The sequence below is a fragment of the Novosphingobium sediminicola genome, assembly GCF_014196525.1.
GTDB lineage: Bacteria > Pseudomonadota > Alphaproteobacteria > Sphingomonadales > Sphingomonadaceae > Novosphingobium > Novosphingobium sediminicola.
The window spans coordinates 1-57490 of record NZ_JACIDX010000009.1 but is presented as its reverse complement, the minus strand read 5'-3'; the positions used below and the strand labels follow the sequence as shown (position 1 = coordinate 57490).

Sequence of the window (57490 nt, the reverse complement as noted above, 5' to 3'; positions counted from 1 at the left end):
TGCCCTCGATTATCATCATCACAACAACAATCCTTCACGCAATTGCCGTCTTATCATTGCCGCGCGACAGGCCCATTTGGCGGCCACACCCGCTGCCAAACACCGGTGGTTCAACGGTTTTCTGACCCGTCAGAAACCGGGCCAAAGGACAATAAGAGACAGCGGGCGCAGGAGGAATATCATGAAGTCTGTCATCTATACCGCCGTTGCTGCTGTCGCTCTGGCTGCTGTTGCCGCCCCCGCTGCCGCCAATGCCCAGAGCTTTACCGGCCCCTTCGTCGGCGTGCAGGGCGGCTGGGAAGAAAATGACGTGCGCAACCCCGGCACCGCGCTTGGCGTCACCCCCCTGGCCCAGACCAGCGATACCGGCACGCTGGGCGTGTTCATGGGCTATGACCATGAAGTCTATCCCCGCATCGTCGTGGGCGCGCAGGCCGAAGTGAACTTTCCGATCAGCTCGCGCTTTGGCAACGGGCTGGCCGCGATCTCGCCCAAGCGTTCGGTCGATCTGTCGCTGCGCGCCGGTTATCTGGTGACGCCCAAGACGCTGGCCTATGTGCGCGGCGGCTACAGCAATACGCTGGTCGGCGCGAATATCGGCAACCTCCACAGCTCGGATGACCGCGATGGCTGGCTGCTGGGCGGCGGTGTCGAGCGCAAGCTGACCGACAAGGTCTCGGCGCGCCTCGAATATCGCTACACCGATTTCAGCGAAGGCAATGGCAAGTTTGACCGCCACCAGATCATGGCCGGCGTTGCCTACCGCTTCTAAAATCTGACCTTTCGGCCAAGTGCGCGCGCTTGGACCGGTTTAACACCGGCCGGCGCCCGTCCACCCCCCCCAATGCGCCTTGGCCGCCATCACCGCGGACCAGCACCATCCGCTGGTCCGCGGGCTTTTTGGGGTCCGACCGTGATGTTGGCCAGCGCGAAATCGATGAAACTGCGTACCGAAGGCAGGATGCCGCGCGGGGTGGGATAGACGATAAACAGGCTGTATTCGGGCGTGAACCAGTCGGGCAGCACGCGCACCAGATCGCCATCGGCCAACCGCCCATCGACCAGCGGTTCGGGCAGGAGCGCAAGGCCAAGCCCCGAACGGGCCGCCTCGATCTGTATCTGAAGATCGCCCGTCACCAGCCGAGGCTGGAAATCCAGTTTGAAGGACACATCCTCCTCATTGAGCATGGTCCAGCGGGCGCTTTCATCCACCATATCCGTATGGCGCGCGATAATCGGCATATCGATCAGATCGGCCGGGCCGCTCAGCGGCGGGTGCTGTGCCAGAAAATCGGGATGGGCCACGAGGATGCGGCGGATGCGCCCGATCTCACGCGCGACAAGGCTGCTGGAATCGGGAAACTGCGCCTGCGCCGAAAGGATCACATCGAAACGGTCCTCCAGCGGGTGCAGCTGGCGATCGGTGGATTCGACCACCACCGACACTTTGGGATGGGCCGCCAGATAGCGCGGCAGGATGGGGGCGAGGAAATTCTGGGCGATGATGACCGGGCTGCCCACGCGGATGGTCCCCGATGGCTCGCGCTGAAATTCCAGCACGCTTTCGCAGGCCACCCGCGCCCCGTCGATGACCAGCATGCAGCCTTCATAAAAACTCTTGCCCGCCTGGGTCAGTACAACGCTGCGGGTCGAACGCTGGAGCAGGCGCACATGCAGCCTTTCCTCAAGTGCGGCCACGTGGCGGCTCAGCCGCGCCTTATCAACGCCGGTTGCGCGCGATGCGGCGGTAAAGCCGCCATGTTCGACCACGGCGGCGAAAAAGGCAAAATCGTTGAGATCCATCATGATGCGGGGCGCCGCCTTACAAAGCATCGGTGCAACGGGCCGATACGCCTATTCGACGCGCAGGGCCACCCGGATCACCAATTTTTCCCTTCTTGACCGTGATCCATGAACCAGCCACCAATGCGGACCCGTTTGGCAGGATACAGATCATGGTTTTCAAGGTTTTGCTCGGCTCGCTCGGTGTGATGCTGGGTGCTTCTTCGGCTCTGGCCACGCCGCTGTTGATCGGCACCTATACCGGGGGCGAGAGCAAGGGCATCTACCTCTATCAATTCGATGATCGCACCGGCCATATCGACCCGCGCCCGGCGCAGGTCAGCCCGGCGGAAAACCCGTCATGGCTGGTGCTTTCGGCCGATCATCGCCTGCTCTATGCGGTGGATGAAAATGGCGAGGGCGGGCGTGATCCGGTGGGCCGCGCCTCGGCCTATCGGATGGACCCGGCCAGCGGGCGGCTGACCTTCATCAACCGCACATCCTCGCTGGGGACCGAGCCGACCCATGCCAGCCTGAGCAAGGACGGGCGCTATCTGTTCGTGGCCAATTATGCGGTGTCGTCCGATCCGGGCGGCACGCTTGCGGTGCTGCCGGTGGGCAAGGGCGGGGCGCTGGGCTCGGCCACGCAGATCAAGACCTATCGCGCCAGTATGGTCAATCCCGCGCGTCAGGCCTCGCCCCACGTCCATTCGGTCGTTTCCTCGCCCGATGGCCGCTTTGTTTTCGTGCAGGATCTGGGCGGCGATCGGATCTATGCCTATCGCTATGATCCGGCCCGGCGCGAAATGCCGCTCTCGGCGCTGCGCGATCAGCCTTTTGCCGAAATGCCCGCCGGATCGGGGCCGCGCCATCTGATCTTTTCGCCCGATGGCCGCCATGCCTATGTCACGCTGGAAATGACCGGACAGGTGGCGGTGCTGGACCATAGCGAGGGTCATTTGACGCTGCGCCAGACGGTTACGCTGGCGCCCGAAGGGTTCGCGGGCAAGGTGGGGGCGGCGGCGCTGCATCTCTCGCCCGATGGCCGTTTCCTCTCGGTCACCAATCGCGGCGCCGACAATCACCTGCTCAGCTATGCCATCTCGCCCGAAGATGGGTCGCTCAAATTGGCCGACCGCCGGGCGGTCGAGGGCAATGAACCGCGCGAATTCGCCTTTTCGCCCGATGGCCGCTTTGTCCTGATCGCCAATCAGCGCAGCCATGGGGTCAAAGTGTTCCGTCGCGATTCCGCCAGCGGGGTGGTTGGGCAAGAGGTGGAGACGCTGAGCATCGATCAAGCCTCGGACCTCAAATTCCTATCGCGATAGGTTGGCGTTTCGCAATGTTCATTCAGCCACAGGTCACAGTCGCGGTCGGATAATAGATTAACGGTCCGGCCATCTCCCTTTGGCCATCCCGGCGCGACGCATAAAAACAATATGTCGCGCAGGGCGGACCACGATTGGATCATGGAGGCTGTCATGACGATGAAAAGAACCTTCTCGCTTCTGCTTCTCGGCTTTAGCACGCTGCCTCTGGCGGCCTGTGCGGATGATTATGGCTATGGAGTCCGCGCGGGCTATGGGCCGGGGCCCTATGCCTATAACGGGTGGTATGACGGCTATTACGGCTCGATCTATGATGGCTACTGGGGCAATGACGGCTATTTCTATTACCGTCGCGGGCTTGGTGACCGGGTGTATATCCGGGGTGATCGCGGCCATTTCATGCGTGAGGCACCGCGCGGACCGCATAATTTCCAGCCCTTCCACGGATCTATGTCGCCCGGAGAGCGGATGCAGATGCCGCATTTCCCCGGCGGTGGGGGCAGCGGCAGGCAGGGGGGCGGAGGTGGCGGCGGCCACCGTCACCGGTAATTCAGTTGGGGGAGGCGACAGCCTCCCCCAAACGCATCAGAAACGCAGCGATCCGCGAATGCCAAAAGTGCGCGGCGCGCGCAGTTGGTTATACAGCACGCCATTCTTGACCGGGCTTTGAAAGCTGGCCGAAAAGACCTTGGTATCCTCGATATTGTTGACAAAGGCCGTCAGAGTATAGCGCCCACCCGCCGGTTCATACGCAAGCCGGGCGTTGCTGGTGGTATAGGCCCCCTGACGCCCATCGGGCAGATAGTCGATCGAGACATAGCTGGCGCTCTGAATGCGGGTGTCCGCGCCAAAGGTCAGATTCGCCCCGCCCGCCAGATCGAACTTGTGTTCATAGGCCAGATTGATCGTCCAGTCGGGCGCATTGACCAGCGGTCGGCCCGAACAGTCGACGCTGAAGATGGCCGCGCCCGCGGTGGCGGCAATGCGCGAGGTGGGCGAAACTGCACAACCGGCCGCAGGCGTCGCCCCGGACGAGGAATAGGCGTAATAGCCAAACGTCTTGTAACGCGCGTGGAGCCACTGAATATCTGCGGTCAGCAGATCATTGGGCGTGGGCTTGAACAGCACTTCGGCTTCGATCCCGTAGAGCTTGGCCCCGCCCGCATTCTCCGTAAGGAACACCGGGGCATAGACCGCGCCGCCCGGCGTGGTGGCCACCTGAACCGGGCCGAGATGCGAGATCTGCTGGTTGCGATAATCCCACCAGAAAGCTTCGACATTCAATTGCAGGCGGTTGTCGAGGAAGCGGTTCTTTGAGCCAATCGTGTAGGCGGTCAGGTTTTCCGGCGCGGAATAGTTCTGGCCCGATGCGGCATAGAGCGCGCCCGATTTGAACCCGGTCGCCACCGAAGCATAGAGCAGGCTGCGCGGGGCGACATCATATTCGACGCCCGCCTTCCATGTGGCCTTGCGAAAATGAATATCGGTGGTGGCCACCGCCGGGATGGTGGCGAAAATGGGGGTGAAATTGCCGGTGCCCGGGCTGACGAAGCCGACGAAGGGCATGGTGGTAAAATTGGTCGCCTGCTGTTTGCGATCATCGGTATAGCGCAGGCCCCCCGTCACGCGGAAGGTGGGCGCCAGCGTCACGGTCGCCTGACCAAAGGCGGCAAGGCTCTGCGTGTCGAGCAGCGAGTTGACCTGAAGGCCATTGCTGCCCTGATCATAGCGCTGGTTGGCATCGACATGTTCGTTGAACCAATAGGCGCCCGCCACCCAGTTCACTGCGCCCGAACGATTGGCAAGGCGCGCCTCGACCGAACCCTGACGCGATTTTTCAATGTCGCGGATCAGGAACGAGGAGGCATAGGACAGGAAATTGAGGTCCGTTTTGCGCCATGCCGGGATCACCGTCAGCGTGGCAAAGCCCAGATCGGCATTGGCGGTCAGCGCCGCGCCATAATAGCTGTTGTCCTGAAACCCATCGCCCTTGGCGGTGATCTGCGGCACCGGCGCGGTGGGGCTTTTGCCCAGATAGGCGGCCACCACTGCCGGATCGCTGGGCCCAAGGCGGCCATTGCCGATCAGCGGCATGATCGTCCCGCCCGATCCCTTGCCGCCCACATGGCCGTAATCCAGCATCAGCGTGGCATTGATCCCGGCGCGATTGTCGAATTTCACCTGACCGCGCAGGGCGCCGGTGTTTTCATCGTCATAGCCATCGCTCATATAGCCGTCGTGGCGGGCATATTGGCCTGAAAGCCGCGCGGCCCATTGTTCGCCCAGCGCCAGATTGACCGCGGCTGAGGACTTGAACGCATTGTAATTGCCATATTCAGCATTCACGAAACCGCTCGTTTCGCCCAGCTTGGGCTTGGCGGTGATGACATTGAGCGCGCCGCCGCTGGCATTGCGGCCATAGAGAGTGCCCTGCGGACCTTTGAGCGCCTCGATCCGTTCCAGGTCGTAGAACAGCGCGGCGGGGGCGGCCGGGCGCGACAGATAAATGCCGTCGAGGTTGAAGGCCACGCCCTGTTCGGCAAAGGCGTTGGCGCCGAAACTGCCGATGCCGCGCATGTAGATCTGGGTGAAGGAAGCCGCAGGGGCCACCTGCAAGGCGGGCACCAGACGCGACAGATCGGTGGCCTGCGTCACCGATTGCTTGACCAGCGTGTCGCCGGCCACGGCGCTGACGGCAAGGGCGGCTTTCTGCAGATTTTCCTCGCGCCGCTGGGCGGTCACCACGATGTCCTGCAGGCCTGCATTTTGGCCCGCATTCCGATCCTGCGCCATCGCGGGCGCGGCGATCAGCGCGGACGCCATCAGCATATATTTCAGGTGCATGCTCATCTCCCCATGTGATTTTTATGGGGCAAGGATGGCAGGGGCTTTTGCATAAGAGAAATATTTTGTATTTATCAAATGAATAACAAAAACGAATGAGAATGTGCGCTTCAAAGGACTCGATCTCAATCTGCTTCAGGTTCTCGATGTGCTGATCGACCGGCGCAGCGTGACTCGCGCGGCCCAGCAATTGCACGTCAGCCAACCCGCGATCAGCGCGGCCCTGTCGCGCCTGCGTCGCCATTTCGACGATGCGCTGGTGGTGCAGCATGGCAAGCACATGGTGCCCACGCCCTTTGCCCTGCGGCTGCAACCGGGGCTCAAGGCGGTGCTGGGCGATCTCGATGCGCTGGTGGGCACGCCCGCCCATTTCGATCCGGCCACATCCTCGCGGGTGTTCCGCATGATGGTCTCGGATTTCATCCTTGTCGCGGTGCTGGGCGATCTCTTGCCGCAAATCGAGAGCGAGGCGCCCGATCTGCGCTTCGTCATCGTGCCGCCCCACGATCAGGCCATCGCCATGCTGGAGGCGGGCGAGATCGACCTGTTGATCACCCCGCGCAATTATGTCAGCGAGAAGCATCCGGCGGTGTCCTTTTTCAAGGAACGCCATGTCGTGGCCGGATGGAACGGCAATCCTCTTATGGCGCGTCCGACCACGCTGGAGGATATGCTGGATGCCAGTTTCATCTCGGTCCAGATCGGGCGGACGGTCAGTTCATCTTTCGCCATCCATGAATTGAGCCAGATGGGCATCACCATCAACAGCGCGCTGACCACCACGACTTTTGCCGCAGTGCCGCAATTGCTGATCGGCACGCGGCGTCTGGCGATCCTGCATGAATCGCTGGCGCGCAAGGCGGCTCAGTATCTGCCGATAAGCTATTGGCCCTTGCCGGTGACCATCCCCACCATGGACGAGGCGATCCAATGCCACCGCGCCCGCGCCGAGGACCCGGCGCTGATCTGGCTGATCGAGCGTTTCACCCAATGGGCCGAGCGCGTGATGGAAGAGCGCGAAAGGCGGGCGTAATCAGCCCTCCTGCTCGCGCTTCAGGCATCGGGCGATGAACTGGCGCGTGTGGCGCCCGCCCGCATCGCTGGCAATGTCGATCATCGGCAGATCGGGCATGGCCAGCATCCGCGCCTGCTGCAATTTCAGCACTTCCATATCCTCGGCAAAGGTGCGGGCGGTCTGTTCGAAAACCTCGTCGGGGATGCCGTCGGTCAGGATATTGGTGGCCATCGACCAGAAGTAATGCGTGGTCGTCTCGGTTTCCGGCGTGATGCCGTGAAAGCCGAACATGGAAAAACCATGCTCGCGCCGCCCGTCATAGGCCCCGGTGCCCGGATCACAGGCGCCGGTGTGGATGCGGATCATCACCGGCTCGAACTCAATCTCCTGCCAGCGGTCCACCTTGCCGGTAAAGCCAGCGGCGGCGACATAGGTGGGCGGCGGATCGGAATCGGGCATATGGCGCATCACGCGCACGCCATTGGGCAGCTTTTCCGATTGGGTTTTCGTGCGGAAATGCAATTCCGGGTCGCCGCCGATGGTGTGGGCATGGATATAGGGCAAGTGCGAGAGATCCATCAGATTATCGACCAGCAATTGCCAATTGCCATCCACATGGAAATAGGAACTGCGCCAGGCCAGTTTCGGATCGTCATGCACGGGATAATCGGGGATCAGCCCCGGATCGGCCCGTTCGGCATCCCCCATCCAGATCCACAGTAACCCCTGTCGTTCGACCAGAGGATAGGCGCGGACACGGGCGATGTCGGGGATCTTGTCCTGTGCCGGAATGCGGGTGCAGCGCCCGTCGCCGCCAAACTCCATGCCGTGATAGGGGCAGCGGATCGCCTCGCCCACCACCGGTCCGCTCGACAGCGCCATGGCGCGATGGGCGCAGCGGTCGTCCAGCGCAAAGACCTTGCCCGCTTCGCTGCGCCACAGGACGACGGGGCGGTTCAAAAACGTCCGCGCCACCCGCGCGCCGGGCGCCAGATCGGCGGCCCAACCCGCGACATACCAGATGTTGCGAAGGAATGGCTTGGTGGTCATGTGGCTTCTCTCTCCCGGCGGTTGCGGGGAGATTAGAAGTATCTGGCATAATCCGTCAGACTGTTTGATATAATCATAATAATCAGCCAGACGGATTAAGACGCATGGACTATCGCCGCTTTGACCTCAACCTGCTGGTGGTGCTCGACGCCTTGCTGGAGGAGTGCGGCGTCCATGCCACCGCCCGCCGTCTGGGCATGAGCCAGCCCAATGTCAGCTTTGCCCTGAGCAAATTACGCCGGGCGATGGGCGACCAACTGTTGGTGCGCGATGGGGCGGGGATGCGCCCGACCGCGCTGGGCGAAAGCCTGCGCGATCCCCTGCGCCGCCTGCTGCATGGGGTGGAGCATGATATTCTGGCGGGCCGCCATTTTGACCCGGCCAGCGCCACGCGGCATTTTGTGCTCTCCACTTCGGACATTGGCGAGTTGGTGTTCCTACCTCGCCTGATGAAGGAAATGGAACGCATCGCGCCACAGGTGACGCTCGAATGCCGCTCGCTGCGTCCGGCCGATCTGGTGCAGGCGATGGGGGCAGGGGCTGTCGATCTGGCCTTGGGTTATTTCCCCGATCTGGGGCAGGGGCCTTTCATGACGCAGACGCTGTTCGACCATCCCTTCACCTGCATCATGCGCGAAGGGCATCCGGCGCTGGACGCACCATGGACGCAGGAAGCCTTTCTGGAATTGGGCCATATCGTCGTCTCCTCCAGCGGACGCAGTCAGGAATTGTTCGAGATACAGCTTGAACACATGGGCCTGCGCCGCCGCGTCGCCCTGCAATCGCCCCATTTTATGAGCGTGCCGCTGCTGGTGGCCGGCTCGGATCTGATCAGCACCGTGCCCAAGGCGGTGGGGGCCATTTTTGCCAGGATGGCCCCGCTGCGCCTGATCGATCCGCCTTTTGCTGCACCCTTGATCGGCATCGCGCAATATTGGCATTTGCGGGTGCAGGATGATCCGGGCGTGATCTGGTTGCGCTCGCTGATCGCGCGCCTGTTTCTGGGGCGCGATCCCTCGCCGCTTAACCCAGATGGAGCGCCGCGATAACGCCCGCAAACACCAGATAAAGCAGCCCCATCCCCGCCAGCAGCCCGCGCGAGGCCATGCCGCGCCGGAACACAAGGAACATGATGAGGATCGCCGCCATCGTCGCGCCTGCCGCCACCAGCAATGGCGGCGTGAGCAGCCATGGCGTGAAGAACAGGCCCAGCGCAGTCGGGATCGTCGCCTGAATCATCATCGCGCCCGAAATATTGGCCAGCGCCAACTTATACTTGCCCTGACGGACCCAGATGATGGCATTCATCGTCTCGGGCAATTCGGTGGCGATCGGGCTGAACAACAGGGCCAGCAATTGCGGGCGCAGGCCGAGCGCAGGGCCGAGCACTTCCAATTGCCGCACGAAAGTCTGCGAGGCGATAAAGATCACCACCAGCGCCACCAGCACCTGAAAAACAGCCATGGCTGTCGCGGGAACCGCGCGCCGCGGCTGGAATTTCAGCGGTTCGATGCCTTCCTCGGCATCATCGCCTTCGCCGCCCAGTTCCTGACGGACGTAAAGCGCATAGGCGGCGAGGAACAGCACGCCCAGCCAAGGCTTCCACGAAAAGGCGATCAGGCCCAGCGTGATCTTGGCGGCGAAAATGGCAAGGAACCAGCCTTGATCCTTGCTGAGATGTCGAAAGACCCGCGCGATGTCAGCCGTTGCCGTAAGCCGCCGCCCCGTCAGCAACAGCACCACGCCCACCGTGGCATAGGCGATGGTCGAGAGCGCCAGCGGACCGCCCAGCGCCGCCCCCACGCCCAGTTCCTTGGCCGCAGCCCCCGTGCCAAAGGCCACCGCCACCAGCGTGACCACGCTTTCGGGCAGCGCTGTGCCGAATGCAGCCAGAATGGTGCCGGTCGCCTTTTGGCCCACGTCCAGCTTTTCGCCGACCCATTCGACGCCATTCACGAAATATTCGCAGGCCAGATAGATCACGACAGCCGACCCAAGCAGCAGCGCGATGGTGATCGTCAAAGAAGACATGAACAGATTCCACGGGGCCGGAGATTGGACACATGAACCGGGCACGCGCCCGACCCCGAGTGCATGCCGATCCATGGTCTCGCCGAACCATAAAGGCCGCACATGCCATGGCCGAGGCCAAGTTTGTTGACATGCGCTCCGCTGAAAATGCGGATGGCTACTCCCCAAGGGAAGCCGCCCTTTGGCCCTTTCCGGCCTGTGTGTCAACCGGAGGGAGGAGGCAGGGTGATTTCTCGGGTGATGCCGATGGCGTTGAGGAAGGCGCGATCATGGCTGATGACGAAGATCGCCCCGTCATAGGCGCGTAACGCGCGCTCCATGACCTCGATCGAGGGCAGATCGAGATGGTTGGTCGGTTCATCGAGCAACAGCAGCGGCGGCATGGAACGCGCTGAAAGGATGCAGGCCAGACCCGCGCGCAGACATTCCCCGCCGCTCAATCCGGCCACGACGCGGTCCGCCTCGACATTTCGAAAGGCAAAGCGGGCCAATGCCGCGCGCGCCTCATTCTCGGTAAGAGCCTTGTTGAGCCGCCGCATATTGTCGAGGATCGTGGCGCCATGGTGGAGGATATCGACATGCTGATCGAGGATGGCCAGCGGCTCATCGGGCCGTCTGATCTCCCCCGAATGCGGCGCCAATTGTCCGCAGGCCAGCTTGAACACCGTGCTCTTGCCCGCCCCGTTGCGACCCGTCAGGGCGACCCGTTCAGGGCCTTGCAGAGTGAAGGAGAGGTCATCCACCACCTTCCGCCCTGCCGCATGCCATGAAACATGGTCAAAGGACAGCAACTGCCGATGGGCGGGCAAGAGCGAGGAAGGCAGCTCGATTTTCAGCGGTATCGCGATGTCCAGCCGTGCCTTGGCATTGGCCAGCAGGGCCGAAGCCTCGACAACCTGTTGATCGGACAACATCCGGCCCCTTCCGCCCGTGTTTTGCGCCCTTTCGCGCTGACGGCCCAGCAGGATTTTGGGCGCGCTGCCGCTGGCGGCATAGGCCTCGCCGCGCCGGTCGCGGCGGGCCTGACGCTCGCGGGCCTGCTGCGCCTGCCGCGCGGCGGCGCCCTTTTCACGCTCGGCCTGTTCGACATCGGCCTCCATCCGGGCCTGCGCCGCATCGCGCGCCTCGACATAGCAGGACCATCCCCCGCCATGCCATGTCGTGCCGGTGGGCGATAGGGCCAGGATGCCATCGACATGCTCCAGCAAGGCGCGATCATGGCTGGCGATCAGCGCCCCGCCGCGCCAGTCGGCCAACAGGCCCGCCATCGCCTCACGCCCGTCGGCATCAAGATTGTTGGTCGGCTCGTCCAGCAGCAACAGGTCGGGCCCATCGAGCCACAGGCGCGCTATGCTCAGCCGGGTCCGTTCTCCGCCGCTGAAAGTCGACAGGGCGCGGGCATGGTCCACCGGGCCAAGGCCGGATTTGGCCAAAGCCTCGTCGAGCCGGGCAGGCAGGGTCCAGTCTGCTTCGGCAAAATCCGCTTCGCTGCCTTTCCCGGCCTCGATCCGTTCCATCCGGGCCAGAGCATCGGCAATCCCCAGCGCCTCGCCTGTTGTCAGGCTTTCCGACGCGGGGTTCTGTCGCACCATGCCGATGGTGCCCATCCGCGTGATATGGCCCGACAGAGGCGCGATTTCGCCGATGATCGCGCGCAGCAAGCTGGATTTGCCCGAACCATTGCGCCCGACAAGGCCGATGCATTCACGATTCAGGCTGAAAGAGAGATCGGAAAACAGCACGCGCCCTGCGGGCGTGGCGATGGAAACGCCATCAAGAGTAAGAAACGCAGGCATAATGACACCGGAAAATTGCAAAACAGGACGGGCTTGATCAGCGCGCCTTCCGGTCCATTTCATCCTCCTGCGGGCATACCGGCCCAGTGCCGGTAGGTGTTTCCTATAGCGACAAAGGGGCCTTGTCGCAATCGTCCTGCGCGGGACCGGTTATCGTTCGGGCGATGGTCCGGCATCTGCATTATCGTCCTTGCCATATCCCCCCTGGGGGGATAATTGCGCAGGTCATGACCGATCTCACCGCCCTTATCGCCCAGGATGCCGCTCATGGCTGGCTCTTCATTCCCAGCGCCATCTTGCTGGGCGCGCTGCACGGGCTGGAGCCGGGCCATTCCAAGACGATGATGGCCGCCTTCATCATCGCGGTGAAAGGCACAGTGCGTCAGGCGGTGCTGCTGGGGCTGGCGGCCACGCTGTCGCATACGCTGGTGGTGTGGCTGGTGGCGATGGGGGGCATGTGGGCCTTTGGCTCATTCCGGGCCGAGGACACCGAACCCTATTTCCAGTTGGCTTCGGGCGCGGTTATCGTGGCTATGGCGATCTGGATGATCTGGCGCGCACGGGCTGATCTGCACGCGGCCCATGCGCATGACCACGATCACGGGCACGATCATCATCATGGCCATCACCACGATCATCACCACGATCATCACCACGATCATCACCACGGGCATGGCCACCATCACCACGAGCCCACCGAGGAAGAAATCCACGAACTGGAACTGGCAACCGGCGGCTATGTCGATGCCCATGAGGCCGCCCATGCCGAGGATATCCGCCGCCGCTTTTCGGGCCGCTCGGTTACCACGGGCCAAATCGTGATCTTTGGCCTGACGGGCGGGCTGGTGCCTTGTCCCGGCGCGATCACGGTGCTGATGCTGTGCCTGCAATTGCATCGGGTGGCGCTGGGCGCGGTGTTGGTGGCGGGGTTCTCGGTGGGGCTCGCGCTGACGATGGTGGCTTCAGGGGTGCTGGCCGCGCTATCGCTGCGCCATCTGGAAAAGCGCTGGAGCGGGTTTGGCGATGCGGTGCGCAAGGCCCCGCTGATCTCGGGCGCTGTGATCCTGATCGTGGGCGCGGTGATTGCGCTTGACGGCGCGCGCCATCTGCTCTGAACCGGCGCGATGAGCCACGCCACCGACAAGGACCTGACCAACCGCCTCAAGCGCGCCAACGGTCACCTCGCCAGCATCATCACGATGATCGAGGATAACCGCAGCGCGCTCGATGTGGCCCAGCAACTGGCCGCCGTGGTGGCTGCTCTGGACAAGGCCAAGACGCGGCTGGTGGCGCATCATATCGAACATCATCTGACCGATACGCTGGGCGAACTGACGCCGGAGCTGCGCGAGAAACTGGCGCAACTGTCGGAACTCGCCAAATATCTCTGAGGCTTACCGGCGGGCCCCTTACCAGCGGGGCCGCCAGCCTCCGCGCGGGCCGTCATCGCCATGGGCGGCGCTCTCCATCCATTGCCCGATCCGGTCATAGCGCCAGCCGATCTCGCGCACCGAGCGGATATCGCCCTCGGCGCATTCATGGCGCTGGCGGTCTTCAAGGCCGTCGATGGCGGCATGGATGCGATTGGCAGTGCCGGGGTCGATATCGCCTTCGTCCACCTCATGATCCAGCCGGTTTTCCAGCCCATGGGCGCGCTGGCCCGAACAGATGAAGCGCATCATGCGATCCGCGCTGTCATCGCGCCAGCCTCCCGCAAAGGCCGGCGCGCCATTGCCGACATAAACGCCCCAGCTTTGCGCCTGCGCGCTGCCCGCCGTCATCACGCCCGCCATCATCAGCCCCGCCGCCCCGATAGCCATGGCTCCGATCCAATGCCGCATGTCACTTCTCCCGTATCGGCGATGTGCCGATGGGGCAGTTTTAGCGGGGGCGAACTTCCGACAAGCTGAATACAATTGTCGTAAGATATTCATCTTGGAGCTTTTGCGGCACAGCCTATCCCAGACGCTCCAGCAGGTCGGACAGCATCGGGCGCAGGCGGCGGATTTCCTCGCGGTGGGTCGCGCTCAGCCCCTCCAGCGCCTCACGCGCCTTGTTGGTCAGGATCAGCATGGCTTGCCGCCGATCCTGCGGCGAGGGCGTGCGGGTCAGCCAGCCCTGCGTTTCCAGTCGGTCGACAAGGCCGCTGGCGCTATGCGGTTTCAGGATCAGCCTTTCGGCCACATAGCCGATGGTGGCCCCGCCATCAGGCGCGGCGCGAATCGCCAGCAAGGCCTGATGCTGTTGCGGCGTCAGGCCAAAACTGGCCGCCTTGTCCTCGCTGAACACCAGAAACTGGCGCAGCGTATGCCGGAATTGCGCCAACAGGGCGTAATCGGCTTCCTCCAGTTGAGACACGGCGTTTCCTCTTCTTGATTTATATCGTACTACGATATATCTGCGCAGGGCACAATCCGGAGCCATCTATGTCCGTTGCCCCCTTGCCGCCATCCCATTTCGCCCCCGACCTGCCAAGCCTGCGCGATCATACCGCCGATCATCGCATGGTCGTGCTGGCCCTTGCCGCGCTGGTGGTGGGCGCAGGGGGCGCGGTGGGGGCGTGGGTGCTGCTGCGGCTGATCGCGTTGGCCACCAATCTGTTCTGGTATGGGCGCCTGTCGGTGGATGCCGTGCCCATGGCGGCGGGGAGCAATCCGGCGATGATCGTGCTGATGCCTGTGCTGGGCAGTGTCATTGTCGGGCTGATGGCGCGTTATGGTTCGGAAAAGATCCGGGGGCATGGCATCCCCGAGGCCATCGAAACCATCCTCTACGGCGAGAGCCGATTGTCGCTGAAAGTGGCCATTCTCAAGCCCCTGTCCTCAGCCATTTCCATCGGCAGCGGCGGCCCCTTTGGCGCGGAAGGGCCTATCATCATGACCGGCGGCGCTATCGGCTCGCTCTTTGCCCAACGCTTTCACCTGAGCGCCGCCGAGCGCAAGACCCTGCTGGTATCGGGCGCGGCGGCCGGGATGACGGCGATTTTCGGCACGCCGCTGGCGGCGGTTCTGTTGGCGGTCGAGGTGCTGTTGTTCGAATGGAAACCGCGCAGTTTTGTGCCCGTGGTGTTGGCCTGTCTGGTTGCCCACGTGCTGCGCGGGGGGTGGCTTGGCGCAGGGCCGATGTTTCCGGCCAATCTGACGATGCCTGCCGGGTTTTGGGCGCTGGCGGCGGCGCTGGGGTTGGGTCTGTTGCAGGGGGCGATGGCGGGCCTGCTCTCCAGCGCGCTTTACCGGGTGGAGGATGGGTTTCATCGCCTGCCTGTGCATTGGATGTGGTGGCCTGCGATCGGTGGGCTGGTGGTCGGGCTGGGTGCGCTGATCGATCCGCACGTGCTGGGGGCGGGCTATGCCAATATTCAGGCGCTACTCGATGGCGCGATGGGCGCGCGGGCGATTGCGCTGCTCCTGGCGGTCAAGGCCACGGTCTGGCTGGTCGCGCTGGGTTCGGGCACATCGGGCGGGGTGCTGGCGCCTTTGCTGATGCTGGGCGGGGCGCTGGGCGCGCTGGCGGGCCTGTGGTTGCCGGGGGGCGAGGGCGTTTGGGCGATGATCGGCATGGCCGGGATCATGAGCGGGGCGATGCGCGCACCGCTGACGGGCGCCCTGTTCGCCGCCGAACTGACCGGGCATTTTGAGGCACTGCCCCTTACGCTGGCCTGCGCCATCGGCGCCTATGGGGTCAGCGTGCTGGTGATGCGCCGCTCGATCCTGACCGAAAAGATCGCCCGGCGGGGCCGCCATATCCGGCAGGAATACAGCGTCGATCCGCTGGAGATGTTTCAGGTTGAGCGCATCATGACCCCCGCGCCCCAGACCATGGCCGACACGATGCTGGTGTCCGATGCTATGGCCTTCTTTGCCGATGGGGCGTGGCATCGCTCCTATCCGGTGGTCAATGCGGCGGGGGGGCTTGTGGGCATGGTTTCGCGGGGGGACGCCTTGCATTGGCGGGGCGGCGGCATGGAGCCGGGCCTGTGCCTGCGCGATGTCCTCTCGGATGTTTCGGAGCCTTATGTCTGGCCGCAGACGCCTATCGGCGCGCTGGCCGACCTTATTCTGGAAACCGGCAAGGGGCGCATTCCCGTGCTGTCTCCCTCGGATGGCCGGGTGGTCGGCATGGTGACGCGCCATGATCTGTTAAAGGCCCGTCAGGCCGTGCGCGCCGATGAAAGGCTGCCTGCATGATGACGGGCGCAGCCAGTGGCTGCGCCCGCCTTCCATCCGCTCAGGCCTTTGGGAGGACTGATGTGTGCAGCGCGCGGACGGAAGCCTTTATCATCAGAATTTGACCCCGAAACTGGCGCCAAAAGTGCGCGGGGGCTGGATGGTAGCCCATGACACGCCAGATGGCGCGGGCGCCAGCGATGTGCCCGGAACCGAGCCGCCGACATAGCTGAGCACGGCGCTGTTCTCCAAATTGCGCACCCAGGCCCGCGCGAACCACGCATGTTCGGGCGCGGCATATTCAAGGCTGAGGTCCGTCTTGCTATAGGCCCCCTGCCGCGAGGCGCTGTCGTAATTATAGCTCATCCAATAGCTGGCGCTGAAGCGCACCCCGGCGCGCAGCGTGACATTGCCGCCATTGGCCAGATCCCACACATGCGAATAATCGACCGACCCGGAGAGCGAGGGCGCATAGTTGAAGGGGCGTCCGCTCTTGTCCTGATTGAGGCCGCTGGTGAAGAGGAAGGGATAGTTGAAATTGTCATATTTCGACCCCAACACTTCCAGCGAAACGCCGATCTGGTCGTGCGGCGAGAAACGATAGGTGATGTCCAGATCCGCGCCATAGGTCTTGCCCGCGCCCGCATTGACCACCGAAGGCACGATGACCGGGGGCAGCGAGGGCAAGGGGAAGAGGAAGATCGTCTGGATCTGCTGGTTCTTGTAGTTCCAGTAGAAACCCTGAAGATTGACCTGAAGCCGCCGGTCGAAGAAACTGTTCTTGATGCCCAGTTCGTAGGAAGTCAGCTCTTCCGGCTTATAGGTCAGCAAAGGCACCAGCGTGGGATCGACCGTCAGCCCCGGCGTCAGGCCGGGCGTCGGCCCCGCGCCAAAACCGCCCGCCTTATATCCGGTGGCGATATTGCCATAGAGCATCGATTGGGGCGCCAGATCGAGATCGAAACCCACGCGCCATGTCGCCTTCTGGCTGACCGCGCGCCAGTCCAGCTTGAACGTGTACTGGCTATAGGGCGAATAGCTGATGTCATTGCTGGTATAGCCGGTTTCATGCTTGGAATCATGGGTATAGCGGATGCCGCCAGTGATCCTCAGTACCGGCAGCACGCGATAGGTGGCCTGAGCGAAAAAGGCATAGGATGAGGTCTTATCATAGGGCGTGCCGGTGGTTTGCAGATACATATTCGCCTGTTCGGGCGAGGTCGCGCCGATAATCGGGAAGCTCTGCTGCACGCTGACGACATTGGGCAGGCTCTCGCTCAGCCCATAGGCGCCCAGCACCCATTTCAACCGGCTGCCGCGATCGTCATGCGAGCCAAGCCGGACCTCGATGCTCTTCGACTTGTCACTGACCTGTTGTTGAAAGGCAAAGCCATCGTCGGCGCTTTTCCAGTCCTGCTTATATTCGCGGTAACTGGGCAGAACGGTCAGCACGCCAATGCCGACGTCCTGATCCAATTGGGCAAAGATGCCCCAGTTGCGATTGATGACATGCGCGTCGGAAGGCACGATCTGGGTGTTGCCGCCCACCGGCGAGGGCATGGTGTTCTGCATATACCATGGGTTGTTGATGCCCAATGCGGCGTTGAAATAGAAGCTGCCGTCGCTGCTCTTGACCGGAACGCGCTGCGCGCCCTTGCCGCTTTGATTGTCGAAATCCACGCCAAGCAACAGGCGCGTCCCCGTCGCGGGTTTCCACAAGAGCTTCAGACGCGCACCGCGCCCGTCCTCGTCATTGTTGCCATTGCTCAGATAGCCCTTGTGGTTAGAGGTGTGAAACGCCACCCGCGCCGCCAGCGTATCGGACAAAGGCAGATTGAATGCGCCCTCGGTTTCGACATTGTCGTAATTGCCAAAGGTGACATTGGCATAGCCGCCCCGCACGAAATCGGGATCGCGGGTCACGATGTTCATCACGCCTGCCGTGGCATTGCGGCCATAGAGCGTGCCTTGCGGACCTTTCAACACCTCCATCCGCGCCAGATCATACATCTGCCCGCCCGCGCCTGAGGGCAGCGTCAGCGCCACGCCGTCGAGGTTGAAGGTCACCCCGCTGTCGGCATAGGGGTTGGAGGCGGTGTTGCCGACCCCGCGAATATAGACATTGGTCACGCCCATTTCGTGCATCACCTTCACGCCGGGCACGACATCGGCCACGTCCTGTCCGGTGGTAATGCCTTTCTGCTTCAAGGCATCCTCGCCCAGCACGGTGATTGAGAGCGGCGTTTTCTGGACCGAGGAGACGTGGCGCTCGGCGGTGACCAGAATTTCCTGAATGCCATTGTCTGTCTTGGCGGCGGGCGTTTCGGCGGCTCTCGCCCCGCTCGTCATCAGCATGAAGGCCAGAGCGCCAAGGCCCGCAGACCGGATCAGATGTATTTTCATAACTTCCCCTCACTTTTAATTGATCTGTTTTGGTTTTCTTATTTCCAGACCCATTTGGTCCGGCCCGCTTTGCGCCGCCGCGTCCATAATTGGGCGTACATGACCGCGCCCGAGATCATCAGATAGAGCAGCCCCAGCGCCGCCAGTCCCGCGATCACGCGCCCCGGCATGCCCAGAAAATCGCCGCGATGGACGCGTTTCAGCCGTTGATGCCATTCCCATCCGGTGGGAAAGATCAGGCGCGGATAGCCCGGCTCGTTCATGGACAGCATGCGGCCGGTGTTGGTGTCATAGACATTTTGCGACGTGTCGGCGTCAGCGGCGATGACGATGCCCTGCCGATAGCCTGCGAAATAGCGCAGCCGCAGCACCTTGATCCCCACGCCGGGATGATCCGCTGCAAAGGCGCGCAAGGTGGCCGCGCTCATCCCGGCCAATTCATCATCGCGCATGGGGGTGCTGAAATCCCCGGCAAAGGGATCCGGACCATGGGCGGCGGGCGGGGCCATCAGCAGCCCAACCCCCGCCGCCACATTGTCCACCGCCAGCGCCAATCCGCTGGCTACCAGCCACAGCACCGGCAGGGCAGCGATCAACGCCACAGCGCGATGCAGCACCCGCCAGCGCGACCCGCCGCTCCAGACCGGCGCATGACGCCCGATCTTGGCCCGCGCGCGGTACAGCCGGACATATTGCGCAAGCCCCGTAACCATCATCACCGCGATCGCCAGCCCAGCCAGCGCATTGACCGAGGCCGCCAGCAGGCCGAAATGGCCCAACCGGTGCCACTCTTTTAAATCGCTGCGGGTGGATCGCATGTCGGAGGGCGGCTGGTCCCATGGCAGGGCGGCAGAGGGCAAGGCGCGGCCATTGGCCAGATCGAAGATCAGATCCCTGCCATCCATCCTTGCATGGCCCGCCACGCGTCCCTCAAATCCGCGAATTTCCACCAGTTGCAGCGCCGCATCGGGCATCGTCCTGCGCGCCAGCGCGGCGGTGCGGGCCAGTCCTTGCGCATAATCCAGCCCGGCGGGCAGGGCGGGGCTGTCATAATCAGTGGCCGAAACCACGGCATAATTGGGCGGGCCATAGATATGCTCGCGGATCTTGCGCATGGCCGCCCCGGTTTCGGGCGCATGGCCCAGAATGGCGGTCATGTCGGCGGCTTCTATGCCCGCCCCCGTCGCGACGATAAACGCCATCACAGGCAAGGTTGCAAAGGCGCAAAGGCGGTGCCAGCGCAGCATGATAGTCTCCCTCCCGGCATCAGGCGCAACGGCCCGGCTCGGCTTGTTTTTGGCTGTTCCTGCGGCGTCCGTCCGTTGCGCTGCAGGGGTTCGGGTTTCCTAGCGCGGCGGCCGCCTTCGCGGCAAACCGATAGGTTCGGATCGGCATGAGAGATCGGATAGGATTGACACCAGCCCCGCTTTGCTGGCGATTGGGCCAGGAAACAGGGGCCTGAATGCTGCGCAAGACGGCAATACGGAGCTTGGAAATCGGGGGTAAGCGATGCGATTTGAAAGGCTTGATCTCAATCTGCTGGTCGCGCTCGATGTGCTGCTGGCCGAACGCAGCGTCTCACTGGCCGCCGAGCGCTTGTTTCTGTCGCAATCCGCGGCCTCCAGCGCGTTGGCCCGGCTGCGCGAATATTTCGGCGACGAACTGCTGATTACCAAGGGGCGGCAGATGACGCTGACCGTGCGCGCGGAAAATCTGATCGAGCCGGTGCGCGCGGTGCTGGATCAGATCCGCTCGACCATCACCGTATCCCAGCCTTTCGACCCGGCCAGCGCCGACCGTCAGGTGCGCATCATGGCCTCGGATTATACGACGCAGGTGCTGTTGGCCGATGCGCTGGCTGATTTTGCCAGACTGGCGCCCGGCCTGCGGTTCGAATTGCAGCCGATGGGGCGCAAGCCGGTGGAGGCCATAGACCGCGGCTTTGCCGACCTGCTCATCACCATCGACTTCGCCGTATCGCCCGATCATCCCAGCCGGTTCCTGTTCGAGGACGACTATGTGGTGGTGGGCTGTCGCTCCAACCGCGCCCTGTCGCGCCCGCTCACGCCCGAGATCTATTTCGGCCTTGGCCATGTTACGGCGCGGCTGGGGCGCGGCCATATGCCTGCCTTCGACGAATGGTTCACCCGCCGCCAGCGCCAGACCCGCCGGGTCGAGGTGGTCGCGCCCAATTTCCTCTCGCTGCCGCTGCTGGTGCTGGACACCGATCGCGTGGCCACGATGCACCGCCGTCAGGCCGAGCGTATGGCGCGGATCTTTCCGCTGCAGATCGCCGAACTGCCCTTTACCATGCCCGCCATCCGGCAGGTGGTGCAATGGCACTGCGCCAATGGCAGCGACAAGGCGCTGGCTTGGGTCGTCGAGCATCTGATCCTTTTCGCGCAAGGAGAAAAGGGCGATCAGGCCGAGCCGCAGGAGGAGCATGATGCGATGCTGCGGCGCTTCACTTTGGATTACCGCGCGCGTTAGGCCTTGGCGGCCGCAAACTGGTCATAGGCCTCCACCGCCTGCGCCGCATACATAAGGCTTGGCCCTGCGCCCATATAAACGGCAAGGCCCATGGCATCCATCACCTCATCCCGCGTGGCGCCATGTTTGAGGGCGGCCTGGGCGTGAAAGGCCACGCAGCCATCGCAGCGGATCGCCACGGCAATGCCCAGCGCGATCAGCTCCTTGGTCTTGCTGTCCAGCGCGCCATTGGCGGTGGCGGCGCTGGCCATGGCGGAGAAGTTCTTCATCACATCGGGCGCGCCGATGCGCACTTCCTTGATCGCCCCCGACAGATCCTTGGCCATCTGCGGCCAGTCCTTGTTCATGGTAATCCTCCTTTACGGCGCCAGCGCGCCCGCCAATGCGTTAAGCTGCCATGCCGCGAGCAGACGTTGCCCCTCGGCCTCGATCTTGCCCGCATCGGCGGCGGTGGCCTCGCGCTCGGCGTCCAGCACGGCCAGCGTGGGTTTCGCTCCGACCTTGGCCTCAAGCTGCACGCTGCGCAGCGCCTCGGCGGCGGCACTCGCGCGCAGCGTACTGGCCTCGACCATGCGATGAGCGGTTTTCAGCCCCGTCCATGCCGAAATGATGGCGGTGTCGATCTGTTCGCGGGCCTCGCGGGCGCGGGCCTCGCTGGCGTCCACCCCGGCATCGGCCTCATGGATCTTGGCCGCCGTGCGCCCGCCTGCCCAGATGGTCCAGCGGCCCCGGACGCCCACGGCCATTGCATCGGCGCGATAATCGGGAAAGAACTGGTCGCGGGTGCGCGTCGCCTCGGCAAAAGCGCCGATGGTGGGCAGGCTCTCGGCCCTTGCGCCGCGCGCGCCGGCCCGCGCGATGTCTATGCCTTTTTCCGCCTGCGCCAGCGCGGGATTGGCGCGATGCGCGCTTTCCATCGCCTCGTCCAGTGTCGGCGGCGTGGCGGGCAGGGGCGGGAGCGGGGCCAGATTGCCCGGCTCATGCCCGGTGGCGCGCGCGAATTGGGCCTCGGCGGTGATGCGGCGGCCCTGCGTGGCGGCAAGGCCCGCCTCGCCCTCGGCCCGGCGCGCGGTGGCGGCGGCAAGGTCAGAGGCGGGGATCTCGCCCGCGTGGAACCGCAACTTGGCCTGCCGCTCGACCTCGGCCAGCTCAGTGGTCAATTGCTGAAACCGCGCCTCGATCCGGCGGGCGGTCAGCACCTCGGCATAGGCCGCCACCGCGCCCACCATCACCCGCGAGCGCGCATCGGCCAGCCCAAGGTCGGCCATCGCCTTGCCGCCCTTGGCCTGATCGATGGCGGCGGCCACGCGGCCCCCGGCATAGAGCGGCATTTCCGCCCCCGCCCGCAGCGCCAGAGGCGTCACATTACGGGCGGTAAAGCCAAAGAAGCCTTCATTGTCGATGCGCCCCGCGCCGATCTGTCCTTCAACGCTGAGCATGGGATTCCCCTGCGCCCGCGCGCCGTCCAGCCGCGCCTTGGCCTCGGCCTGCCCCGCCTGCGCCTCGGCCAGAGCGGGGGCGTGGGCAAGAGCATCGGCAATGGCCGCGTTCAGATCATTGGCCTGCGCCCACACCGGATGCGCCGCCAGCAGGGGCAGAAGAATGAGTAAGCGGCGCATCGCCCAATCCTCTTACTTGAACGTCGTGCCCGGCTTGACGCCAAAGGCTCGGAACAGGATCGCGGCGGGGCAAAATCCGGTCACGCTGGCCTGAAGCATATTGGCCCCGGCGAACATGGTCAGGTAAATCCATGCCGGATGGATGAAATGGGCGGCCAGCGCGCTGGCCAGAACGACGGTGCCGGCAAAACGCATCACAGCGGTATCAAGTGTCATCGCACGCTCTCCTTGGATGTTTCTTTTAATTTGCTGATCCCCAGCATGTTGAGCGCGAGCTTTTCATAAAGCGGCTCGCTGGTGCCGGAGCGGACTTTGTGGAGGAAGTATTTCTCAAAGCCGACCTTGGCCAGATGGACCCATTTGCCATGCGAGGACCAGTTGACATTGCGCGGCGGGATCTGGGGCTGGGCGACAAAGGCCACGCCGCCATCGCCGAAATCGGCAAGGCAGACCGCGTTCCAGCTCGGCACCTCGTCCGGTTCGCGCCCGTCCAGTTCGGCCGCGATATTATGGGCCACGGCGGTCACCATGCTCTCGATCATAAAGCCGGTCTTGGGCACACCCACCGGCACCGGGGTCGGCCCGATCGGCGGGATCGCCACGCAGACGCCCAGCGAATAGATGTTCTTGAAAGTCGGATTGCGCTGATGCCGGTCGGCCAGAATGAAGCCGCGCGGATTGGTCAGGCCCTCTATGCCATAGACCGCCTTGACGCCCCGAAACGCGGGCAGCAGCATCGAATAGCCAAAGGACAGGTCATGCGCCTTTTTGACCGCGCCATCCTCGCCCACTTCCTCGACATGCATCATGCCCGGTTCGACCCCGGTAACGCGGGCATTGGTAATCCATTTGATATGCCGCTCACGCATCTCGCTTTCCAGCAGGCCCTTGGTGTCGCCCACGCCGTCAAGGCCGAGGTGGCCGACATAGGGCTCGCTGGTGACAAAGGTCATGGGCACGCGGTCGCGGATCTTGCGGCGGCGCAATTCGGTGTCGAGGATCAAAGCAAATTCATAGGCCGGGCCGAAACAGGACGCCCCCTGCGCCGCGCCCACCACGATGGGCTTGGGATCGGCGCAAAAGGCGTCGAAAGCGTCGGCGGCATGGGCCGCATGATCGGTCCGGCACACCGAAACGGTGTGACCTTCGGGCCCGAAACCGGGGATCTCGTCAAAGGCCAGTTCCGGCCCGGTTGCGATCACCAGCCAGTCATAGGTCATGCTGGTCCCGTCGCGCAGATCGATGCGCTGATCGGCCGGATGCACGCGCAACGCACCGACACTCGTAAAGCCAATGCCCTTTTTCGCCATCACCGGGGCCAGAGGCACCCGGATCGCATCGGGTTCGCGCCAGCGCACCGCTACCCATGGGTTGGACGGCACGAACCAGTAATCTTCGCTGTCGGAAATGACGGTGACTTCTGCGCGCCCCTTGGTGGCGTCGCGGATTTCATAGGCCGCGATCGTGCCGCCAAGGCCGGCGCCCAGCACGACGATTCGGGGCAATGTGGTTCCGGGCAAGGACATGGTTCTGCTCTCCCAATGCTGTGAGGGCCCAGTGATCTGCGGATTTCGGCGGCGGCAAGGGAATGTAGCCGCTTTCAATCCTGCTTGACTAATATTATATTTAAGGCATATAAGCAAGTGATGTTTTTGTCGGGCCGTTCCGCCCGGGGCATAAGGATGCAATGTCATGATCTTCGGCTTTGGAAATTCGGCCCAGCACCGTGAAGTCAACGCCCATGAACTGGCCAATATGTTGGCCGCGAATCAGGCGATGGTGGTCGATGTGCGCGAGCCGGACGAATTTGCAGGCGGCCATATTCCCGGTTCGATCAATATGCCGCTGTCCGCCTTTCAGCCCAGCCGTCTGCCCGCGCCCGAGGGGCGCCAACTGGTGCTGACCTGCCTTGGCGGCAAGCGTTCGGGCATGGCGCTGGACAAATGCGCCGCCGCGCAGGCCAGCGTGGACACCCATCTGGCGGGCGGTTTCGGCGCATGGGCCAAGGCTGGTCTGCCGGTCGAGCGCTGAAGCATTAAAGGGGAGAGGGCGGATGCGTGGATGGTTGGCGATGGCATTGCCGATGGCGGCTGCTCTGGCAGGATGCGGTTCGGATCAGCCCGCGCCTGAAGCGGCCAGGGCCGCCGCCGGGCCGCGCCTGACCGTCAAGGCCGGCGATGCGCCTGATTGGCAAAGCGTGTCGGCCGAAGTGACCAGTCAGGATCAGGCGCAGGTGCTGGCGCGTATTCCGGGCGTCCTGTCCACCCTTTCCGTCCGCGCGGGCGACAGTGTGCATAAAGGGCAGGTGATCGGCCGCATCACCGACAATCAGCTCTCTTATCAATCCGCCGCCTATGGCGCGCAGGCCGCCGCCGCGCAGGCCCAGGCCGTGCAGGCCCATGCCGAGCTGGAAAGGGTGAAATTCCTTGCCGCCAATGGTGTCTATGCCAAGGCGCGGCTGGAACAGGCCGAGGCGGTCGCCCAGGCCGCCAGCGCCCAGACGCAGGCTGCCCGCGCCCAACAGGCCAGCATCCGCGCCATGGCGGGCAATGGCGCCGTGATCGCCCCCGCCAATGGCCGCGTGCTGCGCGCCGATGTGCCTGCGGGCGCGCCGGTGGCGCCGGGCATGGTGGTGGCGGTGGTCACATCCGGCCCGGTGGTCCTGCGGCTTGACCTGCCTGAAGCGCTGGCGGCCAAGATCCGCCCCGGCGCCAAGGTGCGGGCCGAAGGGATGAACGGCACCGTTACGCGGATCTATCCGGCGGTGCAGGCCGGACAGGTCAGCGCCGATGTGGCCATGCAGGGCCTTGATGCAGCGCTGATCGGGCGGCGCGTGGCCGCGCAGGTTGAGGCGGGCACGCATCGCGCGATCATCGTGCCGCGCGGCTTCATTTTCACGCGCTATGGGCTGGATTACGCCACGGTGATCGCGCCGAAAGGCACGGCCTCGCAAGTGCCGGTGCAGACCGCGCCTGCCGCCGATGGCATGATTGAAATTCTTTCCGGCGTCCGGGACGGCGATGTGCTGGCCGGCGTCGATCAGGGAGCGGGGCGATGAATCCGGGCCTTTCGGGTCGCATCACGAAAGCCACCATCGCCTCGCCCCTGACCCCTTTGTTCCTGCTGGCCGCGATCCTTGTCGGGCTGATCGCCACGGTGACGATCCCGCGTGAGGAAGAGCCGCAGATCAAGGTGCCGATGGTCGATATTCGCGTGGCCGCGCCGGGGCTTTCGGCGGCGGACGGGGTGGAACTGGCGGGCAAGCCGCTGGAGCAGATCATCAAAAGCATTGATGGCGTCGAGCATGTCTATACGCAGGCCGAGGATCATGGCGTGATGGTCACGGCCCGCTTTGCCGTGGGGCAGGACCCCGAGGCGGCGGCCACCCGCGTGGATGAAAAGATCAAGGCCAATATCGACAAGATCCCCGCAGGCGTCCTGTCGCCGCAGATCACGGTGCGCGGCATTTCGGACGTACCGATCCTTGTGCTGACCCTGACGCCCAAGGGTGCGGGATGGGATGAGCGCAGCCTCTATACGCTGGCGACCAAGTTGCGGACCGAGGTGTCCAAGGTGGATGATGTCGGCCTGACCTTCATCACCGGGGGCCAGCGTGAGGCGATCCGCGTGATCCCCGATCCGGCGAGGCTGTCGGCGGCGCATGTGCCTTTGTCCTCGGTCATGGAGGCGGTGCGGCAGGGCGGGCGGTCGTTTCCGGCGGGCGCGGTGCGCGAGGATGGGGCGACGCTGGCCGTTACCGCAGGCGCGCCTTTGACCAGCGCCGATGGACTGCGCCGTCTGACGGTCCGTGCGGCGGGCGGGGCGCCGGTGCTGCTGGGCGATGTGGCGCGGGTGGAGCAGGGTGGCGCGCAGGATCAGGCGCATAGCTGGCGTTGGGCGCGCGAGGGCACGGACTGGTCGATGGCGCCTGCGGTTTCCATTGCGATTGCAAAGCGGGGCGGGGCCAATGCGGTCAATGTTGCGCAGGCCGTGGTGGCGCGGGTAGAGGCGCTGAAGGGCGGGCTGATCCCGGCGGGCGTGGTGGTCAATGTCACGCGCAATTATGGCGAGAGCGCGGATGAAAAGGCCAATGAGCTGATTTTCCATCTGGCGCTGGCCACGGTGTCCATCGTCATTCTGATCGGCTTTGCCATTGGCTGGCGCGAGGCGGGGGTAACGGCGATTGTCATTCCCACCACGATCATGCTGACCATGTTTGCCAGCCGCATCATGGGTTTTTCGATCAACCGGGTCAGCCTTTTCGCGCTGATCTTTTCCATCGGCATTCTGGTCGATGACGCCATCGTGATGATCGAAAATATCGCCCGGCATTGGAGTATGGACGATGGCCGATCCCGCCAGCAGGCCGCCATCGACGCGGTGGCCGAGGTGGGCAATCCCACGATCATCGCCACGTTGACGGTAGTGGCGGCGCTTTTGCCGATGCTGTTCGTTTCGGGGTTGATGGGGCCTTATATGGCGCCGATCCCGATCAATGCGTCGGCGGCGATGGTGTTCTCTTTCTTCGTCGCCGTGGTGATCGCGCCATGGCTGATGATCCGCTTTGCACGCGGCGCTTTGGCGCAGGGCCATGAGCATGAGGGCGGCGGGCGTCTGGGCGCGATCTATGCTCGCTATGCCACGCGCGTCATCGCTACGCGGGCCAGGGCCAAGCGTTTCCTGATCGGGGTGGGGGTGGCCACGCTGGTCGCCTGCTCGATGTTCTATTTCAAGGCGGTGACGGTCAAGCTGTTGCCCTTTGACAATAAGAGCGAGGTGCAACTGGTCCTCGACCTGCCTGAGGGAACGTCGCTGGAAACGACCGGGCGCCTTGCTGAACAGGCTGCTGCCGTCGCCCGCCAGATCCCCGAGGTTTCGGCCATGGAGGTCTATGCCGGGACCGCCGCACCTTTCAATTTCAACGGATTGGTGCGCCACTATTTCCTGCGCGCGCGGCCCGAAATGGGCGATGTGATGGTCACGCTGGCCCCCAAGGGCGAGCGCAGTCGGTCAAGCCATGCCATTGCAGTGGACCTGCGCGAGCGGCTGCGCGCGGTGGCTCTGCCCAAAGGCGGCGTCATCAAAGTGGTCGAAACGCCGCCCGGACCGCCGGTGCTGGCCACCTTGCTGGCCGAGGTTTACGGACCGGATGAGGCCACGCGGCAAAAGACCGCCATGGTGCTGGAACAGATCTTCCGCTCGGTGCCCTTTATCGTCGACACGGATAACAGCTTTGGCGAGGCGCGGCCCACCTTGCGGCTGGTGCCCGACCGCGACCGGATCGACCATTACGGGGTGGCCAGCGGTCAGGTGCTGGATTCCATCGGTGCGCTGACGGGCGGACAGGTGTTGGCCTATGTGCCGCGCGGGGCCGACCGCGATCCCTTGCCGGTGGAAATCGGACTGGATCAGGCGCAGCGGAGTTGGTCGGGCGTATTGGCGGCCACGCCGGTGGCCGCGACGCCTTCGGGCCAATTGCTCAGCCTGGGCGAAGTGGTGGATGCGCGGCGCGAGGTGGGCGGGCAGGCGATTTTCCGCCGTGACGGGCGCGGCGCGACGATGGTGATGGCCGATATGGCGGGCCGCTATGAAGCGCCGATCTATGGCCTGATCGCGGTGGACCGGGCGGTGGAGGCCTATGACTGGGCCGGGCATGGCATGGTCAAACCCGCCATCCTGATGCACGGCCAGCCCGAGGATGAAAGCCGCCCCTCGATCCTGTGGGACGGCGAATGGGAGATCACATGGGTGACCTTCCGCGATATGGGCGCGGCCTTCATGGTGGCGCTGCTGGCGATCTATGTGCTGGTGGTGGGTCAGTTCGGCAGTTTCAAACTGCCGCTGGTGATCCTCACGCCCGTGCCGCTGACGCTGATCGGGATTGTGGCGGGACATATGCTGTTTGGGGCGCCCTTTACGGCCACCTCGATGATCGGCTTTATCGCGCTGGCCGGGATCATCGTGCGCAATTCGATCCTGCTGGTCGATTTCATCCGCCATACGGCCACGCCCGGCAAGAGCCTGCGTCAGGTGCTTATCGAGGCCGGGCGCATTCGCGTCAAACCCATCGCCTTGACCGCGGCGGCGGCGATGATCGGGGCCAGCGTGATCCTGACCGATCCGATCTTTCAGGGGCTGGCGATCTCGCTGCTGTTTGGGTTGGCATCCTCGACGCTGCTTACGCTGCTGGTGATCCCGGCGATCTATGTGGTGCTGCGCGATGATGGCGTTCCTCTGGACGAAGAAACGGTATGAAACCATCCGATCTTTCCGAACTGAAAGTCCATGCCGCGCATATGGCCGGGCGTCTTAAGGTGATGAGCCATCCCGAACGCCTGCTGATGTTATGCCGCATGGATGAGGGCGAGGTGAGCGTCAACGAACTGGTGGCGATCACCGGCCTGTCGCAATCGGGCGTGTCGCAGCATCTGGCGCTGCTGCGCGCCGAGGATGTCGTCCATGTCCGTATCGAGGCCCAGACGCGCTGGTATCGGCTGAAGGATCCGGTCATCTCGGGCGTGATCCATGCGATGTGCGTGCTGTGCGAGGGCGGGGCGCTGGGTTCCTGTTGATCTGCCCGTTCACCGATTTGCCTTGCCGAGCCGGGCCGGTATAGGGGAGGCAAACCAGTTGGAAGCAGATATGGCCCGCAAACATTCGAAACGTGACCCCTATGGCGACATGCATCAGGAAGAGGAGACCCCCGTTGAGGTCGTTCCTTGCTGGCTTTGCGGGCGGCCGACCGGATCGACGATCGTCTGGCACCACCCCATCCCCAAGAGCCGGGGCGGGCGCGATGTCGTGCCGATGCACGGCATTTGCCAGCAGACGCTGATCACCAATTTCACCAATTCCGAATTGCAGCGCTACGGCATGGATGTCGAAGGCCTGCTGGCCAATCCGGCGGTGCGAAAATTCGTTGATTGGGTGGCCAATAAAGACCCCGATTTCACCGCAACCATTGCGAAGAAGCAGCGCTGAGATGAGCGGTACGCGCGCCATCGGGATCGATTTCGGCACGACCAATTCGGTCATCGCCCGTGCATCAGGCACGGACCATGCCGAGATGATCGAATATGCCGCACCCGATGGGCCCAGCACGGTGTTCCGCTCGGCCCTGTGTTTCTGGCAGGACGAGGCGTTTCGCGGCGGGCTGGCGCATGAGGCGGGGCCTTGGGCAATTGCCGAATATCTCGATTTTCCCCAAGGCAGCCGCTTCCTGCAATCGTTCAAATCGGTGGCGGCCAGCGCCTCGTTCGAACATGCCAATCTGTTTGAAAAGCGGCTGCGGTTCGAGGAGTTGGGGCAGATTTTCCTGAGCCACCTGATGCAGCATGGCGGCGATCCGATGAAGGATGCGCCCGAATGCGTCGTGGTGGGGCGGCCGGTGCGCTATGTCGGGGGGCGGCCCGATGTGGCGTTGGCGCGCAAGCGTTATGATGCGATGTTCGCCATGCTGGGTCGGCCGGTGCATTATGTCTATGAACCGTTGGGCGCGGCCTACAGCTTTGCCTCGCGGCTGGGCGATCCGGCAACCTTGCTGGTGGCCGATTTCGGCGGGGGCACCAGCGACTTCTCACTTGTCCGGGTTGAGGCGCCGGGGGCTGCGCGGCGCTGCGTTCCGCTGGCTTCGGCGGGCATCGGCATTGCGGGCGACCGGTTCGACTATCGCATCATGGACCATCTGGTGCTGCCCCTGTTGGGCAAAGGCGGCACCTATCGCTCGTTTGACAAGGTGCTGGAGATCCCCGCCGGTCATTTCACCGATTTTGGCGACTGGTCGCGTCTGGCGCTGATGCGCAACCGGCGCACATTGGAACAACTGGCCAAGCTGAAGCGCAGCGCCACCGACCCAGCTGCCATCGGGCGCATGATTACCATCGTCGAGCAGGAATTGGGCTATGCCCTGTATGAGGCGGTGGGCCAGCTTAAACGGGCGCTTTCCAGCCAGACTCATGCCAATTTTCGCTTTGCCGATGCCGATCTGACCATCGAGGCCGATGTCAGCCGCGAGGAGTTTGAGGCGTGGATCGAGCCCGACCTGCGCCGGATCGGCGAAACGGTCGATACGGTGCTGGAACGCGCGGGGTTGAGCGCGGATCAGGTCGATCACGTTTTCCTGACGGGCGGCTCCTCGCTGATTCCGGCGGTGCGGCGCCTGTTCGAGCGCCGCTTTGGCGAAGGCCGTCTGGCCACCGGCAATGAGTTGACCTCGATTGCCCATGGCCTTGCCCTGATCGGCAATGCGCCGGATTTGCACGATTGGGTGGTGGGCCGGGAGGATCAGGACTGAGCGGGGCATTATCCGCAAGACAGGGGCCGATCATCGACATATAGCTGATGCGAAGGGAGTGCCTTGCCTCGTGACGCAGCCACGGTTTGACGCGGAATTTGCGCAGAAATTCGATACGCTGCTGCGCTGGCGGCGCGATGTGCGCCATTTCGCGCCCGATCCCCTGCCCGAACGGGATATGGCCGAATTGCTCGAGCAGGCCGCGCTTTCGCCATCGGTCGGTCATTCGCAGCCTTGGCGGTTTGTGCGGCTGCGCTCGGCGGCGCTGCGCGATACGCTGGCCCACCATGTCGATGCGGAAAACCTGCGCGCCGCCCAGCGCTATGCGGGCGAGGCGCGCCATGACGACTATCTCGCGCTCAAGCTGCATGGCATCCGCGAGGCGCCAGAATTGCTGGCCGTGTTCTGCGATGAACAGGCCAGCGCTGGCCATGGGCTAGGCATTGCCACAATGCCGGAAATGCTGCGTTATTCCTGCGTCGGCGCGATCCAGACCTTGTGGCTGGCGGCGCGGATACGCGGGATCGGGCTGGGCTGGGTGTCGATTTTGGACCCTCATGCGGTGGGGGTGATGCTCGATGTGCCGGACCATTGGACGCTGATTGCGATGTTATGCATCGGTTACCCTCAGGAAGCCTCGGACACACCCGAACTGGAGCAGAAGGGCTGGCAGGCGCGCGAACCTTTGGCCGACCGCCTGTTCGAGCGGTGAGGGTGGGGCCGGATGCCCGGCCCCGATCCCTTACCAGCCTACCATCACCGATTTCACTTCAGTAAAGGCCTCGACCCCATGTCGCCCATGTTCGCGGCCCAGCCCTGACTGTCGGAAGCCGCCAAAGGGCAGGGCGAATTCCATGCCCGAGCCATTGATCTTGACCGACCCGGAGCGCAGCTTTTTCGCCATCGCATGGGCATGGCCCAGATTGGCGGTCCAGACATAGGCTGACAATCCATAGATGCTGTCATTGGCGCGGGCAGCCAGATCGTCGAGATCATCATCGGCAAATTTCATGACGGACAGGATCGGGCCGAAGATCTCCTCGCGCACGATGGACATGGAGGGATCGGCATCGACAAAGATCGTGGGATTGACGAAATAGCCCGGCCCTGATGGCGCATCGCCCCCGGTGATCAAGGTGGCCCCTTCGGCCCGGCCCGCCTCGATATAGCCCATCACCTTGTCGCGCTGCGGCCCGGAGATCAGGGGACCAAGCGCCACGCCATCCTGCGTGCCGGGGCCAACGCGCAGATTTTGCGTAAAGGCGACCAGCCCTTCGATGAACCGATCAAAGATCGCCTCATGCAGGAACAGGCGCGAACCCGCCGCGCAGACCTGTCCGCTATTGCCGAAAATGCCCATGGCCACGGCGGGAATGGCGCGCGTCAGATCGGCATCGGGGAAGACGATGCTGGCCGATTTGCCGCCCAGTTCGAGGCTGACCCTCTTAAGGTCGCCCACGCTTTGGTGCAGGATCGCCTTGCCGGTGGCGGTCGATCCGGTAAAACTGATCTTGTCGATGCCGGGATGGGCCACCAAAGCCGCGCCCGCTTCCGCGCCTGTTCCTGTCACCACATTGACCACGCCTTCGGGAAAGCCCGCCTGCGCCACCAGTTCGGCCAGACGCAGCCCCGACATGGGCGCCAGTTCGGCAGGCTTTAACACTACCGTGCAGCCCGCCGCCAGCGCTGCCGAAACCTTGGTGCAGGTGATCGCAAAAGGCGCGTTCCACGGCACGATCAGCGCCGCCACGCCCAGCGCCTCATGCGTGGTATAGCCATGCCAGTTGCCCGGCACCGACATGGGCACGGTTTCCCCCGTCAACCGCCGGGGCCAGCCTGCGTGATAGCGGATCGCGCTGATCGCGCTGCCCACGGCCATCATGCGCGAAACGCCATAGGGCATGCCATTGTCGATGGTTTCCATCGCGGCCAGTTCGTCGCGGTTCTCCTCCACCAGATCGGCAAGGCGCAGCAGGAGGCGTTCGCGCTCGGCGGCGGGCATGGCGGACCATGAGGGGGCATCGAAGGCGCGGCGCGCGGCGCGCACGGCCTGATCGACCTCATCTGCTCCGCCTGCGGCGATTGCGCCGATGGCGGTTTCGGTGGCCGGGTCGAGAACCGGGATGGTTGCCCCGCTGCCCTTATGCCATGCGCCGTTGATAAAATGGCCCGACAGGGCGGCGATGCGCGCGCGGGCGGTGTCGAAAATCGGGTTCATGCTTGTTGCTCCTGACGCGCGGATTGCAGAATGAGGTCGCTGGCTTTCTCGCCGATCATCACGGCGGCGGCATTGGTGTTGGCACCCACCAGCAGCGGCATGATCGAGGCATCGGCCACGCGCAGGCCAGCGACGCCATGCACCCGCAATTGCGGATCGACCACTGCATCGCCCCCCATGCCCATCGCGCAGGTGCCGACCGGATGATGAACCACGCCCGACAATTGCGCCTTCATCGCATCAAGCGCCTCGTCGCTGGTGATGTGGGCGCCGGGCAGGGTTTCCTCGATGACATAATCGGCAATCGGGCCATTGGCGAAAATCCGCCGCGAAATGCCCAGCCCCTTTTTCAGCACATCCCAGTCACGCTCATCGCCCAGCAGGTTGAGATGAATGCGCGGGGCCGAGCGGAAATCGCTGTCCTGCAAGGTTACGCTGCCCCGGCTTTTGGGGCGCAGCAGGCAGATCGAATTGTAGAAGCAATCCTGTTTGGGCCGGGCGAAACCGGGGAACCAGATGTTGGCGTCCACCCGCACCGGGCTGGACATGATCTGAAGGTCGGGGCGGTCGAGGCCATCCTGCGAACGGGCCAGGATGCAGGCCGCCGCGATCTGATTGGCAAAGGGGCCGGAACGCAGGAAATACCAGCGCAAAAAGGCCAGCGCCGCGCGGTCAAAGCGCAATTGCTGGGCAAAGCTGTGGGGCGGGGCGGCGTCATATTGATGGGCAAGGCGGACATGCTCCTGCAGATTTTGCCCGACGCCCGGCAATTCATGCACCACGCCCACGCCATGCCGGGCCAGATCCGGTGCTCGGCCAATGCCCGACAGCATCAGCAATTGCGGCGAACCATAGGCCCCGCCGCACAGCACGATTTCACGCCGGGCGGTGGCGGTTTGGTTCACGCCATGGTGTTCAAAGGCGATGCCGGTGGCGCGCTTGCCGGAAAACAGGATGCGGCTGACCTGCGCATGGGTAAGGATGTGGAGATTGGTGCGTCCACGGATCGGTTCGATATAGGCCTTTGCCCCGCCGCAACGCTCGCCGTTTTTCAGCGCAACCTGCACATCGGCGCAGCCCTCGTTGGCGATCCCGTCATAATCGGGATTATAGGCATAGCCCTGCAAAGCCGCCGAGGCGCGCAATTCTTCGGCCATCAGGCGCGAGACATCGACCGGCCGCACGCCGATTGGCCCGCCCTTGCCGCGCCATGAATTGCCGCCGGTCCAATGATCCTCGCTGCGCTGGAAATAGGGCAGGACGCCCTTGTAATCCCAGCCGGTGCAGCCCAGTTTGGCCCAATCGTCGAAATCGAGAGGGTGGCCCCGGAAATGCACCGTGCCATTGATTGATGACGACCCGCCCAGCACTCGCCCGCGCGGCAGGGGAAAGACCTTGCCGCCCAGATGCGGTTCCGGCTCGGAGGCGAAGGGCCATGTCAGCGCCGGATTGCGCAGCGCCTGAAGAAAGCCCAGCGGCATGCGGATATAGGGATGGTCCGCCTTACCCCCGGCCTCAAGCAGGAGGACGCGGTTTTGCGGATCGGCGCTCAATCGGTTGGCCAGCACGCTGCCCGCCGAACCGGCGCCCACGATGATATAGTCGAATTCCAGCTTGGACACGTTGATATTCCTTGGGGCGGCGGCGGTTCAGGCCAGCCAGAGAAAGGAGGTGGCCTGCGAGGCGCAGCGGCGCGTGCAGGCATCGCGCAGGGTGGCCAGCAGGGGATCGCCCCCCTCGCCACCGGGCAAGGCATGGGGGCGGCGCACAGAGCGCCCCTGCATACGCAGCGCATCGCGGGCCAGCGCATAGTCGGTGTAGGTCGTCAGGCCGATGATCGTGCCGGAGGCGGTCATGGCGTGGCCATCTGCGCTCAGTAACAGGCGGATGATCTCGCCCGCCGGATCGGCGCAAGGGTGGCCTGCGGCCTGCGCCCTTGCCCGAATCGCGGCGGCTTCGGGCAGGCGGGGGTCGAGGATGAAATGGAGCGCGCCCGCCGCCCACGCACGCGGCGCCAGCCCCAGCCCCGGCAGCAAGGCCATCGCCCCCAGCACGGCGCGGCGCGAAGCGTTCAGCCCATTCATTTGCGCCCCTTTCGGCCCAGCCAGTCGGCAATTTGGCCCAGTTCGCGGTCAGTCAATTCGACGCGGGTAAAGGTGGGCATGTTGACCAGACCATTGCGCACCACTGCCTTCACGTAATCGGGCGTCAGGTCGCGGCGGTCGGGCAATTCGGCCTGTCCCTTGGGCAGGCGGCGGGCCAGCATGAATTTGCCGGTGCTCGGGCCGATATGGCAAAAGGCGCATTTCTGGCCAAACAGCTTTTCACCCGGATTGGCCGATTGCGCGCCATAGAGGATTGCACCCATGGCGGTGGTGGCGATGGGCGTGGCATTTGCCGATTTCGGGGCCGCCGGACCTTGCGCATCGGCGGGCATGGCGATCAGCATCAGGGCGAGGATCAGCCCAAGGACAAAGGCAAAGATGCGGATCATGGCCTGTCTCCCCCATGGGCGCGGCCCGTGATGCCATTGCGCCCCGGCGCGAGGATGTTGTTGGGGTCGAGCGCCGCCTTGACGCGGCCGTTGAGCCGCGCCAGCGCGCCATCGGCAAAGTCATAGGTAGCGGCGACCTCGTCCATATAGGAAATATGGCCGCGATATTCGCCAAATCCGCTGGCGGCGGCTTCTTTCAGCAAGTGGCGATAGAGCTTGTCCACCCGCGTGACCGCTTCGGGTTCGTCGCGATTGTAAAGGATCAGGCTGACATTGTTGATATGACGCCGCCCGATGGTGAAGCTGGCGTAATAGTCTTGGCCCACCTCTTCGTAATAGGCCTTGATCTTTTTGGCATAGGCCAGCGCCATATCGCCATCCTGCGGCAAGACCGGGGCAAAGCTGAGATGCCCGCCGCGCCCGCCATACCAGTTGACCGATTGCAGCCCCATGGTGGTGGGAATGCCGGTGGCCGATTTTTCCAGCGGGTCGCCGCGTTTCCAGATCTCGAATTGCAAGGGACCGCCCAGACGCGGTTCGAACAGGCGGCGGATCAGCGCGACCTGCGCCATCACGCTGCCCTCATCGCCAAACAGGCTGATCTTGGCGTTCCACCAGCCAAGGCCCAGCTTGGCCATCATCTGCTGCGATACACCGTCGGGCAGGGCGCCGGGGCCGGTGTACCAATCGGCGCGCTGCGACATGGTTGAGGCCGCGCGCACGGGCGATCCGAACACGATATTATGCTGGATGATGTCGCGGCGGCGCAGGTCGCACAGGATGTCGAGCGCCCATGCCGCATCGTCGAAGCGGGGCAGGGCCAGCGTGATCTTGGCCGTCATCTCCGGCTCGGGTTGCAGCCACATGCCCGCCTTGACCACCACGCCAAGGTTCGATTGCATGAACATCTGGTCCCATCCGGGGCCATAGCCGTATTTATAGCTCTGCCAGCCCTTTGCGCCCATCATCGCGCCCATGCCGGTGCGCAGCAGCGAGCCATCGGGCAGCACCACCTCCAGCCCGCATAGAGTCTCGCAATGGTCGCCATAGGGCGTGTAGCCGATGCCGCGATCCAGCGCATTGCCGATCACGCTGCCCCATGAATTGCCCGGCACGCTCATCCACAGCGGCAGGTTGCGTTCGCGCAGATAGCGGAACAAGTCGAAATAGCCCACGCCCGGCTCGATCAGGCAGGAGGCCTGTTTCTCGTTCACATCAAGGATGCGGTTCATCCGCGAAAGGTCGAGGATGAGGTCGCCCTTCTCCTTGGGCGAGGCGGCGCCATAGCCCAGATTCTTGCCCCGGCTGACCGGCCAGAGCGGGGTTTTGTGCTGATTGGCGATGCGGATGATCGCCTGCACTTCCTCGACCGAGCCGGGGGCCAGGATCGCGCTGCAATCATGGTCCAGCCCGTCGCCCATCGCATAGGGGTCGATATAGGTCTGGCGGTCCTCCTCGCCCGAGAGCACCCATGGATCGCCAATCGCGCGGCGGAAATCGCCCAGCGCCCGGTCGAAAGCCGCGCTATTCATGCCCGTAGGCAGCAAGATCGACATAGGTCCTCCCTCAGGCCTTGGCGGCGGCTTGCTGACCGGCCCAGTGGCGCGGATGGAATTGCCAGCCGATGCCCGCCGCGACAAAGGCCACGCAGGCCACCACGATGAAGGGCAGGGTAAAACCGCCCGTCTTGTCCACGCCCGCGCCGATGGCCACGATCCCGGCCGCCGCGCCAAGGTGGAAGGCCGCCGTCAGCAGCGAGATCACCTGAGGCAGCGCCCGCACGCCATAAATGTGGCGCGCCAGCACCGGCGCCTGAACGATCACCCCACCATGCGACACGCCGCGCAAAATGGTGAAGGCAAGGAAAGTGGCATAACCCACCAGCGGCAGGGCGCCTTTCATCCCCATCGGAAAGGTTGCCAGAGCCGCCACACCGCACAGCGCCCAGCACAAAGCTACGCCCCGCGTCGAGAGCCGGTCGAACACCCAGCCAAAGAGGATCTTGCCCAGCCCCGAAATCAGCATGACGATGGTAAAGCCCAGCGCCGCCGCCGTCGCGCCCAGCGCGGTGTGCTTTTCGATAAACAGCGGGATATATTCGTTGATCCCGTTGCTGATGACGCCCGACAGCGCGGTGGCCAGAATCAGCATCCAGAATTGGGGCGTCTTGCGGAAAGAGGCGAAATCCTCGCCCGGATCGGCCGGGGCGCCGCCGGGGCGGGCCTTGCCGGGGTCCAGTTCGTCGGCGGTATAGCCATAGGCCTCGGGCGTTTCATGCACCAGCAGCGAGATGGACAGGCCCACCAGCACCAGCACCACCAGCCCGGCCACGCCTGCCGTCGCATGCCATCCCCAATGGGTGACGCCCATGCGCGTGCTCATCGGCACGACGAAACCGGCCAGCGCGCCGCCCAGCATGGCAAAGCCCGTCATCCGCCCCAGACTGGCCGAATACCAGCGCGCCAGCGTCACCTGAATGGCGATCACGCTCCACACCGAGCAGACGCCCGAAACCGCGGCCAGCGCGTAATAGAAGGGCAGGCTTTTGGCGAAATAGAGCAGGCTGGTGGCGATGCCGATCACAAAGATCGAGGGCACCAGCACCCGCTTGGCCCCCACGCGCACCAGCAGCGATCCGGCCACCAGACCGCCCAGCGCCGATGTGGCCGACTTGATCGCCATGAAGCGGGTGGTCTCGCCGATCGTCCAATGCATCGATTCCAGAATGGAATTGTACATCACCGGCATCATCATCGAGACGCCCGCCAGAGCAATGCCCCACACGAGGAATCCGGCGACGATATTCATGCGCGCCAGACGGTGCGCCTGGGCAACGGAGATACGCTCTCCACTCATGGTCTTTCTCCTCGCGGGGTGGAGCATGTCTGCGGTCCATCCCATATGTTTTTATAATCGAGTGATTTTCGGATCCGGCCCAAGGTCATGTCGCCCCGCGCTGCCCTCCGGCCCAGATGCCGTGATTGCCAGGCGCCAACAGGCCGGCCGGGTCCAGCGCATCCTTGAGCCTGGTGTAGAAACGGGCCATCGCGTTTTGGCCAAAGGCGAATTTGTCCTGCACATGATCGACCAGCGCAACATGGGCGCGATAGGGCGCGCAGCCCCATTTCGCTACTTCGTCGCACAGATGGCGCACCGCCGCGCGGGCGGCATCGACTCGGGCCTGATCGGCCGCATCAAACATCACCAGACTGGCGCTGACCATGCTGCGCGGAAAACAGAGCAGGCCAAAGGCGCCGATCAGGCCATGGCGCGCCATGGTTTCGCCCAGCAGGGTTTCGGTGCGGCGGGCATAATCGGCATCAATGGGCAGCACCGGCGAAAAATCCATATGGCCGAAACTGTCGCCAAACACGCCCTTCAGCCGATCAAGCAGCACCTGATTGGGGATCCCTGCGGCAATCAGGTCGCGCGGTTCGACATCCTCAGGCCCGGCATCGCCCGCATATTGGCGCAGTTCGATCACTGCGCCGGGAATGGCGGCCGTTTCACGCTCCAGCACAGAGCGGCGGGCGGAAACCAGCGCTTCGTGGCCATAGAGGCCAAAGCGCAAATTCCAGCGACCGGGGCGCAGCACCTGACGCAGGTTTTCGGCGGTAAAGCGTCCTTCGCCCGATCCTGTGGCCATAGGCGGCGAGGAAACCAGCATCGGCACGCCCTGAAGCACGCCCGATTGCAGCAGGCGGCGCACCATGGCGATCAGGGGCACAATGTCCTCCTCGGCCTCGCAGCGGATCGTGCCGGTGGCCATCACTTCGGGGCGGGGCATCAGATGCAGCCCGGCCTTGGTGACGATGCCCAGATTCGACTGTTTGAACAGATCATCGACCGCCGGGCCAAAACCCCGCCTGTGCCGATGCCACAGCGGGCTGTCGGGCAGGGCGCCTTGGCCTGTGCGCAGCAGCGAGCCGTCGGGCAGCACCACCTCCATCCCGCACAGGGCCGAGGCATGATCGCCCATCACGTTATAGCCGATGCCATGCTCCAGCGCATTGCCGATGATGCTGCCCCAGCCCAGATCGGGCACGGACATCATCAGCGGAATGTCGTCCTTGCGCAGCGCGGCATAGAGGTCGGCAAAGCTGACGCCCGGTTCGATCACGGCGGTGCCATGGGTGGCGTCAATGTCCAGAATCCGGTTCATCCGCGACAGGTTGATCACCACCGCGCCATCGGAAACCGGCGCCGAACCGCCATAGCCGTAATTACGCCCCTTGGACGATGTCCAGACGTGGAGCCCTCGTTCGTGCGCCACGCGCAGGCAGGCCTGAACCTGTTCGACATTGGCCGGTTGGACAACCAGCGCAGGCTGATGGCCTTGGGGCCGGGGGCCTTCAAACGGATCATGAAAGGCACGCAGGCCGCTCTGATCGTCCAGCACGCCTTCGGTTCCCAACAGGGCGGCAAAGCATTCCTGCGCCGAGGACAGCTTGGCAAGGTCGGGCGCAGCGGGTGCAATGGCGGCTGACATGAAACGCTTCTCCCAAGTCTTTGCACCTCTCATGATCGGAGGTGTTTAAAACAGAACGCCATTCTATGAATGGGGTCGCTTGCCGTCAATGCCCAAAGTTCCACTTGACAGAATAGTGTTTCATTGAGCATTTGATGATTCGTGAATACACTTGTTTCCACGTCTTGGGAGAAGATGCAATGGCTGCTCGCACAGGAGCCGAATATAAGGCAGGGCTGAAGGATGACCGGGTGGTCTATCTGGGCGATGGCAAGGTGGATGTGGCCAATGATCCGCGCCTTGCCGGTTCGATTGACGGCATGGCGGGTTATTTCGACTGGCAGCACACCTATGCCGATGAATGCCTGATCCCCGATCCGGAACGGTCGGGCGAAAAGATGAATGTCAGCCTGATGCTGCCCAAAAACGCGGAAGATCTGGCGATCCGCCATCGCGGGCTGGAGCGTTTGTCGCGCTATTCCAACGGTATGTTGGGCCGTACGCCCGACTATGTGAACGTTGTGCTCTCGGGCCATACGGCGCGCGCGGACATCTGGGCGCGGGGCAAGCCGGAGGGTTACGAGCGCCTCAAAAAATTCCACCGCGAGGTGATCGAGGGTGACCTTTCGATGACCCACACGATCGTCCACGCCAATATCGACAAAAGCGTGGGCGATCTGGCGGGGATGAACACCGATCTGACGCTACGCGTGGTGGGCCGCAATGAAAACGGCATCATCGTGCGCGGGGGCAAGGTTCTCGCCACGCTTGGGCCGCTGGCCGATGAACTCTACGTCTATTCCTCGGCGCCGATCCCGTCGGGCGGGGAAGATTATGCGCTGATCTTCTCGATCCCGGTCAACACCAAGGGCGTGATCCAGATTTGCCGCGACCATTACGGCACCGGGGCCAGCGTGCAGGACGCGCCTTTCTCGTCGCGTTTTGACGAACAGGACGCCTTTGTCATCTTCGACGATGTGGAAGTGCCCTATGAACGCGTGTTCTGCGAAGGCGACCTCAACGTCTACAACAACCTCAATCAGGGCGTTTCGCCGGGCAACACGCTGCAGCAGACCGCGATCCGCGCGATGGTGAAGCTGGAATTCGCCTATGACCTGTGCTCCAGCATCCTGAAGGTGTCGAACAGCCTCGCCCGCCCCGATGCGGCCGAAATGCTGGGCGAAATCCATGCCTATCTCACGCTCACCCGCTCGGCCATCGTGGCGGCCGAGGCGCGGGCGCATGACTGGGGCGCAGGCGCCTTCTTCCCGCATCGCGACCTTTCGGTGCTGCGCTGTGTGATGCCGGGATGGATGACGCGGGTGAACCAGATCATCCGGGCCATCGGTTCGCACAATCTGCTCTGCACGCCCTCGTTGGCCTTGTTCGAAAACCCGGAAATCGGGGACGTTCTGCGCAAATACCTGCCCGGCGCGGCGGGGATGAGCGCCGAACAGCGCGCCAGCATCATGCGCACGGCATGGGATTTTGCCGGATCGGCGCTGGGCAGTCGTATCGAGCTTTACGAAATGTTCTATCTGACCAGTCAGGGCCGCGCCCGCATCGGCGACCACATGGTGGCCCAGCGCGATGGCGAATGGGGGCAGGTGCGCGAATTTCTGGCCAAGTCGGGCGCCATGCCCAATGTGGACTGGAAATGAGCGGGCCGGTCATAAGCGGAGACACGATTGCGGCGCTGGAAGGAGACTTCCGCGCCGCCATGCGCCTGCTGGCCAGCGGGGTGGCGCTTGTCACCACGCTGGACGAGGCGGGCGCGCCCTGCGGCATTGCGATGACCGCCTTCATGTCGCTCAGCATGGAGCCGCCCTCGCTGTTGCTGGCGATCAACCGCACCGCGTCCTTGCTGGCGCCGTTGCAGGAAAATGGGCGGTTCGTGGTCAATATTCTGGCCGCCGAACAGGCCGCCGCTTGTCAGGCTTTCGTCACCACGCCGCCCGACCGTCGCTTTGATACGCTGGACTGGCGGATCGAAGGCGGGCTGCCGCTTGTGGAATCCTGCGTTGCCACTATCCTGTGCCGCGTTGAACAAACAGCGGATTTCGGGAGCCATAGGGTGGTGACGGGTTTGGTGGAAAGAGTGATGGTGGGCGGCGGCGAACCGCTGGTCTATGTCGACGGGCGCTATGGCCGGGTGGGCGTGGATGGCTGAAATGCCTGAAGGCAGCAGCCGCGATCGGTTCCTGATCGCGGCTGACGACCAATTTATCGAAAGCGGCTATGACCGCTGCACCATCCGCGCCATCGCCGCGCGGGCGGGCACCAGCCTTGCCTCGCTCAGCCGTAACTGGAGCGGCAAGCAGGAATTGTTCGCCGAGGTGTTTCGTCGCCATTTCGACCCGATCCACGCCGCGCAAAATGCCGGTTTCGATGCGCTGGAGGCCTCGGGCGAACTCTCGGCCCGCGCGGTGATTGCCGCCTTCTTCGGCTCGGCCATGTTGGGCGAGGGGGCCGATGTGCAAAAAAGCCACCGCATCTACAGCCTCGCGCTGGTTGACCCTTCCGAGGAGGCCCGCGTCATCACCCGCCAATTGGCCGAGCCGGTGCGGCGGCGGCTGATCGGCCTGCTGCGCCAATGTCTGCCCGATCTGAACGAGGCGCGCTTCTTCCTGGCCATGAATGTGGTACTGGGCGTCTATATCTACCCCCTCGCGCGCGGTGAGCGTCTGGCCGGGGTGATGGGATTTGATCTGGCCTCGCTCGACTGGAATGAGGCGGTGGGCATGTTGGCCGATATGGTTTGCCGGGGGATCGAGGGGTAAAGGTTTAAAGGGCCTCCGGCGGGCAAAGGGTCTGGACCCTTTGCAATCCCTTTACTGTCTGTGTTGTGTCAAGGTGGCAGCCAAGGCTGATGGCCTCAGTCTCAGAAATTTTAAAGCCTGCGGCGCAAACGAGCACGAGTTTGCCGCGCCGCAGGCTCTAATTATTTCACGCCCGGCAGCCAGCCAAGCACCACCCCATTAACGGGATTGCAAAGGGTCCAGATCCTTTGCCCGCCGGAGGCAAAAGAGCGAGAGCCAAGCCCCCGCCCTTTCCCATCCTTCACGCTTCTTCCAAAGCCTTCACCGCATTCGCCTCGGCCCAATTGCCATGCAGGCCGAAACGCAGGCGCACCGGGATAGCGATGGTGGCGACAGGCCCCGCCGCGATATTGGTGGCCTCGAAGATCAACAGGTCGCTGCTATGGCTTTCCAGACGGTTGCAGACCATGACGATCCAGCCGTCGCCTTCGCGCTCAGAGCCGGGGCGGGGGACGAAGCAGGGTTCCTGGATCGAGGAGACCGGGCCGCACCACCATTTCTGCTCAGTGCCGCTTTCCAGATCGACGAAGCCCAATGTGTTCATCACCCAGCCGCCCGCGCTGCCGCCTTTGGCTTCGACGGGTTGAGCAGGGTCGATCACGACCATCCAGCCATAGCGGTTCTTTTGCCCGGTGAAGCGGTCGTCGATGCGGGGAAATTCGCCGATCATGCCGGACAGGCGCTGCGAGCGATATTCCTCCTCATTCTGTGCCAGATCGACGCTCCAGCGCGTCAGATAGGTTGCGCCTGCGGCCGGATCAAAGGGCGCGTCGTTGATGTCCGGAAAGAAGGGCATCATATTGTTGGCCGCCACCGGCAGGTCGAGATGCAGCTTCGTGCCGTCCTGATGCGCGTTCATCACATGGGCGGTGAAGCAATTGCCGCCCTTGAACCAGCGGATGTCCTGCGCAGTGGTGCCCGCCCTGCGCGGCATGACGGCCAGATAGGTGGGCTGGGCCGTGTCAAAGCCGAAATGGGGCTTGCCCGCCTTCAATCGCTCCCAACTGCTGGTCATCGGCATCACCGAAAACAGCGCATAATCGGGCGTGATCGCGAAATCATGCATCATGCAGTAATAGGGCACCTCGAACCACACGTCATAGAGCAGCTCGCCCTCGGGGCTGATCTCATAATAGGTCATGTCGCGGGTCAGCAGGCCCTTGGAGGCATAGCCAAAGCCGCACATATTGCCGGTGGCGGGGTCGGTCTTGGGGTGGGCGGTGAAAGTCTCGCCTTTCATCCGCCCGTCGAAATCGGTGTAGCCCTGTGTTTCAAGGCTGACCGGGTCCATGACCAGCGCGGGGCTGTCTTCCTTGAGCGCATAGAGCCGCCCGCCGTGAATATAGGCGTTGGTGTTGGCGGTGCCGCGGATCTTACCCTTGACGCTTTCATCATCAGTCAACGGATTGCGATAGGCGCCGAACAGCGCGCGCCCGGCCTCATTCTCCAGTTTCCACTTGTCGGTTTTCGCCCAGCGCTGGGTGAAATCGACCCGGCCATCCTTGAAGCGGAACATCGAGATCATGCCGTCGCCGTTAAACGCGATGTCATTGCCCAGCAGGGGTGGAAACTGATGCTCTGGCTGAACGCGATAGAAGCAGCCGTCCATTTCGGGCGGGATCGTGCCGCGTACATCAAGGTCATGGACGTTCGCCTCCACCCGCGAGGGGGTGTTGAAGCCGGTGAAGGCCGGAACGTCGGGGAATGTTGTCATGTCATCGTCTCCCAAAGGCGCGTTGGGGGAGTCGCGCTAAAAATAGAACGCTATTCTATCGTGAGTCGGGCAAGCTGTCCAGCCGGGTGATGGAAAGCGCGAAAATGGCGGAAATCAGTGGAATATGATTGAATACAGTTGTAATCATCTTTGATTGACAGGGCGAGAATCGCATTTTATAAGAATGTCATTCCACCAGAAAGAACGCGACTAAAGCCGCTCCTTCTGGTGAAGCCAAACTGTGATAACCATGAAAAGATTGGGGAGGATTGAGATGAAACGTTGCGATCGCGCGGCGATGTTCCTGCTGGGCGTTGCGGCCAGCGCCCTGTTGCCCGCGCTGGCCCGCGCCGATGAAAAGGCTCCGGCCCCCGCCAGCGAGGAAATCGTCGTCACTGCCCAGTTCCGCAAGGAAAGCGCGCAAAAGACCGCCGTTTCCATCGACGTGCTGTCCGCCGAAACGCTGGCCCGCGCGGGCGTGGCGCAGGCGACCGATCTTGCGCGCCTCTCGCCCGGCGTTCAGATTACGCAGGGCGGCAGCGCCATTCAGGTCTATATTCGCGGCGCAGGCGATTTTTCGACCACCGGCTATTCCAACCCCGCCGTGGCGCAGGCCTATGACGGCGTGTTCGCCGCGCGCAGCCAGTTCGTGGCCGCCACCTTCTATGACCTCGAACGCGTCGAAGTGCTCAAAGGTCCGCAAGGCACGCTCTATGGCCGCAATGCCACGGGCGGCGCGCTCAACATCATCCCGGTCCAGCCCAAGCTGGGCCAGTTCGAGGGCTATGTCAGCGCCGGTTTCCAGAATTACAAGGGATATAATGCCGAAGGCGCGGTCAACATCCCGCTGGGCGACAAGGTGGCGGTGCGCGCCTCATTCCAGGGCGTTTCGCGCGATGGTTATATCACCGACGGCACCGATGACGACAAGCATCACGCGCTGCGCCTTCAGGTGAAGGCCCAGCCGACTGAAGCGCTGACCCTGCGCCTTGGCGTCAATTATCAGCATCTGGGCGGTCGCGGTCCGGGCAAGGTGGTCTATGAACCGACCGCCCCCAACGCGCCGGGCCTCACCAATCCCCAGCCGATCATTCCGGCCAACCGCTGGACCTCGATCAACCAGTCGCTCAATACCCTGATCGGCAGCGTGACCGCGCCTCCGGGCATCTATCCGCTCGACACCAGCAAGGTCTATCAGAACGTCGATGTGCTGGGTATCAACGGCCATATCGACTGGAATCTTGGCCCCGCCGTGCTGACCGTGATCCCCGCCTATCAGCGCGTGACGCAGGATTCGCTGGTCATGCCCGCGCTCTATTTCGGCACGAACAATTATTTCACCGGGGCGCCCTCCGTCTCGGAAGGCCAGACGCTGGAAGTGCGCCTTGGCCATGCCGACAACCGCGTCAAATGGGTGTTGGGCGGTTATTATTTCAACGAGGATCAGGACAGCTATAATGCCGTCCGCCTCGGCCGCGCCTCCGACACCGCCTTTATCGCCAAGCTGAACACGCACGCCTACGCCGCCTTTGGCGAGGCGACCTATTCGCTGACCAGCCGTTTCCGCGCCACGGCGGGCCTGCGCTATACCGACGAAACCAAGTCGGTCGACGGCCACCGCTATGCCATCGCGGGCAGCCTTGCCTGTCCCACCGGCGGCACGGCGATTGGCGGCTCCTGCGAGATCCTGACCTCGGCGGGGACATGGGTTAAGGGCACCTATTCGGCCAAGCGTCTGAATTACAAGGCTGGCGTCGAATTCGACGTGGCGCCGCAAAACATGTTCTATGCCAGCGTCGTCACCGGCTTCAAATCGGGCGGGCAATCCAATGCCGACATCGACCCGTATAAGCCCGAGGATGTGACCGCCTATACGATCGGTTCGAAGAACCGTTTCTTTGGCCGCCTGCTGCTGATCAACGCCGAATTGTTCTATATGGACTACAAAAACCGGCAGGAGAATTTCTCGCAGCTCGATCGCGGCGGCGCGCAGGTGTCCTCGCTGTTCAACGCGGGCAAGGCCGTGGCCAAGGGCATCACGCTGGAGGCCACGCTGCGCCCGACGATGAATGACTCCTTCCATGTCGGCGTCGAATATACCGAGAGCAAGTACAAGGACTTCTCCTATCAGGTCTATCGCGCGGCCAGCCCCGATCCGACGACCACCTGCGGCGTGAGCGCTATTCCGGGCGGCAATGCGCGGATCGGTTACTGGACCGTCAATTGCAACGGCTTCCAATTGCCGCGCACGCCCAAGTTTTCGGGCAACGTCAATTACACTCACACGTTCGACCTGAAGGACGGCGCTCGGGTGGAATTCACGCCGGACATGAGCTTTGCCTCCTCGCGCTGGCTCTCGGCCGAATTTGTCGAGAATGCGCGGGCCGATGCCTATGCCCTGTTCAACGCCAGCCTGACCTATTACGCGCCGGGCGACCGTTTCTCGGTTCAGGCCTTTGTCCGCAACATCGGCAATACCGCCGTTTACACCGGCACCCAGCAATATCCCTTCATCGCCAATTACAATGGCCATGACATTGCGCCGCCGCGCACATGGGGCGCCCGTCTGCGCGCCAAATTCTAACGGCTGATACCCCGGCAAAGGGGTGACGGGAAAGGGCGCGCGATCGGCTTTCGCGCGCCCTTTTGCTTGGCTGCGCCCTGCGTGGGCGGCCGGAGAAAATTACCCTTTCGCGCGCGTGAATACAGTTGATTTCATCATCGACTCGTTTATAAAAAGAACAGTGTTCCGTTAAATAGAACAGGAAATCGACCAATGCGTCTCGCAAGATTTGATGGTGGCCGGATCGGGGTCTGTGTGGGCGATGAAATTGCCGATGTGACCCAGGTTTGCGGGATCGATCCCGCACAATGGCCCCCGGTCGGCCCGCTGGTGCTGATCCGCGATTTCGCCATTCTGCGGCCGCGGATCGAGGCCGCGCTGGCCACCGCCCCGCGTAAGGCTCTGGCCGATGTGCGGCTGGAAACACCGGTGCCCTGGCCCAACAAGGTCATCGCCTATCCGGTGAATTATCATGCTCATGGCCGCGAAATGCAGGCCACCTATCGCGCCACCAATCAGGGCTTTTTCCTCAAGCCTTCCTCTTCGGTTTCGGGTCCGAACGATCCGGTCGTCCTGCCCCATGTGCCGGGGCGCGAGGTCCATCACGAGGCCGAACTCGGCATCATCATCGGCAAGACCTGCCGCTCGGTGCCGCGCGAAAACTGGCGCGAGGCGGTGTTCGGTTATGCCTGCCTGATGGACATGGTGGTGCGCGGCCGCGAAGAGCGCGTGTTCCGCAAAGCCTATGACACATTCTGCCCGGTCGGCCCGTGGATCACCACGGCCGATGAAGTGCCCGATCCCGACAATCTCGAAATGAACCTCTGGGTCAATGACGAGCTGCGCCAGCATGCCAATACGCGCGATCTGGTGCTCGACATTCCCGGCATGATCGAGACGGCTTCGGCTGTGATGACGCTGCAGCCGGGCGACATCATCGCCACCGGCACGCCGCAGGGCGTTGGGCCGATCACGGATGGCGACAAGGTGCGCATCTCGATCACCCGCCTTGGCGAAATGACCGTCGATGTCGTGCAGGGCACCGAAGGGGCCAGCGAGGTTTTCGCGGCTGCCTATGTCCCGCCCATCATCAAGCAGGATTGAGGGCGTCATGGCCGACATTGCCACGTTGGATGATCTCTACGCCGCCTTCACCTCGCTCAACATGGAAGGGGGCTGGCATCGCCGTTTCCCCGCGCTTTGGGCCGAGCCGCGCGCCAATTTTCAGCCCTTCCAATGGCGCTATGAGGACGTGAAGCCGATCCTTGCCCGCGCGGGCGAGCTGATCGGCACCGACAAGGCCGAGCGGCGCAATCTGACCATGTTCAATCCGGTGGAGGGCAATGTCTATTCGACGCTGCGCTCGATGGTGGCGGCCTATCAGATGATCCGCCCCGGCGAGACGGCCCGCGCCCATCGCCACACGCCCAACGCCCTGCGCCTGATCCTTGAGGGGCGGGGGACCTATACGGTGGTCGACGGGCACCGGGTGGAGATGCGCCCCGGTGATGTGCTGCTGACGCCTTCATGGGCGTGGCATTCGCATGACAATCTCGGGCCAGGCGATTGCTATTGGATGGACTTCCTCGACGTTCCGCTGGTCCATCTGCTCGAACCGATGTTCTATCAGCCGCATCCCGATGGGGTCGAGGCCGATCCGGTGCCGGTGGACGGTTCGCCGCTGGCCTTTCGGCGCGAGGATACGCTGGCGCGGCTCGACGTGGCGCCTGAGGCCGATGATGCTCATGCCTCGGTGCAATTGGGCGATCCGGCGCTCAAGACGATCCAGCTGGATATGCAAAGGCTGATCGCCGGGCGGGAAACCGCGCGATGCCGCACCACGGCCAACATCATCTACGCCGTGGTCGAAGGCCATGGCCGGACCGAAATCGACGGTCAGACCTTCAACTGGAGCTTTGGCGACACGATCGCGATCCCCGCATGGCGACCCTATCGCCACCGCGCCCAAAGCGATGCGCTGCTGCTCAAGGTTTCGGATGCGCCGGTGATGGCTGCTTTCGACTGGCTGCGCTGCGAGGCGGATTGATCCGCCACCATTCCTTTCAAGAATTCATAAGTTTGGGGAGCAAATATGACCAAATCTCTCAAAGTGCTGATCGCGGGCGGCGGTATCGGGGGCATGGCGGCGGCGCTGTCGCTGCTGCGCCGGGGTTATGATGTCGAGGTCTATGAACAGGCCCCCGAACTGGGCGAAGTGGGCGCGGGGGTGCAGATCAGCCCCAACGGCTCGCGCGCTCTGGATGCGCTGGGCGTGTTCGAAACGCTCAAAGCGGCCTCCTGCGCGCCGCGCCGCAAGGAATTCCGCCTTTGGAACACGGGCCGCTCATGGCCGATGTTCGACCTTGGCCCCGAGGCGATTGAGAAATACGGCTATCCCTATCTCACTGTCTATCGCCCCGATCTGCTCGCCACGCTGATCGACGCGGTGCGCGCGATCAAGCCCGATGCGGTCCATCTGGCCAAGGCGGTCAGCAATATTGACGTGCGCGAGGATGGCGTGACCCTGCATTTCGCCGACGGCACTCATGCCGAGGGCGACCTGCTGGTGGGCGCGGACGGGGTGAAATCCACCGTGCGCCGTTGCCTCTTCGGCGATGATGAGGCGCAGTTCACCGGCATGATTGCATGGCGCGGTGTCATCCCGATGGACCGCCTGCCCGAAAGGCTGCGCGACATGTTGGGCTGGACGTGGATCGGGCCGGGCGGCCATCTGGTCAACTATCCCCTGCGCGGGGGCAAGCTAATGAACATGATCGGCACCATCGAGCGCAACGACTGGCAGGTGGAAAGCTGGTACACGCAAGGGTCCAACGAGGAATGCGCCCGCGATTTCGCCGGATGGCACGAGGATGTGCAGACGCTGATCCAGGCCGCGCCCTCGGTGATGAAATGGGCGTTTATGGAGCGCGTGCCGCGCCAGACGTGGAGCGTGGGCCGCGCCACTTTGCTGGGCGATGCCTGCCATGCCACGCTGCCCTTTCTGGCGCAGGGCGCGGTCATGTCGATCGAGGACGGGGTGGTGCTGGGCCGCTGCCTCGACAAATATGCCGATCCGGTCGAGGCGCTGCACCGCTATGAACAGGCCCGCGTCGAGCGGACCAGCGCTATGGTGCGCGGGGCCAAGGAGAACACCTCGCGCTTTCATGAATCCGCGCTGGCCACCGAAGAGGGCGCGATGGCCTATATGGAAAGCGAATGGAGCCGTGATCCGATCCGCGACCGCTATGACTGGCTCTATCGCTATGATGTGAACACGGCGGAGATCTGACACGTGGCGGACCATTCGCAGCGGCCCCCCGCCGATCTGCTCTCGGGCATTCGGGTTCTCGATCTCACCAATATCCTGTCCGGCCCCTATGCCACCTATCAGATGGGGCTGTTGGGAGCGGAGGTCATCAAGGTCGAGAACCCGAAGGACGGCGATCTGGCGCGCAAGCTGGGCGCCTCGCCTGCGCTTAACGCGCAACTGATGGGCACCAGCTTCCTCGCGCAGAACGCGGGGAAGCTGTCAGTGACGGTCGATCTGAAACACCCCGAGGGCAAGGCGCTGTTCCGCGATCTGGTGGCCAGCGCCGATGTTCTGGTGGAAAATTTCCGCCCCGGCGTGATGGACCGGCTGGGCTTTGGCCATGAAGCCCTGCGCGCGGCTAATCCGGGGCTGATCTATTGCGCCATTTCCGGCTTCGGCCAGAACGGGCCGCTGGCGGGCAACCCGGCCTATGACCAGATCGTGCAGGGCATGTCGGGCGTAATGAGCATCACCGGGGACGCCGAAACGGCTCCGCTGCGCGTGGGCTATCCGCTGTGCGATACGCTGGGCGGAATGGCAGCGGCTTTTGCGGTGGTCAGCGCGCTGGTCAAACGCGGACGGACGGGCGAGGGGGCCTTTATTGACCTTTCGATGCTGGACGCCACGCTGTCGGCGATGGGCTGGGCTGTGTCCAATTACCTGATCGCCGGGGTCGAGGCGCGGCCCATCGGCAATCAGAACATGACCGCCGCGCCATCGGGCGCCTTCCGCTGCGCCGACGGGCCGATCAACATTGCTGCCAACAAGCAGGAGCAGTTCGAGAAACTGTGTGAGTTGATCGGGCGCCCTGATTTGGCCACCGACCCGCGCTTTGCCGAGCGCGAGACGCGCAAGGTCAACCGCGCCGCGATCAATGCCGAGCTGGAACAGGCGCTGGCCGCGAAAAGCGCGCAGGAATGGGAGAGCCTGTTCAACGCCCATGGCATTCCGGCGGGGCGCATCCTGACCGTGCCGGAAATTCTGGCCCATCCGCAAATCGCCGCGCGCGATCTGTTGCAGGATATCGCCATGCCCGAGGCTGATTTCGGCGGCGTGCGCGTGGTGCGCGCGGGCTTCGACCTTGCCGACAGCCAGCCCGCCGCGCGTTGCCCCCCGCCATGGCTGGGTCAGCATAACGCGCGGATCTATGGTCAACTGGGCCGCGATCAGGCCGCGCTCGACCGCCTCAAGGCCGGCGGGGCGGTCTGAACGATGGCGGCTCTATTCGGTGGTCAGAGGAGGGGGCAGCAGACCCGGCGTTGCCCCCAGCGCCAGCGACAGGCCAATAGCGGCCTCCACCGCCACCGGGGCCAGACGCGCGACATGCTCTTGCGTAAAGCGCAAGCTTGGGCCGGACAGGGTGATCGCCCCCTGCAACACGCCATTGGCGCCGAACACCGGCACGCCGATCGCCGCCATATCCAGATCGACATTGCCCACCGATACCACCAGCATCGCCTCACGCGTGATGGGCGCGCGCAATCCGGCGTCAAATTGCAGCAAGGTGGCGCTGGCCGCGCCCTTGTTCAATTCGCGGCGCGATCCGGGGCGCACGCTGTAATCGCGCACCACATTGCTGCCATCGGCGCGGAACAGGCAAACCAGATCCTCGCCGTCGCGGATATAGAAGGTCGCGCTCTCCGACGTATCGGCCACCAGTTGTTCGAGCACCGGTTCGACAAATTGGCGCAGGTCAAACGAATCCTGAAACACCGAGGCAAAGGACAGCAGGCTGGCGCCCAGTTGATAGGTGCCGTCAGGGCGCTGCCAGACCAAGCCATAGCGCTCCAGACTGCCCAGCAGGCGCAGGATCGTGCTTTTATACAGCCCCGTGATCCGCGCGATCTCGGCCAGTGTCAGCACCGGTTTGCCGGCGCGAAAGGCTTCGAGAATATCCAGCGCGCGATCAACCGCCGCCACCCCAGGCTTTGAATTCATGTTTCGGTTTCGCCTTGCACTCGTGTGTCTCGATGTTCTGTATAGCAGAACAGAGATGCGAAATGTCAATGGTCGCCAACCAATTTTACGCCCCATTTCCGTTTCGGGAGAAGAAAGATGACCAACCTGCCCCCCCGCGTCTTCATTAAGGAGGAAGGCCCGCGCGAAGGTTTCCAGATCGAGCGCGCGCCTATTCCCACCGCCGACAAGATCCGGCTGGTCGATGCGCTCTCCGACACCGGGGTTGGGCATATTCAGGTGACCTCCTTTGTCCATCCGCAAAAGGTGCCGGGCATGGCCGATGCCGAAGCCGTAGTGGCAGGCATGACGCCGCGCGCGGGGGTGCGCTACAGCGGACTGTGGCTGAACCAGCGGGGGCTGGAGCGGGCAATTGCCACCGGGCGGCTCGATCTGGAAGGCAAACTGACGCTCTATGCCTCCAACGTCTTTCTCCAGCGCAACCAGAACCGCACGCCCGATCAGCAGCGCGAGGCCCAGCCCGCGCTGATCGCCATGTATCAGGCCCATGGCATCCCGGTGCGCACCGGCTTTGTCACCGCCGCCTTTGGCTGCAATTTCGAGGGCGATGTCGATCCGGCCCGCGTGATGGGGCTGGTGGGCGACATGCTCTCCATCGCCGCCGATCATGGCGAGAGCCTGAGCCTGATGGGCCTTGGCGACACGATGGCATGGGCCACGCCCGAACGCATCCGCCGCGTGGTGGGCGCGGTGCGTGAACGCTGGCCGGATCTCGAACTCTCGCTCCATCTGCATGATACGCGCGGGCTGGGCATTGCCAATGCGATGGCGGGGCTGGAGATGGGCGTGCGCCATTATGATGCGGCTGTGGGCGGGCTGGGGGGATGCCCCTTTGCCGCGCATGGCGGGGCGGCGGGCAATATCGCCACCGAGGATTTCGTGTTCCTGTGCGAGGAATTGGGCATCAAAACCGGCATGGACCTTGAAAAACTGGCCGAATGCGCGCGCCTGGCCGAAAGCATCGTGGGCCATCCGCTGCCCGGCAAGATCAAGACCGGGGGCAGCCTGCGCGCGCTGCGCGCCAAAATCGCGGCGGCCTGATCCATGCTTTCGCGTCTGAATGCAACGGACCGGGCGACATTGGCCGCCCTGCCGCGCTCGCTGGTCATCCTGCTGGAAAACATTCTGGCCCATGAGGCCGATCCTGCGCCCTATGTCGCCCATTTTCGCCAATGGCTTGACCATGGCGCGCCAGAGGCGGAGATCCCCTTTCGCCCCTCGCGCATATTGATGCAGGATACGGCGGGCGTTGCCGCTTTGGCCGATCTGGCGGCGCTGCGCGACCATGCCGCCGGGCATGGGTTTGCCCCGGAAACGGTCGATGCCGCCATCCCCATCGATCTGGTGATCGACCATTCGGTCCATGTCGATCACAGCGGCACACCCGATGCGGCCGCGCGCAATCTGGCGCTGGAATATGCCCGCAACGGCGAACGCTACCGCTTCTTCAAATGGGCCGAGCGCGCCTTTGATCGTCTGACCATCGTGCCGCCCGGACAAGGCATCTGTCATCAGATCAATCTGGAGCGGCTGACCAGCGGGTGCGTCCGGCATGAGGGGCGATGGATGGCCGAAACCGTGATCGGCACAGACAGCCACACCACGATGGTCAATGCGCTGGGCGTGCTGGGCTGGGGCGTGGGGGGGATTGAGGCGGAACTGGCGGCGCTGGGCGCGCCGGTGCCGATCGCCCTGCCGCGCGTGGTCGAGGTGCGATTGGAAGGGCGACTGGCCGATGGAGTGACGGCCACCGATGCCGCGCTGTTCATCACCGCCCATTTGCGCCGCGCCGATGTGGTGGATCAGATCGTCGAGTTTTCCGGTCCCGCGCTCGATCATCTGACGCTGCCCGACCGGGCGGCGATTGCCAATATGTGCCCAGAATATGGCGCCACCGCCGCGCTGTTTCCGGTGGATGAGGCCACGCTGGCCTATATGGCGGCGATGGGCCGCCCGGTGGAGGATTACCAAGCCTATGCGCGCCAGACCGGATTGTGGCGCGATGCAGGCCCTCCACGGCTCTATTCGCGCCGCCTGATCCTCGATCTGGGCGTGGTGGAGCCGGTGATGGCAGGGCCCAGCAGGCCGCAACAGATCGTCCCTCTTGCGGCGCTCCCCGCCTCCTTGCGCGAGCATTTCCCGCAGGATGATGATGCCCTGATCGCCATCGCCGCGATCACCAGTTGCACCAACACGGCCAATCCCGCGCTGATGGTGGCAGCGGGCCTGATTGCGCAAAAGGCGGTGGCGCGCGGATTGTCGGTGCCGCCATGGGTCAAGACTTCGCTGGCCCCTGGATCGCCGCGCATCGCGGCCATGCTGGCGTTCGCAGGGTTGCAGGAGAGCCTCGATGCGTTGGGCTTTCATGTGGTGGGCTTTGGCTGCACCACATGCGTCGGCAATTCGGGCGATCTCAAGCCAGAGGCGGCGGGCAAGGGGCGGTTGCTGGCGGCGGTCCTGTCGGGCAATCGCAATTTCGAAAACCGCATTCATCCCGCGATCCGGGCCAATTACCTTGCCTCGCCCCCGTTGGTGGTGGCCGCCGCGCTGGCGGGGCGGATGGGTGTCAATCTGGCTCAGGACGCTTTGGGCACGGATCGCAATGGCGCGCCGGTGTTTCTGCGTGATCTCTGGCCCGATGCGGCCGAAGTAGCGGCGGTCCTGCAAGGCCTGCCCGATCGGGTGGAGACGCCATCGGTGGATCGGACATGGGCCTGCCTTGAGGCCCCCGATGGCGCGCAATTCCCGTGGGATCCGGCCTCGACCATGGTGCTGCCCCCGCCCTTTTTCGCGCGCGGCGCGCAGGGGCTGACGGGCGATCTTCATGGCGCGCGGGCGCTGCTGGTGCTGGGTGATAATGTGACTACCGATCATATTTCTCCCATCGGCAGGATCGAGGCCTCGTCACCCGCTGCGGCATGGCTGCGCGCGCATGGACAGGGCAATCCGGGCAGCTATGGCGAACGCCGCGCCAATGACCGCGTGATGCTGCGCGGAACCTTCGACAATGCGCGGCTGGTCAACCATCTGGCGGACGGGCCGGGCAACCGGGCGCTGGGACCGGACGGCGCGGAGACATCGGTGTTCGAGGCGGCGCAGGCCTTTGCCGCGCAGGGCATCCCGCTGCTTGTCTTTGCCGGGGAGCGTTACGGCACCGGATCAGCGCGCGACTGGGCGGCCAAGGGGACTGCGTTGCTGGGCATAGGCGCGGTGATCGCGCGCAGTTTCGAACGCATCCACCGCGCCAATCTGGTGGCGATGGGCGTGTTGCCGCTGGTGTGGGATCAGGATGCAGCGGCGCTGGTTCACGCCGACAGCCGGATCGCCATCCTTGGCATCGACGGGCTGAGCGTGGATCGGCGCGATCTGATCATCGAAATCGATACGCCGGGCGAAGGCGTGCGCCGCTATCCCGCGCGGGCCGATGTGGGATCGGCGGGACAGATTGCGCTGCTGCGCGATGGGGGATTGTTCGCCCGTTTCGCGCGACGTTTCGGTTGATGGATACGGGGCCGGGAGAGTGATCCCTCCCGGCCCCGTCCTGCCTTATCCCTCGTGGATGGTCTTGGTGACAAGGCAAGCCTGCAAACCTTCGGGCCCGTCCTCATGGCCATGGCCCGACCATTTCACCCCGCCAAAGGGCGCATCGGCCGCGCCGATGGTGGTGGTGTTGATCGCCAGCATCCCGGTTTCCAGTTCGGCGGCCAGACGACGCTGGCGGCGATAATCCTGAGTCCATGCATAGGCGGCAAGGCCATAGGGCAGGCGGTTGGCCTCCGCGATCATCGCGGCTTCATCGGCGTATCGGTTGATCAGCGCGACCGGGCCAAAGGGTTCCTCCTGCATGATCTCGGCATCCAGCGGCGTGTCGGCCAGCACAGTGGGGGCAAAGAAGCAGCCCTGATTGCCGATCCGCGCCCCTCCGGTCATTAACCGCCCCCCGCGCGCTACCGCATCACCCACCAGCTTTTCCATTGCCTCGGGGCGGCGCGGATTGGCCATCGGCCCCATCTGCACGCCCTCATGCCAGCCCGGACCTACGCGGATGGCCGCCGCCCTTTGCGTGAAACCGGCGACGAAGCGGTCATAGATCGCATCCTCGACGATAAAGCGCGTGGGTGCGACGCAGACCTGCCCCGCATTGCGGAATTTATGCGGCACGACCTTATCGAGAACTGCTTCCAGATCGACATCGCCAAACACCAGCACTGGCCCATGCCCGCCCAGTTCCATCGTTGTGCGCTTCAGATCATTGGCGGCCAGTTTCATCAGATGCTTGCCGATGGCGGTCGATCCGGTGAAGCTGAGCTTGCGGATAACGGGCGAGGCGAGGAGATAGTCGGACACCTGCGCCGGATCGCCAAACACCGCCTGCGCCACATCGCCGGGCAGGCCGGCGTCATACAAGCATTGCAGCACGCCCAGCGCTGAGGCGGGCGTTTCCTCCGCCGCCTTCAGAATAACGCTGCACCCCGCCGCAATCGGCGCGGCCAGTTTGCGCCCCGGATTGCCCAGCGGAAAATTCCACGGCGCAAAGGCGGCCACCGGCCCCACCGGCTCATGTACCACGGTTGAGCGCATGCCCGTCGGGCGCACCAGTTGGCGGCCATAGAGGCGATGAACCTCCCCCGCATAGAAGCGGAAGAGTTCGACATTCATCATCACCTCGACCCGCGCTTCGGCCAAAGTCTTGCCCTGTTCCTGCGTTGCGGCCCATGCCAGCGCCTCCTTGCGCTCCAGCATGAGGGCGGCGGCGCCTTGCAGCACATCGGCGCGTTGGGCGGCGCTGGCATGGCGCCACAGGGCGAAGCCGCGCGCGGCGGCATCGAGCGCGCGATCAAGATCGGCGGTATCGGCCAGCGGTAATTGGCCCAGCGCCTCGCCAGTGGCGGGGTTGCGGACGGTGAAGGTCGCGCGATGATCGATGCCGATGCGTTCTCCGGCAATAACCATCGCGAGTTCAGGGTAGTGGGGCATGAAATCCTCTGATTTTATATGGTTTGTTGGTTGGTCGTGCATCAGATCGGGAAATGCCCGTCTTGGGTTTCGACCGTGATCCAGCGTGTTTCGGTGAAGCTGTCGATGCCCTGACGCCCGCCGAAGCGGCCAT

49 protein-coding genes and 1 riboswitch are annotated in these 57490 nt (G+C 63.7%); of the genes, 26 read left to right on the top strand and 23 right to left on the bottom strand.

Going from position 1 to position 57490, the window contains the following annotated elements; all coding sequences use genetic code 11:
• Positions 1-181 precede the first annotated feature (181 nt).
• Positions 182-772: an outer membrane protein gene (locus tag GGR38_RS12520; protein WP_183626026.1), complete on the top strand. Its 591-nt coding sequence runs from the start codon at positions 182-184 to the stop codon at positions 770-772.
• 89 nt (positions 773-861) lie between these two features.
• Here GGR38_RS12520 and GGR38_RS12515 read toward each other — a convergent pair whose 3' ends face one another.
• Positions 862-1806 carry a LysR substrate-binding domain-containing protein gene (locus tag GGR38_RS12515; RefSeq protein WP_246404590.1) on the bottom strand — a complete coding sequence of 315 codons (945 nt, stop codon included), beginning with the start codon at positions 1804-1806 and terminating at the stop codon, positions 862-864.
• Positions 1807-1955: 149 nt separating this feature from the next.
• On the opposite strand from GGR38_RS12515, the gene GGR38_RS12510 reads away from it, so the two are divergent.
• On the top strand, positions 1956-3110 hold the full coding sequence (locus GGR38_RS12510) for a lactonase family protein (RefSeq protein ID WP_183626024.1): 1155 nt from the start codon (positions 1956-1958) through the stop codon (positions 3108-3110).
• 153 nt (positions 3111-3263) lie between these two features.
• Positions 3264-3659, top strand: coding sequence for a hypothetical protein (locus GGR38_RS12505; protein ID WP_246404587.1), 396 nt, complete (start codon positions 3264-3266; stop codon positions 3657-3659).
• A gap of 36 nt (positions 3660-3695) precedes the next feature.
• Here the strand turns inward: GGR38_RS12505 and GGR38_RS12500 are convergent, their stop codons facing one another.
• Positions 3696-5954 carry a TonB-dependent receptor gene (locus GGR38_RS12500; protein ID WP_246404585.1) on the bottom strand — a complete coding sequence of 753 codons (2259 nt, stop codon included), beginning with the start codon at positions 5952-5954 and terminating at the stop codon, positions 3696-3698.
• Positions 5955-6057: 103 nt separating this feature from the next.
• Between GGR38_RS12500 and GGR38_RS12495 the strand changes: the two genes are divergently transcribed.
• Complete coding sequence (locus GGR38_RS12495) at positions 6058-6987, top strand: LysR substrate-binding domain-containing protein (protein ID WP_183626020.1); 930 nt, start codon at positions 6058-6060, stop codon at positions 6985-6987.
• Here GGR38_RS12495 and GGR38_RS12490 read toward each other — a convergent pair whose 3' ends face one another.
• Positions 6988-8019 carry an aromatic ring-hydroxylating dioxygenase subunit alpha gene (locus GGR38_RS12490; RefSeq protein WP_183626018.1) on the bottom strand — a complete coding sequence of 344 codons (1032 nt, stop codon included), beginning with the start codon at positions 8017-8019 and terminating at the stop codon, positions 6988-6990.
• Between the two features lie 104 nt (positions 8020-8123).
• Here GGR38_RS12490 and GGR38_RS12485 point away from each other — a divergent pair, with 104 nt between their 5' ends.
• Positions 8124-9068, top strand: coding sequence for a LysR family transcriptional regulator (locus GGR38_RS12485; protein WP_183626016.1), 945 nt, complete (start codon positions 8124-8126; stop codon positions 9066-9068).
• Here the strand turns inward: GGR38_RS12485 and GGR38_RS12480 are convergent.
• Together GGR38_RS12480 and GGR38_RS12475 are read right to left on the bottom strand one after the other, a co-directional pair.
• A complete protein-coding gene (locus tag GGR38_RS12480) occupies positions 9043-10050 on the bottom strand; it encodes a sodium:calcium antiporter (RefSeq protein WP_183626014.1) in 1008 nt (335 codons plus the stop codon). The two genes, GGR38_RS12485 and GGR38_RS12480, sit on opposite strands and share 26 nt — an antisense overlap.
• Positions 10051-10064: 14 nt before the next feature.
• A riboswitch (yybP-ykoY riboswitch) is annotated at positions 10065-10221 on the bottom strand.
• A gap of 32 nt (positions 10222-10253) precedes the next feature.
• A complete protein-coding gene (locus tag GGR38_RS12475) occupies positions 10254-11846 on the bottom strand; it encodes an ABC-F family ATP-binding cassette domain-containing protein (protein ID WP_183626012.1) in 1593 nt (530 codons plus the stop codon).
• Between the two features lie 227 nt (positions 11847-12073).
• Here GGR38_RS12475 and GGR38_RS12470 point away from each other — a divergent pair, with 227 nt between their 5' ends.
• Both GGR38_RS12470 and GGR38_RS12465 read left to right on the top strand, forming a co-directional pair.
• Positions 12074-12961 (top strand): nickel/cobalt efflux transporter, encoded by an 888-nt coding sequence (locus tag GGR38_RS12470; protein ID WP_183626010.1) that lies wholly within the window; start codon positions 12074-12076, stop codon positions 12959-12961.
• Positions 12962-12970: 9 nt separating this feature from the next.
• Entirely contained in the window at positions 12971-13237 is a 267-nt protein-coding gene (locus tag GGR38_RS12465) for a metal-sensing transcriptional repressor (RefSeq protein ID WP_172339802.1), read from the top strand.
• Between the two features lie 18 nt (positions 13238-13255).
• Here the strand turns inward: GGR38_RS12465 and GGR38_RS12460 are convergent, their stop codons facing one another.
• Together GGR38_RS12460 and GGR38_RS12455 are read right to left on the bottom strand one after the other, a co-directional pair.
• The gene (locus tag GGR38_RS12460; protein WP_246404582.1) at positions 13256-13687 is read right to left on the bottom strand and encodes a histidine kinase; all 432 of its coding nucleotides are present in this window, start codon (positions 13685-13687) and stop codon (positions 13256-13258) included.
• A 115-nt stretch (positions 13688-13802) separates the two neighbouring features.
• A complete protein-coding gene (locus tag GGR38_RS12455; protein ID WP_246404632.1) occupies positions 13803-14195 on the bottom strand; it encodes a MarR family winged helix-turn-helix transcriptional regulator in 393 nt (130 codons plus the stop codon).
• Between the two features lie 77 nt (positions 14196-14272).
• On the opposite strand from GGR38_RS12455, the gene GGR38_RS12450 reads away from it, so the two are divergent.
• Entirely contained in the window at positions 14273-16033 is a 1761-nt protein-coding gene (locus GGR38_RS12450) for a chloride channel protein (protein WP_183626006.1), read from the top strand.
• A 93-nt stretch (positions 16034-16126) separates the two neighbouring features.
• Here the strand turns inward: GGR38_RS12450 and GGR38_RS12445 are convergent, their stop codons facing one another.
• Both GGR38_RS12445 and GGR38_RS12440 read right to left on the bottom strand, forming a co-directional pair.
• Positions 16127-18415 (bottom strand): TonB-dependent receptor, encoded by a 2289-nt coding sequence (locus GGR38_RS12445; RefSeq protein ID WP_183626004.1) that lies wholly within the window; start codon positions 18413-18415, stop codon positions 16127-16129.
• 38 nt (positions 18416-18453) lie between these two features.
• Entirely contained in the window at positions 18454-19662 is a 1209-nt protein-coding gene (locus GGR38_RS12440) for a PepSY domain-containing protein (RefSeq protein WP_183626002.1), read from the bottom strand.
• A 262-nt stretch (positions 19663-19924) separates the two neighbouring features.
• Here GGR38_RS12440 and GGR38_RS12435 point away from each other — a divergent pair, with 262 nt between their 5' ends.
• On the top strand, positions 19925-20905 hold the full coding sequence (locus GGR38_RS12435) for a LysR substrate-binding domain-containing protein (RefSeq protein WP_183626000.1): 981 nt from the start codon (positions 19925-19927) through the stop codon (positions 20903-20905).
• Here the strand turns inward: GGR38_RS12435 and GGR38_RS12430 are convergent.
• Genes GGR38_RS12430 through GGR38_RS12415 form a run of 4 tightly spaced genes read right to left on the bottom strand, consistent with a single transcriptional unit; the run spans position 20902 to position 24050 of the window.
• Positions 20902-21252 carry a carboxymuconolactone decarboxylase family protein gene (locus tag GGR38_RS12430; protein ID WP_172339809.1) on the bottom strand — a complete coding sequence of 117 codons (351 nt, stop codon included), beginning with the start codon at positions 21250-21252 and terminating at the stop codon, positions 20902-20904. The genes GGR38_RS12435 and GGR38_RS12430 overlap by 4 nt on opposite strands.
• Before the next feature lie 12 nt (positions 21253-21264).
• Positions 21265-22524 (bottom strand): TolC family protein, encoded by a 1260-nt coding sequence (locus tag GGR38_RS12425; protein ID WP_183625998.1) that lies wholly within the window; start codon positions 22522-22524, stop codon positions 21265-21267.
• Positions 22525-22536: 12 nt separating this feature from the next.
• Positions 22537-22740 (bottom strand): YgaP family membrane protein, encoded by a 204-nt coding sequence (locus GGR38_RS12420; RefSeq protein ID WP_183625996.1) that lies wholly within the window; start codon positions 22738-22740, stop codon positions 22537-22539.
• Entirely contained in the window at positions 22737-24050 is a 1314-nt protein-coding gene (locus GGR38_RS12415) for an NAD(P)/FAD-dependent oxidoreductase (protein ID WP_183625994.1), read from the bottom strand. Before GGR38_RS12415 ends, GGR38_RS12420 begins: the two co-directional genes overlap by 4 nt.
• A gap of 166 nt (positions 24051-24216) precedes the next feature.
• On the opposite strand from GGR38_RS12415, the gene GGR38_RS12410 reads away from it, so the two are divergent.
• The 7 genes from GGR38_RS12410 to bluB all read left to right on the top strand — a co-directional run bounded on the left by GGR38_RS12410 (position 24217) and on the right by bluB (position 31529).
• On the top strand, positions 24217-24555 hold the full coding sequence (locus GGR38_RS12410; RefSeq protein ID WP_183625992.1) for a rhodanese-like domain-containing protein: 339 nt from the start codon (positions 24217-24219) through the stop codon (positions 24553-24555).
• 22 nt (positions 24556-24577) lie between these two features.
• The gene (locus GGR38_RS12405; protein ID WP_183625990.1) at positions 24578-25582 is read left to right on the top strand and encodes an efflux RND transporter periplasmic adaptor subunit; all 1005 of its coding nucleotides are present in this window, start codon (positions 24578-24580) and stop codon (positions 25580-25582) included.
• Complete coding sequence (locus tag GGR38_RS12400) at positions 25579-28779, top strand: efflux RND transporter permease subunit (protein ID WP_183625988.1); 3201 nt, start codon at positions 25579-25581, stop codon at positions 28777-28779. Before GGR38_RS12405 ends, GGR38_RS12400 begins: the two co-directional genes overlap by 4 nt.
• Positions 28776-29096 carry an ArsR/SmtB family transcription factor gene (locus GGR38_RS12395; RefSeq protein ID WP_183625986.1) on the top strand — a complete coding sequence of 107 codons (321 nt, stop codon included), beginning with the start codon at positions 28776-28778 and terminating at the stop codon, positions 29094-29096. The genes GGR38_RS12400 and GGR38_RS12395 overlap by 4 nt, the downstream gene beginning before the upstream one ends.
• 70 nt (positions 29097-29166) lie before the next feature.
• Positions 29167-29505, top strand: coding sequence for a hypothetical protein (locus tag GGR38_RS12390; RefSeq protein ID WP_183625984.1), 339 nt, complete (start codon positions 29167-29169; stop codon positions 29503-29505).
• A gap of 1 nt (position 29506) precedes the next feature.
• On the top strand, positions 29507-30817 hold the full coding sequence (locus tag GGR38_RS12385; protein WP_183625982.1) for an Hsp70 family protein: 1311 nt from the start codon (positions 29507-29509) through the stop codon (positions 30815-30817).
• Positions 30818-30887: 70 nt separating this feature from the next.
• Positions 30888-31529 (top strand): 5,6-dimethylbenzimidazole synthase, encoded by a 642-nt coding sequence (gene bluB / locus GGR38_RS12380; RefSeq protein ID WP_343059093.1) that lies wholly within the window; start codon positions 30888-30890, stop codon positions 31527-31529.
• 30 nt (positions 31530-31559) lie between these two features.
• On the opposite strand, the gene GGR38_RS12375 is transcribed toward bluB, so the two are convergent.
• The 7 genes from GGR38_RS12375 to GGR38_RS12345 all read right to left on the bottom strand — a co-directional run bounded on the left by GGR38_RS12375 (position 31560) and on the right by GGR38_RS12345 (position 40018).
• Entirely contained in the window at positions 31560-33035 is a 1476-nt protein-coding gene (locus GGR38_RS12375) for an aldehyde dehydrogenase family protein (protein WP_183625978.1), read from the bottom strand.
• Entirely contained in the window at positions 33032-34657 is a 1626-nt protein-coding gene (locus GGR38_RS12370) for a GMC family oxidoreductase N-terminal domain-containing protein (RefSeq protein ID WP_183625976.1), read from the bottom strand. Before GGR38_RS12370 ends, GGR38_RS12375 begins: the two co-directional genes overlap by 4 nt.
• A 27-nt stretch (positions 34658-34684) precedes the next feature.
• Positions 34685-35119 (bottom strand): hypothetical protein, encoded by a 435-nt coding sequence (locus GGR38_RS12365; protein ID WP_183625974.1) that lies wholly within the window; start codon positions 35117-35119, stop codon positions 34685-34687.
• On the bottom strand, positions 35116-35529 hold the full coding sequence (locus tag GGR38_RS12360; protein ID WP_183625972.1) for a c-type cytochrome: 414 nt from the start codon (positions 35527-35529) through the stop codon (positions 35116-35118). Before GGR38_RS12360 ends, GGR38_RS12365 begins: the two co-directional genes overlap by 4 nt.
• Positions 35526-37085, bottom strand: a complete 1560-nt coding sequence (locus GGR38_RS12355) for an FAD-binding oxidoreductase (RefSeq protein ID WP_183625970.1) — start codon at positions 37083-37085, stop codon at positions 35526-35528. The genes GGR38_RS12360 and GGR38_RS12355 overlap by 4 nt, the downstream gene beginning before the upstream one ends.
• Positions 37086-37095: 10 nt before the next feature.
• Positions 37096-38385 carry an MFS transporter gene (locus tag GGR38_RS12350; RefSeq protein ID WP_183625968.1) on the bottom strand — a complete coding sequence of 430 codons (1290 nt, stop codon included), beginning with the start codon at positions 38383-38385 and terminating at the stop codon, positions 37096-37098.
• An 85-nt stretch (positions 38386-38470) separates the two neighbouring features.
• Positions 38471-40018, bottom strand: coding sequence for an FAD-binding oxidoreductase (locus tag GGR38_RS12345; protein WP_183625966.1), 1548 nt, complete (start codon positions 40016-40018; stop codon positions 38471-38473).
• A 179-nt stretch (positions 40019-40197) separates the two neighbouring features.
• Here GGR38_RS12345 and GGR38_RS12340 point away from each other — a divergent pair, with 179 nt between their 5' ends.
• Genes GGR38_RS12340 through GGR38_RS12330 form a run of 3 tightly spaced genes read left to right on the top strand, consistent with a single transcriptional unit; the run spans position 40198 to position 42777 of the window.
• A complete protein-coding gene (locus GGR38_RS12340; RefSeq protein WP_183625964.1) occupies positions 40198-41658 on the top strand; it encodes a 4-hydroxyphenylacetate 3-hydroxylase N-terminal domain-containing protein in 1461 nt (486 codons plus the stop codon).
• Positions 41655-42167: a flavin reductase family protein gene (locus GGR38_RS12335; RefSeq protein WP_183625962.1), complete on the top strand. Its 513-nt coding sequence runs from the start codon at positions 41655-41657 to the stop codon at positions 42165-42167. The genes GGR38_RS12340 and GGR38_RS12335 overlap by 4 nt, the downstream gene beginning before the upstream one ends.
• Positions 42160-42777 carry a TetR/AcrR family transcriptional regulator gene (locus GGR38_RS12330; protein WP_183625960.1) on the top strand — a complete coding sequence of 206 codons (618 nt, stop codon included), beginning with the start codon at positions 42160-42162 and terminating at the stop codon, positions 42775-42777. Before GGR38_RS12335 ends, GGR38_RS12330 begins: the two co-directional genes overlap by 8 nt.
• Before the next feature lie 280 nt (positions 42778-43057).
• Here GGR38_RS12330 and GGR38_RS12325 read toward each other — a convergent pair whose 3' ends face one another.
• The gene (locus GGR38_RS12325) at positions 43058-44530 is read right to left on the bottom strand and encodes a lignostilbene-alpha,beta-dioxygenase (protein WP_183625958.1); all 1473 of its coding nucleotides are present in this window, start codon (positions 44528-44530) and stop codon (positions 43058-43060) included.
• A 274-nt stretch (positions 44531-44804) separates the two neighbouring features.
• Between GGR38_RS12325 and GGR38_RS12320 the strand changes: the two genes are divergently transcribed.
• The 5 genes from GGR38_RS12320 (at position 44805) to GGR38_RS12300 (ending at position 51612) form a co-directional block, all read left to right on the top strand.
• Positions 44805-47114, top strand: a complete 2310-nt coding sequence (locus tag GGR38_RS12320; protein ID WP_183625956.1) for a TonB-dependent receptor — start codon at positions 44805-44807, stop codon at positions 47112-47114.
• Positions 47115-47306: 192 nt separating this feature from the next.
• Entirely contained in the window at positions 47307-48197 is an 891-nt protein-coding gene (locus tag GGR38_RS12315; protein WP_183625954.1) for a fumarylacetoacetate hydrolase family protein, read from the top strand.
• Between the two features lie 7 nt (positions 48198-48204).
• On the top strand, positions 48205-49140 hold the full coding sequence (locus GGR38_RS12310; protein WP_183625952.1) for a cupin domain-containing protein: 936 nt from the start codon (positions 48205-48207) through the stop codon (positions 49138-49140).
• Between the two features lie 45 nt (positions 49141-49185).
• Complete coding sequence (locus GGR38_RS12305; RefSeq protein WP_183625950.1) at positions 49186-50382, top strand: FAD-dependent monooxygenase; 1197 nt, start codon at positions 49186-49188, stop codon at positions 50380-50382.
• Between the two features lie 3 nt (positions 50383-50385).
• Positions 50386-51612 (top strand): CoA transferase, encoded by a 1227-nt coding sequence (locus GGR38_RS12300; RefSeq protein ID WP_183625948.1) that lies wholly within the window; start codon positions 50386-50388, stop codon positions 51610-51612.
• Positions 51613-51624: 12 nt separating this feature from the next.
• Here the strand turns inward: GGR38_RS12300 and GGR38_RS12295 are convergent, their stop codons facing one another.
• Positions 51625-52341 carry an IclR family transcriptional regulator gene (locus tag GGR38_RS12295; protein WP_183625946.1) on the bottom strand — a complete coding sequence of 239 codons (717 nt, stop codon included), beginning with the start codon at positions 52339-52341 and terminating at the stop codon, positions 51625-51627.
• A gap of 117 nt (positions 52342-52458) precedes the next feature.
• On the opposite strand from GGR38_RS12295, the gene GGR38_RS12290 reads away from it, so the two are divergent.
• Both GGR38_RS12290 and acnA read left to right on the top strand, forming a co-directional pair.
• On the top strand, positions 52459-53421 hold the full coding sequence (locus GGR38_RS12290) for a hydroxymethylglutaryl-CoA lyase (protein WP_183625944.1): 963 nt from the start codon (positions 52459-52461) through the stop codon (positions 53419-53421).
• Between the two features lie 3 nt (positions 53422-53424).
• Complete coding sequence (gene acnA, locus GGR38_RS12285) at positions 53425-55881, top strand: aconitate hydratase AcnA (RefSeq protein WP_183625942.1); 2457 nt, start codon at positions 53425-53427, stop codon at positions 55879-55881.
• Between the two features lie 45 nt (positions 55882-55926).
• Here acnA and GGR38_RS12280 read toward each other — a convergent pair whose 3' ends face one another.
• The gene (locus tag GGR38_RS12280; protein ID WP_183625940.1) at positions 55927-57357 is read right to left on the bottom strand and encodes an NAD-dependent succinate-semialdehyde dehydrogenase; all 1431 of its coding nucleotides are present in this window, start codon (positions 57355-57357) and stop codon (positions 55927-55929) included.
• Positions 57358-57490 lie beyond the last annotated feature (133 nt).

Bases quoted from the DNA above. Each gene is read 5' to 3' on its own strand.
- GGR38_RS12475 (WP_183626012.1), bottom strand. From the start codon at position 11,846: ATGCCTGCGTTTCTTACTCTTGATGGCGTTTCCATCGCCACGCCCGCA.
- GGR38_RS12360 (WP_183625972.1), bottom strand. From the start codon at position 35,529: ATGATCCGCATCTTTGCCTTTGTCCTTGGGCTGATCCTCGCCCTGATG.
- GGR38_RS12415 (WP_183625994.1), bottom strand. From the start codon at position 24,050: ATGTCCTTGCCCGGAACCACATTGCCCCGAATCGTCGTGCTGGGCGCC.
- GGR38_RS12445 (WP_183626004.1), bottom strand. From the start codon at position 18,415: ATGAAAATACATCTGATCCGGTCTGCGGGCCTTGGCGCTCTGGCCTTC.
- GGR38_RS12520 (WP_183626026.1), top strand. From the start codon at position 182: ATGAAGTCTGTCATCTATACCGCCGTTGCTGCTGTCGCTCTGGCTGCT.
- GGR38_RS12450 (WP_183626006.1), top strand. From the start codon at position 14,273: ATGTCCGTTGCCCCCTTGCCGCCATCCCATTTCGCCCCCGACCTGCCA.
- GGR38_RS12490 (WP_183626018.1), bottom strand. From the start codon at position 8,019: ATGACCACCAAGCCATTCCTTCGCAACATCTGGTATGTCGCGGGTTGG.
- GGR38_RS12325 (WP_183625958.1), bottom strand. From the start codon at position 44,530: ATGACAACATTCCCCGACGTTCCGGCCTTCACCGGCTTCAACACCCCC.
- GGR38_RS12280 (WP_183625940.1), bottom strand. From the start codon at position 57,357: ATGCCCCACTACCCTGAACTCGCGATGGTTATTGCCGGAGAACGCATC.
- GGR38_RS12515 (WP_246404590.1), bottom strand. From the start codon at position 1,806: ATGATGGATCTCAACGATTTTGCCTTTTTCGCCGCCGTGGTCGAACAT.
- GGR38_RS12425 (WP_183625998.1), bottom strand. From the start codon at position 22,524: ATGCGCCGCTTACTCATTCTTCTGCCCCTGCTGGCGGCGCATCCGGTG.
- GGR38_RS12375 (WP_183625978.1), bottom strand. From the start codon at position 33,035: ATGAACCCGATTTTCGACACCGCCCGCGCGCGCATCGCCGCCCTGTCG.
- GGR38_RS12440 (WP_183626002.1), bottom strand. From the start codon at position 19,662: ATGCTGCGCTGGCACCGCCTTTGCGCCTTTGCAACCTTGCCTGTGATG.
- GGR38_RS12390 (WP_183625984.1), top strand. From the start codon at position 29,167: ATGGCCCGCAAACATTCGAAACGTGACCCCTATGGCGACATGCATCAG.
- GGR38_RS12400 (WP_183625988.1), top strand. From the start codon at position 25,579: ATGAATCCGGGCCTTTCGGGTCGCATCACGAAAGCCACCATCGCCTCG.
- GGR38_RS12355 (WP_183625970.1), bottom strand. From the start codon at position 37,085: ATGTCGATCTTGCTGCCTACGGGCATGAATAGCGCGGCTTTCGACCGG.
- GGR38_RS12485 (WP_183626016.1), top strand. From the start codon at position 8,124: ATGGACTATCGCCGCTTTGACCTCAACCTGCTGGTGGTGCTCGACGCC.
- GGR38_RS12335 (WP_183625962.1), top strand. From the start codon at position 41,655: ATGAGCGGGCCGGTCATAAGCGGAGACACGATTGCGGCGCTGGAAGGA.
- GGR38_RS12430 (WP_172339809.1), bottom strand. From the start codon at position 21,252: ATGAACAAGGACTGGCCGCAGATGGCCAAGGATCTGTCGGGGGCGATC.
- GGR38_RS12305 (WP_183625950.1), top strand. From the start codon at position 49,186: ATGACCAAATCTCTCAAAGTGCTGATCGCGGGCGGCGGTATCGGGGGC.
- GGR38_RS12510 (WP_183626024.1), top strand. From the start codon at position 1,956: ATGGTTTTCAAGGTTTTGCTCGGCTCGCTCGGTGTGATGCTGGGTGCT.
- GGR38_RS12330 (WP_183625960.1), top strand. From the start codon at position 42,160: ATGGCTGAAATGCCTGAAGGCAGCAGCCGCGATCGGTTCCTGATCGCG.
- GGR38_RS12465 (WP_172339802.1), top strand. From the start codon at position 12,971: ATGAGCCACGCCACCGACAAGGACCTGACCAACCGCCTCAAGCGCGCC.
- GGR38_RS12320 (WP_183625956.1), top strand. From the start codon at position 44,805: ATGAAACGTTGCGATCGCGCGGCGATGTTCCTGCTGGGCGTTGCGGCC.
- GGR38_RS12290 (WP_183625944.1), top strand. From the start codon at position 52,459: ATGACCAACCTGCCCCCCCGCGTCTTCATTAAGGAGGAAGGCCCGCGC.
- GGR38_RS12410 (WP_183625992.1), top strand. From the start codon at position 24,217: ATGATCTTCGGCTTTGGAAATTCGGCCCAGCACCGTGAAGTCAACGCC.
- GGR38_RS12395 (WP_183625986.1), top strand. From the start codon at position 28,776: ATGAAACCATCCGATCTTTCCGAACTGAAAGTCCATGCCGCGCATATG.
- GGR38_RS12340 (WP_183625964.1), top strand. From the start codon at position 40,198: ATGGCTGCTCGCACAGGAGCCGAATATAAGGCAGGGCTGAAGGATGAC.
- GGR38_RS12365 (WP_183625974.1), bottom strand. From the start codon at position 35,119: ATGAATGGGCTGAACGCTTCGCGCCGCGCCGTGCTGGGGGCGATGGCC.
- GGR38_RS12500 (WP_246404585.1), bottom strand. From the start codon at position 5,954: ATGCACCTGAAATATATGCTGATGGCGTCCGCGCTGATCGCCGCGCCC.
- GGR38_RS12315 (WP_183625954.1), top strand. From the start codon at position 47,307: ATGCGTCTCGCAAGATTTGATGGTGGCCGGATCGGGGTCTGTGTGGGC.
- GGR38_RS12435 (WP_183626000.1), top strand. From the start codon at position 19,925: ATGCGATTTGAAAGGCTTGATCTCAATCTGCTGGTCGCGCTCGATGTG.
- GGR38_RS12470 (WP_183626010.1), top strand. From the start codon at position 12,074: ATGACCGATCTCACCGCCCTTATCGCCCAGGATGCCGCTCATGGCTGG.
- GGR38_RS12310 (WP_183625952.1), top strand. From the start codon at position 48,205: ATGGCCGACATTGCCACGTTGGATGATCTCTACGCCGCCTTCACCTCG.
- acnA (WP_183625942.1), top strand. From the start codon at position 53,425: ATGCTTTCGCGTCTGAATGCAACGGACCGGGCGACATTGGCCGCCCTG.
- GGR38_RS12420 (WP_183625996.1), bottom strand. From the start codon at position 22,740: ATGACACTTGATACCGCTGTGATGCGTTTTGCCGGCACCGTCGTTCTG.
- GGR38_RS12350 (WP_183625968.1), bottom strand. From the start codon at position 38,385: ATGAGTGGAGAGCGTATCTCCGTTGCCCAGGCGCACCGTCTGGCGCGC.
- GGR38_RS12505 (WP_246404587.1), top strand. From the start codon at position 3,264: ATGACGATGAAAAGAACCTTCTCGCTTCTGCTTCTCGGCTTTAGCACG.
- GGR38_RS12405 (WP_183625990.1), top strand. From the start codon at position 24,578: ATGCGTGGATGGTTGGCGATGGCATTGCCGATGGCGGCTGCTCTGGCA.
- GGR38_RS12480 (WP_183626014.1), bottom strand. From the start codon at position 10,050: ATGTCTTCTTTGACGATCACCATCGCGCTGCTGCTTGGGTCGGCTGTC.
- GGR38_RS12385 (WP_183625982.1), top strand. From the start codon at position 29,507: ATGAGCGGTACGCGCGCCATCGGGATCGATTTCGGCACGACCAATTCG.
- GGR38_RS12295 (WP_183625946.1), bottom strand. From the start codon at position 52,341: ATGAATTCAAAGCCTGGGGTGGCGGCGGTTGATCGCGCGCTGGATATT.
- GGR38_RS12345 (WP_183625966.1), bottom strand. From the start codon at position 40,018: ATGTCAGCCGCCATTGCACCCGCTGCGCCCGACCTTGCCAAGCTGTCC.
- GGR38_RS12460 (WP_246404582.1), bottom strand. From the start codon at position 13,687: ATGCGGCATTGGATCGGAGCCATGGCTATCGGGGCGGCGGGGCTGATG.